The 43,201-nt window shown below is 61.0% G+C and carries 41 protein-coding genes, 1 tRNA gene and 1 pseudogene (1 of these 43 only partly in view); 24 read left to right on the top strand and 19 right to left on the bottom strand.

Annotated elements, in window-relative coordinates:
• Positions 1 to 36 precede the first annotated feature (36 nt).
• Positions 37 to 528: a hypothetical protein gene (locus tag MHY87_RS15505; protein WP_239353243.1), complete on the top strand. Its 492-nt coding sequence runs from the start codon at positions 37 to 39 to the stop codon at positions 526 to 528.
• 459 nt (positions 529 to 987) lie between these two features.
• Positions 988 to 3,291: a DNA translocase FtsK gene (locus MHY87_RS15500; protein ID WP_239353242.1), complete on the top strand. Its 2,304-nt coding sequence runs from the start codon at positions 988 to 990 to the stop codon at positions 3,289 to 3,291.
• A gap of 73 nt (positions 3,292 to 3,364) precedes the next feature.
• Here the strand turns inward: MHY87_RS15500 and MHY87_RS15495 are convergent, their stop codons facing one another.
• Positions 3,365 to 3,778: a DUF1236 domain-containing protein gene (locus tag MHY87_RS15495; RefSeq protein WP_239353241.1), complete on the bottom strand. Its 414-nt coding sequence runs from the start codon at positions 3,776 to 3,778 to the stop codon at positions 3,365 to 3,367.
• A gap of 69 nt (positions 3,779 to 3,847) precedes the next feature.
• On the opposite strand from MHY87_RS15495, the gene MHY87_RS15490 reads away from it, so the two are divergent.
• From MHY87_RS15490 to MHY87_RS15450, 9 genes are all read left to right on the top strand, one after another.
• Positions 3,848 to 4,597 (top strand): SDR family oxidoreductase, encoded by a 750-nt coding sequence (locus MHY87_RS15490; RefSeq protein WP_239353240.1) that lies wholly within the window; start codon positions 3,848 to 3,850, stop codon positions 4,595 to 4,597.
• A gap of 204 nt (positions 4,598 to 4,801) precedes the next feature.
• Positions 4,802 to 7,693 carry a penicillin-binding protein 1A gene (locus MHY87_RS15485; protein ID WP_239353239.1) on the top strand — a complete coding sequence of 964 codons (2,892 nt, stop codon included), beginning with the start codon at positions 4,802 to 4,804 and terminating at the stop codon, positions 7,691 to 7,693.
• Positions 7,693 to 8,736 (top strand): hypothetical protein, encoded by a 1,044-nt coding sequence (locus MHY87_RS15480; RefSeq protein ID WP_239353238.1) that lies wholly within the window; start codon positions 7,693 to 7,695, stop codon positions 8,734 to 8,736. Before MHY87_RS15485 ends, MHY87_RS15480 begins: the two co-directional genes overlap by 1 nt.
• 249 nt (positions 8,737 to 8,985) lie before the next feature.
• On the top strand, positions 8,986 to 9,381 hold the full coding sequence (locus tag MHY87_RS15475) for a VOC family protein (RefSeq protein ID WP_239353236.1): 396 nt from the start codon (positions 8,986 to 8,988) through the stop codon (positions 9,379 to 9,381).
• A gap of 26 nt (positions 9,382 to 9,407) precedes the next feature.
• On the top strand, positions 9,408 to 9,911 hold the full coding sequence (locus MHY87_RS15470; RefSeq protein ID WP_239353234.1) for a peptide deformylase: 504 nt from the start codon (positions 9,408 to 9,410) through the stop codon (positions 9,909 to 9,911).
• Positions 9,912 to 9,945: 34 nt separating this feature from the next.
• Positions 9,946 to 10,170, top strand: a complete 225-nt coding sequence (locus tag MHY87_RS15465) for a hypothetical protein (RefSeq protein ID WP_239353232.1) — start codon at positions 9,946 to 9,948, stop codon at positions 10,168 to 10,170.
• Positions 10,171 to 10,310: 140 nt separating this feature from the next.
• Positions 10,311 to 10,387 (top strand) — tRNA-Asp (locus MHY87_RS15460).
• 187 nt (positions 10,388 to 10,574) lie between these two features.
• A complete protein-coding gene (locus tag MHY87_RS15455) occupies positions 10,575 to 10,832 on the top strand; it encodes a hypothetical protein (RefSeq protein WP_239353230.1) in 258 nt (85 codons plus the stop codon).
• 94 nt (positions 10,833 to 10,926) lie between these two features.
• Positions 10,927 to 11,373 (top strand): RNA polymerase sigma factor region1.1 domain-containing protein, encoded by a 447-nt coding sequence (locus tag MHY87_RS15450; protein ID WP_239353228.1) that lies wholly within the window; start codon positions 10,927 to 10,929, stop codon positions 11,371 to 11,373.
• A gap of 17 nt (positions 11,374 to 11,390) precedes the next feature.
• Here the strand turns inward: MHY87_RS15450 and MHY87_RS18995 are convergent, their stop codons facing one another.
• Positions 11,391 to 12,452 (bottom strand): DUF882 domain-containing protein, encoded by a 1,062-nt coding sequence (locus MHY87_RS18995; RefSeq protein WP_370644952.1) that lies wholly within the window; start codon positions 12,450 to 12,452, stop codon positions 11,391 to 11,393.
• A gap of 239 nt (positions 12,453 to 12,691) precedes the next feature.
• Positions 12,692 to 13,396: a L,D-transpeptidase gene (locus MHY87_RS15440; protein ID WP_239353226.1), complete on the bottom strand. Its 705-nt coding sequence runs from the start codon at positions 13,394 to 13,396 to the stop codon at positions 12,692 to 12,694.
• 157 nt (positions 13,397 to 13,553) lie between these two features.
• Between MHY87_RS15440 and MHY87_RS15435 the strand changes: the two genes are divergently transcribed.
• Positions 13,554 to 14,003 (top strand): DUF2726 domain-containing protein, encoded by a 450-nt coding sequence (locus MHY87_RS15435; protein WP_239353224.1) that lies wholly within the window; start codon positions 13,554 to 13,556, stop codon positions 14,001 to 14,003.
• 72 nt (positions 14,004 to 14,075) lie between these two features.
• Here MHY87_RS15435 and MHY87_RS15430 read toward each other — a convergent pair whose 3' ends face one another.
• From MHY87_RS15430 to MHY87_RS15420, 3 genes are all read right to left on the bottom strand, one after another.
• Positions 14,076 to 14,381: a hypothetical protein gene (locus tag MHY87_RS15430; protein WP_239353223.1), complete on the bottom strand. Its 306-nt coding sequence runs from the start codon at positions 14,379 to 14,381 to the stop codon at positions 14,076 to 14,078.
• A gap of 168 nt (positions 14,382 to 14,549) precedes the next feature.
• A complete protein-coding gene (locus MHY87_RS15425) occupies positions 14,550 to 14,927 on the bottom strand; it encodes a DUF305 domain-containing protein (RefSeq protein WP_239353222.1) in 378 nt (125 codons plus the stop codon).
• A gap of 55 nt (positions 14,928 to 14,982) precedes the next feature.
• Positions 14,983 to 15,192, bottom strand: coding sequence for a heavy-metal-associated domain-containing protein (locus MHY87_RS15420; protein WP_255726648.1), 210 nt, complete (start codon positions 15,190 to 15,192; stop codon positions 14,983 to 14,985).
• A 237-nt stretch (positions 15,193 to 15,429) separates the two neighbouring features.
• Here MHY87_RS15420 and MHY87_RS15415 point away from each other — a divergent pair, with 237 nt between their 5' ends.
• Together MHY87_RS15415 and MHY87_RS15410 are read left to right on the top strand one after the other, a co-directional pair.
• Positions 15,430 to 16,335 carry an MYG1 family protein gene (locus MHY87_RS15415; protein WP_239353221.1) on the top strand — a complete coding sequence of 302 codons (906 nt, stop codon included), beginning with the start codon at positions 15,430 to 15,432 and terminating at the stop codon, positions 16,333 to 16,335.
• 60 nt (positions 16,336 to 16,395) lie between these two features.
• Positions 16,396 to 17,544 carry an amidohydrolase gene (locus tag MHY87_RS15410; RefSeq protein WP_239353220.1) on the top strand — a complete coding sequence of 383 codons (1,149 nt, stop codon included), beginning with the start codon at positions 16,396 to 16,398 and terminating at the stop codon, positions 17,542 to 17,544.
• Positions 17,545 to 17,608: 64 nt separating this feature from the next.
• Here the strand turns inward: MHY87_RS15410 and MHY87_RS15405 are convergent, their stop codons facing one another.
• Entirely contained in the window at positions 17,609 to 18,613 is a 1,005-nt protein-coding gene (locus MHY87_RS15405; protein ID WP_239353219.1) for a phasin family protein, read from the bottom strand.
• A 360-nt stretch (positions 18,614 to 18,973) separates the two neighbouring features.
• Positions 18,974 to 19,678: a glutathione S-transferase N-terminal domain-containing protein gene (locus MHY87_RS15400; RefSeq protein ID WP_239353218.1), complete on the bottom strand. Its 705-nt coding sequence runs from the start codon at positions 19,676 to 19,678 to the stop codon at positions 18,974 to 18,976.
• 85 nt (positions 19,679 to 19,763) lie between these two features.
• On the opposite strand from MHY87_RS15400, the gene MHY87_RS15395 reads away from it, so the two are divergent.
• Entirely contained in the window at positions 19,764 to 20,759 is a 996-nt protein-coding gene (locus MHY87_RS15395; RefSeq protein WP_304611132.1) for an SDR family oxidoreductase, read from the top strand.
• Here MHY87_RS15395 and MHY87_RS15390 read toward each other — a convergent pair.
• Both MHY87_RS15390 and MHY87_RS15385 read right to left on the bottom strand, forming a co-directional pair.
• Positions 20,756 to 21,799, bottom strand: a complete 1,044-nt coding sequence (locus tag MHY87_RS15390; RefSeq protein WP_239353216.1) for a DUF2778 domain-containing protein — start codon at positions 21,797 to 21,799, stop codon at positions 20,756 to 20,758. The two genes, MHY87_RS15395 and MHY87_RS15390, sit on opposite strands and share 4 nt — an antisense overlap.
• Before the next feature lie 337 nt (positions 21,800 to 22,136).
• On the bottom strand, positions 22,137 to 22,994 hold the full coding sequence (locus tag MHY87_RS15385) for a GNAT family N-acetyltransferase (protein WP_239353215.1): 858 nt from the start codon (positions 22,992 to 22,994) through the stop codon (positions 22,137 to 22,139).
• A gap of 368 nt (positions 22,995 to 23,362) precedes the next feature.
• Between MHY87_RS15385 and MHY87_RS15380 the strand changes: the two genes are divergently transcribed.
• From MHY87_RS15380 to MHY87_RS15350, 7 genes and pseudogenes are all read left to right on the top strand, one after another.
• A complete protein-coding gene (locus MHY87_RS15380; RefSeq protein WP_239353214.1) occupies positions 23,363 to 24,394 on the top strand; it encodes an AraC family transcriptional regulator in 1,032 nt (343 codons plus the stop codon).
• Positions 24,395 to 24,503: 109 nt separating this feature from the next.
• Positions 24,504 to 25,571: pseudogene (locus MHY87_RS15375) on the top strand (phosphate acetyltransferase); the annotation flags it as partial.
• Between the two features lie 3 nt (positions 25,572 to 25,574).
• The gene (locus tag MHY87_RS15370; RefSeq protein WP_239353212.1) at positions 25,575 to 26,783 is read left to right on the top strand and encodes an acetate/propionate family kinase; all 1,209 of its coding nucleotides are present in this window, start codon (positions 25,575 to 25,577) and stop codon (positions 26,781 to 26,783) included.
• Positions 26,784 to 26,800: 17 nt separating this feature from the next.
• Positions 26,801 to 27,310 (top strand): hypothetical protein, encoded by a 510-nt coding sequence (locus MHY87_RS15365; RefSeq protein ID WP_239353211.1) that lies wholly within the window; start codon positions 26,801 to 26,803, stop codon positions 27,308 to 27,310.
• Positions 27,311 to 27,411: 101 nt separating this feature from the next.
• The gene (locus MHY87_RS15360; protein ID WP_239353315.1) at positions 27,412 to 29,751 is read left to right on the top strand and encodes a DUF3141 domain-containing protein; all 2,340 of its coding nucleotides are present in this window, start codon (positions 27,412 to 27,414) and stop codon (positions 29,749 to 29,751) included.
• On the top strand, positions 29,748 to 30,554 hold the full coding sequence (fabI, locus tag MHY87_RS15355) for an enoyl-ACP reductase FabI (RefSeq protein WP_239353210.1): 807 nt from the start codon (positions 29,748 to 29,750) through the stop codon (positions 30,552 to 30,554). The genes MHY87_RS15360 and fabI overlap by 4 nt, the downstream gene beginning before the upstream one ends.
• A 51-nt stretch (positions 30,555 to 30,605) precedes the next feature.
• On the top strand, positions 30,606 to 30,947 hold the full coding sequence (locus MHY87_RS15350) for a phasin family protein (RefSeq protein ID WP_239353208.1): 342 nt from the start codon (positions 30,606 to 30,608) through the stop codon (positions 30,945 to 30,947).
• 68 nt (positions 30,948 to 31,015) lie between these two features.
• Here the strand turns inward: MHY87_RS15350 and MHY87_RS15345 are convergent, their stop codons facing one another.
• Entirely contained in the window at positions 31,016 to 31,492 is a 477-nt protein-coding gene (locus tag MHY87_RS15345; protein WP_239353206.1) for a cupin domain-containing protein, read from the bottom strand.
• Positions 31,493 to 31,770: 278 nt separating this feature from the next.
• On the opposite strand from MHY87_RS15345, the gene MHY87_RS15340 reads away from it, so the two are divergent.
• The gene (locus MHY87_RS15340) at positions 31,771 to 32,667 is read left to right on the top strand and encodes a DMT family transporter (RefSeq protein ID WP_239353205.1); all 897 of its coding nucleotides are present in this window, start codon (positions 31,771 to 31,773) and stop codon (positions 32,665 to 32,667) included.
• Positions 32,668 to 33,305: 638 nt separating this feature from the next.
• On the opposite strand, the gene MHY87_RS15335 is transcribed toward MHY87_RS15340, so the two are convergent.
• Positions 33,306 to 33,656: a hypothetical protein gene (locus MHY87_RS15335; protein WP_239353203.1), complete on the bottom strand. Its 351-nt coding sequence runs from the start codon at positions 33,654 to 33,656 to the stop codon at positions 33,306 to 33,308.
• Between the two features lie 410 nt (positions 33,657 to 34,066).
• Here MHY87_RS15335 and MHY87_RS15330 point away from each other — a divergent pair, with 410 nt between their 5' ends.
• Complete coding sequence (locus tag MHY87_RS15330; RefSeq protein ID WP_239353201.1) at positions 34,067 to 34,537, top strand: isoprenylcysteine carboxylmethyltransferase family protein; 471 nt, start codon at positions 34,067 to 34,069, stop codon at positions 34,535 to 34,537.
• Positions 34,538 to 34,556: 19 nt separating this feature from the next.
• Here the strand turns inward: MHY87_RS15330 and MHY87_RS15325 are convergent, their stop codons facing one another.
• The 7 genes from MHY87_RS15325 to MHY87_RS15295 all read right to left on the bottom strand — a co-directional run.
• The gene (locus tag MHY87_RS15325; RefSeq protein WP_239353199.1) at positions 34,557 to 35,069 is read right to left on the bottom strand and encodes an NADPH-dependent FMN reductase; all 513 of its coding nucleotides are present in this window, start codon (positions 35,067 to 35,069) and stop codon (positions 34,557 to 34,559) included.
• A gap of 4 nt (positions 35,070 to 35,073) precedes the next feature.
• Positions 35,074 to 35,535, bottom strand: coding sequence for a DUF1801 domain-containing protein (locus MHY87_RS15320; RefSeq protein WP_370644951.1), 462 nt, complete (start codon positions 35,533 to 35,535; stop codon positions 35,074 to 35,076).
• A 45-nt stretch (positions 35,536 to 35,580) separates the two neighbouring features.
• Positions 35,581 to 36,507: a hypothetical protein gene (locus MHY87_RS15315; RefSeq protein WP_239353197.1), complete on the bottom strand. Its 927-nt coding sequence runs from the start codon at positions 36,505 to 36,507 to the stop codon at positions 35,581 to 35,583.
• A 57-nt stretch (positions 36,508 to 36,564) separates the two neighbouring features.
• On the bottom strand, positions 36,565 to 37,512 hold the full coding sequence (locus MHY87_RS15310) for a toll/interleukin-1 receptor domain-containing protein (RefSeq protein WP_239353195.1): 948 nt from the start codon (positions 37,510 to 37,512) through the stop codon (positions 36,565 to 36,567).
• A 577-nt stretch (positions 37,513 to 38,089) separates the two neighbouring features.
• Positions 38,090 to 39,931: a TniQ family protein gene (locus MHY87_RS15305; RefSeq protein ID WP_239353193.1), complete on the bottom strand. Its 1,842-nt coding sequence runs from the start codon at positions 39,929 to 39,931 to the stop codon at positions 38,090 to 38,092.
• On the bottom strand, positions 39,931 to 41,211 hold the full coding sequence (locus tag MHY87_RS15300; RefSeq protein WP_239353191.1) for an ATP-binding protein: 1,281 nt from the start codon (positions 41,209 to 41,211) through the stop codon (positions 39,931 to 39,933). Before MHY87_RS15300 ends, MHY87_RS15305 begins: the two co-directional genes overlap by 1 nt.
• Positions 41,212 to 41,213: 2 nt before the next feature.
• A protein-coding gene (locus tag MHY87_RS15295; RefSeq protein WP_239353190.1) for a Mu transposase C-terminal domain-containing protein crosses the window boundary here: on the bottom strand, positions 41,214 to 43,201 show its 3' portion. 205 nt of this gene lie beyond the right edge of the window; 1,988 of the gene's 2,193 nt are visible here — the last part of the coding sequence; the start codon falls outside the window, past its right edge; the stop codon is at positions 41,214 to 41,216.

Below are 43,201 nucleotides of genomic sequence, written 5' to 3'. Positions count from 1 at the left end.
TGAAGCGGTGTACTCACCAAAGCATAGAACGGGTCGTTGTCTTATCATTCCGGTTCAAAGAACCGGCGCAAGGACACCGCCGCCTACGCTTCTCCTTCTTTCTTCACTTGTCAAAGAGCAAATCTCGTCCCGAAGAGACAAGAAAGAGAACCCGCGCCACCGCCGCTTGCGCGCCGGGCCGTCAGGGCCTCCAGTCCGACAACCCGTCAAAGGCCGCCGTCGATGGAGTTGTATCTAATCGAGCCGGACTTTCAGGTCAACACTCATTTCAGAGTTTTTCTGATTTTTTTGAGTGCTTATCTGCGCCGCAAAGCGATAGATAAAGCATTCCCGTTCCCAGAAGATGTTTTTCTTCTGGGTTATACTTATCGAAAGGGCGGTCCCTTCGATGAATACTGGGATTTCAGCCAGAGGAGCCTTCTGATGCCGCAGATTTCTCCGTGGTCTTGGGCTCATGTCTTTTGCCAGGGATTAAAAACTTATCCCTGGTCTCGGAGCGAGCTCGCCTGCTCCTGCATTGCTGCCTGAACAATTCGCTGCGCTGTCCGGATAAAAAGCGCGAGGCCGCGAGGGCACCGCGCTGGGTTGCGCCGATATAAGCGATTCGCGTTTTTATGCAAGTGGGGAATGTCGGGTTTGGCGCAGCTTCTTCGTGCGGGCATCCGGCTTTCCCGCTCAATCTATATGGGGATGCCTTTGAGGCCTTTGAAGGGAAGGGGCCAATGTCGCTCCGCCTCCTAATCCTCTTTTTACCTTTCAGGGGTGTAACTGCAGGGGAACGATCCCTCTCGGGCTGACTAGCTCAGCTCCAACCTCATAATGACAATGCATTTCAAACGCCGGCCCTCCTCTTTAGCCGATCAAGGCTACGATTCCTCTCTTCCAGAAAGCGACCAGACCACCGGCTCCAGGGGAGCGACGGGCAGCGCTGCGCTACAAGGCGTTCAGAACCAGCTTGCGCGGCCCACCCCGCCGACAGGATCCGAGGTGCGGTATACGCGTACGCCCGACCGTGTCCTGCGGGAGCGGCTGAAGCAGGCTGCGCCTCCGGTTGCCGAGGAGCCACGGCCGGTTCCGGCGCCAGTTCAGCAGGCGCCCGAGTTTCCGCCAAAGACCTCGAACCCGTTGATCGCTCCACAGGCCAGGGCCAGCGCCGCTGCGGCTGGCCAGCCTCAAGCTGCGCCGGGAGTCCATTATACGCGGACGCCGACCCGGATCACGCCGCAGGCCTCGGCGCGTCTGAGGAATGCTGCCGCTCCGGAGAGGAGCGCTGGCACCGAACAGGTGAGGGGGGCTGTGAAACCTGCCGCAGCAAGAGCGATGCCTGCGCAGCAGCCGGCTCCAACGCCGAGCTCCTCTGCTTCCATGAGCTTCGAGTTGCCCGTCGTTCAGCAATCCTATTCATTCCTCTGGCAGCCGGGGACTTATCTGCTCGATCCGGCTTTGCCAGCCAAGGCTCCTGAGCCGGTCGAGGCGAAGCGTGAACGCAGCGCCCCATCCGCGAGAAAGCCAGCTTCCGCCAATCGGGTGATTGCGGGTGTTCCTGCTGCTCGCGTGATGCCTGCGGCGGGTGAGGCTCCGCCGTGGGAAGATGAGGAAGATTTCTCGGCAGAGGTTGAGATCATTGAGGGTGATGACGTGGAGGAGCCGGCTCGTCCTGCTCTTGCCGCGAGGCCTGTCGCGCGTGCATCAAACCTGCGCACGCCTCCGGCTCCCGCCAATGACAGCTTCGGAAAGGCACATGCTTCCGTTCCTGCTGTCGCGTCTTTCGATTTCGAGCTTCCTTCGATCGAGTTGCTTGCGGAGCCTCACGATCAGAACAGCTTCGAGGTGCCGCCGGAGGTTCTGCAGGAACATGCTGCAGCGCTCGAGAATATTCTGTGGGACTTCAACGTGAAGGGCGAGATCATCAACGTCCATCCCGGCCCGGTGGTCACGCTGTATGAGCTTGAGCCTGCGCCTGGGACGAAGTCGTCGCGGGTGATCTCCTTGGCCGACGACATTGCGCGCTCGATGAGCGCGGTCTCGGCCCGCGTCGCCGTGGTCCAGGGCCGCAATGCGATTGGCATCGAGCTGCCCAACCACAAGCGCGAGACCGTGTATCTGCGCGAGCTGCTGGCCAGCCAGGACTTCGAGACCTCGAAGCAGAAGCTCGCGCTCTGCCTCGGCAAGACCATCGGCGGCGAGCCGGTGATCGCCGATCTCGCCCGCATGCCGCACCTGCTGGTCGCCGGCACCACCGGCTCGGGCAAGTCGGTGGCGATCAACACCATGATCCTGTCGCTGGTCTATCGCATGTCCCCGGCTGAGTGCCGCCTGATCATGGTCGATCCGAAGATGCTCGAGCTGTCGGTCTATGACGGCATCCCGCACCTGCTCACCCCGGTGGTCACCGACCCCAAGAAGGCGGTGGTGGCCTTGAAGTGGGCGGTGCGCGAGATGGAAGACCGCTACCGCAAGATGTCGAAGCTCGGCGTGCGCAACATCGACGGCTTCAACGCCCGCGTGGTTGAGGCCAAGGCGAGGGGCGAGACCATCACCCGCACGGTCCAGACCGGCTTCGACCGCGAGACCGGCGAGGCGGTCTACGAGGACGAGGTGATGGACCTCGAGCCGTTGCCGTACATCGTGGTGATCGTCGACGAGATGGCCGACCTGATGATGGTGGCGGGCAAGGAGATCGAAGGCGCGATCCAGCGCCTGGCGCAGATGGCGCGAGCCGCCGGCATCCACGTGATCCTGGCGACGCAACGGCCGTCGGTGGACGTGATCACCGGCACGATCAAGGCGAACTTCCCGACCCGGATCTCGTTCCAGGTGACCTCGAAGATCGACAGCCGCACCATTCTCGGCGAGATGGGGGCGGAGCAGCTCTTGGGCCAGGGCGACATGCTGTACATGGCCGGCGGCGGGCGGATCACGCGCGTGCACGGGCCGTTCTGCTCGGACGAGGAAGTCGAGCATGTGGTGGCGCATCTGAAGCGTCAGGGCCGTCCGCAATATCTCGAGGCCGTGACGGCGGACGAGGACGAGGGCGGCGCTTCTGGCGATACGCCGGTGTTCGACCAGGGCGAGTTCGGGGCGCCGGGCGGGGATCTGTACGATCAGGCGGTGGCGGTGGTCTTGAGGGACAAGAAGGCCTCGACGAGCTACATCCAGCGGCGGCTGCAGATCGGCTACAACCGGGCCGCCTCGCTGATGGAGCGCATGGAGCAGGAGGGCATCGTCGGGCCCGCAAACCACGCCGGTAAACGCGAAATCCTCATGGACCACCTGTCGATGGAAGATTGAGTTTCAATCATTCGCTCATAACAAAAGGCGGCTCATGCGAGCCGCCTTTTTCATTTCAGAGAATTGTCGAGCCTTACTCGATGACCTGCACGACTGTGCGGGTCTGAGGATCGACGAGAACGGTGCGGTCGTTCACGACGGTGTAGCTGTAGGGATTGGCGAGGCCGACCCGCTGCGGAACGGGATAGAGACGCACGCGCGGCGGCAGCGGCTGACCGACGATCACTTCCTCCGTCATACGCATAGACGGACGGCGCTGGGTGACCACATAGCTCTGGACGCGGGTGGATTCATCGGCAGTCAGAGCAGTGCCGACAGCAGCACCTGCGACACCGCCCACGGCAGCTCCGATAGGGCCGCCGACTATGGCTCCCGTCACGGCACCACCGGCAGCACCCGAGGCGGTTCCGGTCTGACAGGCAGCGAGGGCGAGAGGCAGGGTGAGAACAGCCAGGGTTGCGGCTGAGCGTAGGACACGATTGCGCATGACGGACTCCTTTCCGATTGGCAGAATGCGAACGCGAAAAAGCTTGGCCGGTTCCATGAGGAGGAAAACATGAGCAAAAGTTCCAAGGTCGCCATCGTGACGGGAGCGGGAACCGGAGTGGGAAAAGCGATCTCCACCGCTCTTCAGAAAGAAGGCTACAGCGTCGTCATGGCAGGACGGCGGCAGGAGGTGCTCGAAAGGGCGGCGCAGGAGGTCGGCGGGACGCCGCTTGTGGTGATGACCGACGTGACTGATCCCGCTTCCGTGAAGGAATTGTTCTCGAAAGTGGTAGAGACGTTCGGGCGCCTCGATCTTCTGGTGAATAATGCGGGTATAGGCGCGCCGCCGGTCCCGCTTGAGGATCTGACGTTGGAACAATGGCAGAGCGTGGTCGATACGAACCTGACCGGCGCTTTCCTCTGCACTCAGGAGGCCTTCAGGATCATGAAGGCGCAGGACCCCAGAGGCGGGCGCATCATCAACAACGGCTCCGTCTCGGCCTACGCGCCGCGACCCTTCTCAGCGCCTTATACGGCGACGAAGCATGCGGTCCTCGGATTGACGAAGTCCACGTCCCTCGATGGCCGAGCCTATGACATCGCCTGCGGGCAGATCGACATCGGCAATGCGGCGACCGACATGGCGGCCAAGATCGCGACCGGAATCCTTCAGCCGAACGGTACGGTGATGGCGGAACCCACCATCGATCCCGTTCATGTAGCGGAGGCCGTCGTCTACATGGCAGGCCTGCCCTTGAGCGCGAACGTTCTCACCATGACGGTAATGGCAACGAAGATGCCTTTCGTCGGGCGAGGATAAAGCACGAGAAGTTTATCCGTCAGGCTGGGAAGCTCAGGCTTGCTGCTCCATATGCCTCCTTAAAGGCCGCTCCCGAAACAGCGGTACTGTCCAGCTTTCATTCAGCGGCTTCCGGAGGCTGGATAGGCGGGGTGCATGCCGGCCTGTGTCATCGCGAGGTCGGTTTCTTCAACAGGGGCATGATCGTTCCATGATAGGGGCGGAATGAGCGCAATCCTCGTCAAGATCTTCGCGACGGCTCTCACCTTGAGTCAGGTTCTGGTGGAGCCTGATTCTGTGAAGACGTCGTTCGATCCGGCTCGTGACCGCGAGGAGGTGGCTGAGATCCTGAAAAACGGCTGCACGCATATGCGGCGTGCCTTCGACATCGAGGACATCAATCTCGACGACCTGATCGCGACCGCCATGGACGATCCGCAAGGAGTTACTGGTGACCTCAAGATCCTTCAGGGCCTGAGCTTCACCGATCTCCACGCGAGCTATCGCCTGTTCTGCAAGAACGAGAACGTAGAGCCTTCGCCTGTCGATCTCGGCGAAGTGATTACCTATTACAACAATGCGCTGGCCGATCTTCCCGATGCGGGAAAGATGAAGGATCTCAGACTGCCGGGCGTCAGCGTTGTCCTGGACAGCGACGGCAAGCGTTTTGCGGAAATGTATGAGCCGGATCACCGGCGCATCTGGGTTCCGCTATCGGAAATCCCGAAATCCGTGCAGCAGGCTTTCGTCTCGGCGGAGGATAAACGCTTTTACCAGCACAAGGGCGTGGACGAGCGCGGCGTGATCCGCGCCTTCGTGAACAACCTCGCCAATCCGGGGCGTCCGGCGGGCGGTTCCACCATCACGCAGCAGGTCGCCAAGAACCTGCTGGTGGGCGATGACGTCACCTACGAGCGTAAGATGCGTGAGATGATCGTCGCCTCCCGCATCGAGCGGACGATCAGCAAAGCGGAGATCCTGGAGATCTATCTCAACTCGATCTATCTCGGACGCACATCCTGGGGCATCGAGATGGCGGCCCAGAGCTATTTCGGGAAGAGCGCAAAGGCTCTGTCCGTCTCTGAGGGAGCGCTTCTCGCAGGGCTTGCGAAGGGGCCGAATTACTACAATCCCGATACGCAACCAGACCGCGCCCGGGAGCGCATGGCTTATGTGCTGAGCCGCATGCGGGAGGATGGCTTTCTCACGGCGGAACAGGTGCAGCAGGCTATTTCTACCTTGCCGCCACGGATTGCCTATCAACGTCCGCGCCGGGATGGCGGCTTGTACTTCCTCGATCACCTGAACCGCGATGTACGGACTCTGGCAGGTATCGAAGGGCTCACATCGGGGTCCTACACAATACGTTCCACGATCAATGCTGCTTTGCAGCAGGAAGCGGATGCTGCTTTGCAGGAGGGGCTCGCACGCTACGAGATGAGCATCGGGCGGCAGAAGTTTCAGGCAGCGGAGGCCAATCTCGCGGAAGCAATCAAAGCGCTCGACGGCAAGAAGGAGAATGCCTCGGCACCGTCATGGCGCAGGGCTTTGGAGAATGTTCGGCTGCCGCTGTACGACGTGCGCTGGCCTGCCGCCATCGTGATCGAGAAGGGCAGGGACAAGAAAACCGGCGCAAATGTTCTGCGCGTCGGCCTTGCCGATGGGCGTGTTCTGCCGCTCCAAGCCTGGGAAGCGGCTCGGCGCGAGCTGAAGCTCCATGATGTCGTGCGCGTGCGCATCATCGAGCAGAAGGGCAAGGGAGCGGTTCGCGCGGATCTGCGCGTTCCTCCGACAGTGCAGGGCGGGGCTGTCGTTCTGGAGAACAAGACCGGTCGCATCCTCGCGATGGTGGGCGGCTTCTCCTATCCGCTGAGCCAGCTCAATCGGGTGACGCAGGCCCATCGTCAGCCGGGCTCCGCGTTCAAGCCGCTCACCTATCTGGCCGCTCTGTCCAAGGGGTTGCAGCCCAATACCCTGATCTGGGACGCGCCCGTGACGCTTCCGCCTGTGAACGGGGGCGCAAATGTGCGAGCGCAGGATTACTGGAGTCCGAAGAACTACGATGGCGGCGCGGGAGGGATCGTCACCCTAAGGCGTGCGCTGGAGAACTCGAAGAACCTCGTCACGGCTCGCCTGCTCGACGGCGGCATCGAAATCAATCCCGTGAGAAGCCTCCAGGATGTGTGCGACCTCGCCCTCGAGGCGCAGCTCTATCTGGAATGCACGCCGCATTATCCCTTCGTGCTCGGCGCGCAGCCGGTGCGGATGCTTGACCTCGCTGCCTTCTATGCGGCCGTCGCCAATGAAGGCGCGATGCCGGTACCTCATGCGTTCGAGAGCATCGAGGAGCGAGGGCAGATGCTCTACAGCCGCAAGGCAAAATCTCCGGTGCGGCTCGGCTCCGCGGATGCGGCGGCCTTCTATCAGCTCAAGTCGATGCTGCAGGGTGTGCTGGCACGGGGCACCGCTCGTAACTTGAAGGCTCTCGCGCCCTATGCCGGCGGCAAGACCGGCACGTCGGACGATGAGAACGATGCCTGGTTCGTCGGCTTCACCAACGATGTGACGGTGGCGGTCTGGGTGGGACATGACAACGCGGATGGGAAGCGCCGGACGCTCGGACGCGGGCAGACCGGTGCAAAGGTGGCTGCGCCCATCTTCAAGGAGATCGTAGAGGCAGCCTGGGAGCACCACATGCCGAAATCGCCCTTGAGCCCGCCTTCGCCCCAGGCGGCCAAGCAGCTCATCGCATTGCCGATCGATCTCAATACCGGTGACCGGCTGACGGACGGCCAGCGCGGCGCTTTCATGGAGCATTTCCGGTTGAACTGGTTCGGTCGCCTGAGCGAGACGCAATACCGGCTCGTGCCTCAGGAAGAGGTATATGCCTTCCGCAATCCCGATCCGTGGAGCGATGGCGACGAGAGTGGGGCCGGCGCCTATGAAGAGACGCCTTACGCTCAGGGGCAGAGCTGGTTGGATTCCCTTCGTCAGAGCATTCCCACCCAACGGCGTTCGGCCTCCGGCTTCCGCTGGTGGTGGGAGGATGAGGAGCCGCGTCCAAGACCGCGCCGTGTCGATCCGGATTATCCCTGGGGCTATCAACGGGTTTATTGATGAAAGCATCCTCATTGCGCTGGAGCCTGATCGCTCTCGCCGCTTTTTCCCTATCCATTGCTCAGTCGAGAGCTGAAGCCTTTCGCATCGAGGATGTGCCGTCGGTGACAGCCGTGCCACCTGCGCGGATGAAAGCGGGTACGATCTTTTTCAGCGACCGTGCGGGCGACAAGAGCGAGAATGGCGAGACGGGCCTTATGCGTTTCGAGGATTGGGCGCGAGTGCTGCCGCAAGAAAAACGGTTCTTAAGTCTCTTTCCGAACTACAAGGAGCCGATGATCAAGGTCTCGGTCCATGGCATCGAGAAGCCCTATACGGAAAAGCTCCACATGTATGTGGCTAAAGCGCGATTCCTGATCGCGAAGCCTGCGGATGCCATCGACCTCGGCCGCTTCGTCAGCCTCGACGTGCTGGAAACCCTTGATGCTTCCATCAAGCACAAGCGCATCACAGCCGATCAGGCGCGTCCGAACGTCGATCCACAAAGCGCTCACAACCGAAATCCCGACCGGCGCTGGTGCGAGGCTCCGCAAACGCTGTGCATCGAATCCCGCTACCCTCTCGAAGGGCGGTTGCCGGTGGGCATTCGCCTTGCCAACAAGCTGGAGGAGGGGGCTAAGAAGATCTCGGAGTTCATGGAGTTTCAGACCGAGATCCGTGTGCTGCCGAAGCAGGAGATCGATCAGCAGGGGCTCGCAAGCCTCACCAATCTCGACACACCTGTCGCGGGCGTGCTGGAGCAGAATCTCTTCGAAGTGAATCAGGTGATGCAGTTCGGAAAGCTACTTACCGTCCTGCAGCCGGACCCGGCGGATCGGACGAAGACGGTCGCAAGCGTCTTCATGGCGCTCGGCGTCGAGACCGACGTGCTGCAACAGAAGAAGGAATTCGCGAATGTTCCCGTGCTGCGCAATCTCATTCCCGTGCAGGTGCTCATGGGCAGGAGCTCGTTCAATACCGGAAATTCCATCAGCGCCGGCTTGCCGGATTATGTCAGGCACCGCATCCGGGCCATCGCCGAGATGCTGGAAAAGTCAAGATAAACCCACGAAAAAGCCCCGTTCTAAAGGCGGGCTGAACGGGGCTATAAGTTGGCGGAGGCGATAAGGGGTTGCGGGTGTGATGCCTCCGTGCCAAGTCAAGAATTCTGGCCAAAACAAGGTTCCTTACCCTTAAGCTTTCTCATTAGCTTGGCAGGTTCACTTTTTCTCGACTATGTGCTGTGAACCGAGCGGGTCATACTTTATGGGTGCCCCGCGTTATTCAAGATTTCAACTTGAGCGAGACATCCCATGGCAAAGGCCATCCATTCCATGATCCGTGTTCTGAACGAGCAGCGCTCGGTGGATTTCTACGGCAAGGCTTTCGGGCTTCAGATCGCGGAACGGCTCGACTTCGATGGCTTTACGCTCGTCTATTTGAGCAATCCGGAGAGCGAGTTCGAGGTTGAGCTGACCATCAACCACGACCGGACCGAACCTTATGTACTGGGCGATGGCTACGGACATTTGGCCGTATCGGTAGGCGATCTGGAAGAGGAGCATGCCCGCATGACGGAGCTTGGTCTCAATCCGTTGCCGGTCAAGGAATTCATGCATCAGGGCAAATTGCTCGCGAAGTTCTTCTTCATCCAAGACCCTGACGGATACAAAATCGAAGTGCTTCAGCGTAGCGGACGATATAAGTAAGTTTTCCGTCTCAAGGAACCTTGTCTGTGCTGCTCCGCCCCATCATCCGTTTTCCCGATCCGCGCCTGCGCCGGAAGGCGGAGCCTGTTGTTGCTTTCGACGATGAGCTGCGAACGCTGGCGCACGACTTGGCGGAGACCATGCGAGCAGCGCCTGGCATCGGCATCACGGCTCCCCATATCGGGATCCTCAAGCGCCTCGTGGTCCTCCAGCTCGAAAGCGATGCCGCACCTCATATGTATGTGAATCCGGAAATCGTCTGGACCTCGCCTGAAATGCTGCGGCATGTGGAGGGGAGCGTGTCGATGCCAGGCGTGAGAGACGAGATCGAGCGGCATGCCCGGGTGAGGGTGCGCTATCATGATCTCGACGGTGCCGAACATGAGGAGGAGGCGGATGGCCTGCGATCCGTCTGTCACCAGCATGAGATCGATCAGCTCGACGGGATCTTCTGGATTGACCGTCTGTCCAAGCTGAAGCGGGATCGCCTGATCAAGAAATTCGAGAAGCTCCAGCGCCTCGAGGCGTGATCGTGGAGCCGATCACAAGTGGAGTTATGCCTTCGTGATTGAAGTCTATCGCATCGAGACCATCGCCTCGGACGAGGCCGGAGGCGGCGTGATCCGCCGGATCATGGTCCGCACCGATTCCCTGGACAAGGCGAAGGAGCGCGCCCGCAAGGTGTTCTCGCTTGCCCGCCGTCCGCAATCCCGCGATCCCGAGATCGAGGCTGTGCGCGTTCTGAACGGGGCGGGCTACGAGGTGTTCTCCATCAGCACCCGGGACTGATCCGCGTTTTCATGTTCGGAAAACCTGTCCGGGCTGTGGATGGTCAAAACAAAATTTGACAGCCCGTTCAATCACCGGTACGAGCGCGCCTCCACCGCAGAAATTCGAGGCTACGGCCTGACGCGATGGAGACGAAATGCGCGGGCGTAGCTCAGTCGGTTAGAGTGCCGGCCTGTCACGCCGGAGGTCGCGGGTTCGAGCCCCGTCGCCCGCGCCACTTCTTCCCAAGATATTTTAATGACAGCATCATCCTCGTCTTGGGGCGAGCTTGCTTGCGCCTTGGAGAAGTTCCATCGCGCGCAAAATCCGCCTTCGCCGCTTGCAGCGGCTTCATGAGCGTGGGACGGGGATAAGAGAGGATGATTGCCGAGACAGACCGGGCCGGATCGTGTATGGATCGGGATATGACTGAAGATACCTCCGCTCTCCGCCTCCAACTGGCCGATCAATGGCAAAAGCTCGCCATCGAGCTGATCAAGAAGGGCCTCCCGGCAGACATCATCTTCGAGTCCCTGCTCACCGTAGGGCTCGCCGGACAGGTCGAGGTGCTCGGGAAGGATGTGGCCGCAGCCCGCCTTGCTGCCATCGCCGAACAGCTCTCAGAGCAGGTCCGGCAGCAGAAGGAGGCGCTTCAAGAGGCCTCCAACGCAACCAAGAACTGAAACGCGAAATACCGAAGCCTGCTGCGAAAAAGTTTCCTGCTTCTCCTCAAGTCCTGCAACACCTCGCCGCACTGCTGCGTTAGGCTGATAAGCCTTGTCCAATCTTGGGGTGATGTCCCTCATGCAGCCGGCACTCGACAGCAACACCTTAGACCGCTTGATCGCCCTCGGGCGTGAGAGGGGTCTCCTCACGACGGCGGATCTGCGGGCGAGCCTTCCCGTCGAGACCATGAGCGCGGAGGAGATCGCGCTGATCGTGGTTCACCTGGAAGAGACGGGTGTGCCGGTAGAACTTGAGGAGAGTTTACTCGCTCACAGCACCGGAGCCTTGCCCCGGCGCAGCGCTGAGATCATTCCTTTTCCCGGACCTCGCAGCAATCGAACATCTTCAAAGGCGAAGCCTACCCAGGGGGCCAAGCCCGCTTTGCCTGAAACGGATCAAGCTAATGCGGAGGGCGTGCGTTCCGCGCATTGGATCATCGCCGCAGGTGGGCTGCTCGCCTTCGTCCTGTCCTCGCTCATCATTTATACAGCAATGTGACCGCGGGCGCTAAGCCGTCAGCCGGCATTCGCCCAGAGGTTCTTGGGAGCCTGCTGCTGTTCGAGCCTCGGGAGAGGTCTTGTTGCAGGACCGGTAAAGCGCATGGTGCTCAGATCTTCTCGTGTGCCCGACGAGAAACCCGTGTCGAGCATCGCGGTCTTGGGCTCGAAGAGCGAACGCACCGCTGCCTTCACGTTGTAGCCCAGAATAGGCTCGAACGATGCTGTCTGCCGGCTGGTTGATTGCGCGGCCAACGCAACTCGTGCAGGCGGTTGCGGGGGCGTGGTGATTTCCGCCTGACGCACGAGATCCTGCGGCCTTACCGGAGGCAGGGGAGTCGGCCGTGCGGAGCGCTCAGGCTCGATCGCAGCCGGTGCAGCGGAAGCGACCACCGTTGCCTGCTGCGGTGCTGGTGCTTGCGGCTTACGGCCAAAAACATTGGCCAGCAGAGTGCCGATGGAGCCGCCGCCAGCCGATGCCTGAGTGGCTAGAGCGGAATTGCGGGCCGCAATTTCCACTCTGGCTTGCTCATAGCCGGGAAGCGGCTTGCCGTCTGCGGGAAGATGGGCGGTCTTCCCGTCCGGAAAGAGGCGCGCGAGCTGTTGTGACGACATGCGTGGCCAGGCGCGCACGCCGCCCGTGTCCACGTGCACGAAGTCCGAGGATGAGTAATAGCCGACGCCGCCATATTGCAGACGCATGGCGATCTCGCGCAGCCGCGCAGTCGGAACGTCCGGCAAGCGGATGTCCATCGCCTTGCCCAGCATGTGCTGGCTGTTCTCGGCCACGCCGCTCGAACGGCGTCGCAGAGCGGAATTGGTCTCGGGCGAGCGATAGGACGAAATGATATGAATGGGCTGTCTAGAGCCGGACTCGCGATAGACCTCCCACAGAACGTCGAATAGGCGCGGATCCATGCGGGCGGGCTTGTCGTTGCGCCAGTCCCGCAGGAACCAGTTGAGCTGGCCAATGGCCTGATCGTCATACTGGCCGTTCCGGCGGAAGGCGATGGTCAGGCTATCCTGCCGATGGGTGTGGACAAAGGTCAGAGTGCGTGTCTCGCCATCGGCGCGCACCATCGTATTGGATGGGTAAAGGGCAAGCAGCCCAGCGGCACCAGTCAGTATGCAAGCGGCTTTTAGGATGGTTTTCCTTGAGTGCCGGCACTCTTTCGCGAGCACATGCATCGCATGATGCTTGCCGAACGACCGTTCCGGTCGGGCCATGGTGTCCCGCATTTTGGTTTTATCCCGCTACCCTTACGAGATGTGTGACGGGCAACCATGGCAAAAATAGGCTTAATAATCCGTTCTCAGCCTTATGAGGCGCGTGCGGAATGTTGGCCTCGCCTGTTTCCCGAGCCACCACGCACGACCACCTTCGTTCCGATGTTCGTATGATTGTAGAGGTCGATGGCGTCCTGATTGATCATCCGGATGCAGCCGGACGAGACATTGGTGCCGATGGTCCAGGGTTCGAAGGTGCCGTGGATGCGATAGAGCGTATCCTTGTTGCCCTGCCAAAGATACATAGCGCGGGCGCCGAGCGGGTTCCCGGGTCCGCCGGGCATGCCGGGTCCGCCCGGCAATTCGCCCATCTGCTCCATCAATTCGGGTTGGCGTCCGAACATCTCCTTGGGCGGATACCAATCCGGCCATTCCTGCTTGCTCTTGATCACGGCGCTGCCGGACCAGCTGAAGCCTGAGCGTCCCACGCCGACGCCGTAGCGCACGGCCATGCCGTCCCTCAGGACGAGGTAGAGATAGCGGTTCTGCGGTTCGACCACGATGGTGCCGGGCTCTTCGCTCGTCTGGTAGGGAACGACCTTGCGTAGATAATTTTGATTGATACGGGAGAGATCGACGCCGGGGATCGGATAAAGATCGTCATCGATGGGCGCATACATCGCCTGATAAGTTGAGCGGGACAGGGCTTGCTGAGCAAGGCTAGGCCCGCCGGGAAGGCTTGAGCCGATTGCCGCGGCCGGAAGGCCCAGTACAAAGGCGCGACGATTAAGGTCCATCTTCACTCTCCCCAAAGCTCTAACCTGGCAATAAGAAGACGCGGGACCATACGGCTCGGTTTCATGAGCGCTGGGTTTGCTCGAGGGAATGGCCAGGCTTCATGGTGGACGGGCTGGAAATCGCGGGAGCTGCGGGTGAGATCCGATGATTGAAAACATGTCCTGGACGTGGCTCGGCGGTATCGCCTTGCTCGTCGGCGCGTTCATCGTTGCACTGGTCTGGGCGCGCCGCATCCGCTATCGCCGCGGGTCTGTGATGACGGCGAATGAAAGGGAGTTCTATCAACGGCTTCTCGCGGCATTTCCCGATTGCGAGGTCTGGCCCCAGGTGCCGCTTTTGGCTCTCGTGCGGCCCGATGCGAGGGAGGGCAGCCGCACATTCTGGGTTGCGTTCAAGCAGATCTCGAACGCCCGCGTCGATTGGGTGATCGCCCGAGACATGGAGGTGATTGCCGTGATCGAGCTCGACGATCGCTCCCACGATGCGAAGCGTGATGCCAAACGCGACCAGATTCTCAAGTCCTGCGGCTATCGCGTGCTCCGGTTCCAGTCCAACAAGCGGCCCGATCCCGATCAGATTTACAAGGCCGTCTTCGCTGCGCGATGACAGGCCCATTGAAAAAGCCGAGCCCGGTCATCCTGGGCTCGGCCTGATTGAATAACGCGATGTGGTGAGGGCTTAGTCTTCGTCAGCCTCGTCTGGGTCCGTCACGTCGACGAGGAACATGATGTAGGGGCCGTCCTCCTCATCCTCGTCTTCGTCGTCCTCTTCGTCGTCAAAATCCGCGCCTTCGAACTCGGCCTTTTCCTCTTCGGTGGCCGCGCGGACATTAAGGGTGGCAATGCCGTCCCAGAGCGGAGCGCCTTCGCTCTCCAGGTACTTGAGGTCTTCCTTGAAATCCTCGCTCATGAGGAGTTCGCGGGCTTCCTCCTCATCGGCATTGGTAATGGCAATCGGCTTGTCGCTGATTGTAAGCGTGAACATGGATATTTCCTTTCCTGTCGCCCGCTAGGGATACCCGTTAACGCACGAGCCTCTCGTTCGAAGCAGGCAAGCTCCCCACAAGTGCGCAGCTTAGCTTCTGTACACGCTCGAAGGCGGGATGGACACTGCCAAGGTGAGGGCGCTGCCGCCCATCCCCAGGGCTGGATACTATTGAATGCCCTTTTTCTTGAGCCAGGCCTGCATTTCCGCGATCTCGCGCTCCTGCTCGCGGATCACGGCAGTCGCCCATTGGCGGATCTGCTCATCCTTGGTGTTCTGGAGGGCCACCTTGGCCATGTCGATGGCGCCCTGATGGTGAGGAATCATGCCACGGACGAAATCCACGTCGGAATCGCCCGTATAGGCGATGTCCATGTCGCGATGCATCTTCGCATTGGCTTCACGGTAGGCCTTTGTCGCCGGGCTCTCCGCCGATTGCTGGGTTTGCATCGGCATCGAGTGGCCGCTGTGGGAGCCTCCTTGAGCCGCCGCGAGGGCAGGCATGGCTGCAATGCTGGCGATAACGATAAAGGCGCGTAGGATCATTTTCGACTTCCTGAAGTGAAAAGACGGATGGAGTTGGGGGGAAGATGCGTAGGGACTAGGAACCGGCAGGAATGGCTTGAGCCGGGTAGCCTGCATTCGCCAAGGCGTCGAGCAACGATGCTTCGGCCTTGTCTGACCTCACGAATATCCTGCGGTTCTCGAGGTCGGCTTCAACATGCGCTTGCGGATCGAGCGTCCGGATTGCCTTCGTCACGGAAGCGAGGCAACCGCCGCAAGACATGCCGGGGATATGGAAACAATGCATGGCAGAATCCTTCCTGAACCAGGATCCCGGGGTGCGTAGACCTTCCTACCGTGGCAAGGTCAAGCGGCAGATTACAAAGCTGTGGTTGTGCTCACTCAAAAGAACGTTTCGGTCATAACCAAGAAAAAGGCTATTCAGATCCATCGGCGCTATTCCCTGCTGACGTGATAAGGTTATATGTGCCGCGCAGCTTGGCTGCCGATGACGCATTTTTGAGTAATTGACGGGAAGAGCAGAATGAGGGTCGTGACCCATAGCGGGACATTCCATGCAGACGACGTGTTCGCATCTGCCATTCTGCGCACCGCTCTTGGGAATTTCGATCTCGTCCGCACCCGCGATTCCACTCTGATTGCCGCTGCCGATATCGTCTTCGACGTGGGCGGCGTCTACGACCCTTCCAAGAGGCGCTACGATCATCACATGCGGGATCTGCCGCGCCGGGATGACGGCACGCCCTATAGTTCCGTCGGCCTGATCTGGCGCGATTACGGCCGTGACGCCCTGCCGCATTTCGTGCCCGGCATCGAGGAGAACGCTCTCGATGCCGTATGGCGGGACATCGACACGGGTATCATCCTGTCCATCGACCTGGCGGATAACGGCGTCTCGACCGCGAGCCCCGGTCATCTGGCCCTGTTGATCGAAACCTTCAACCCGACCTGGGACAGCAGGCAGACCTTTGATGAGGCCTTTGCCGAGGCTTCAGAACTGGCGGGGGGCATTCTGCGGCGCGCCTGCCGGCAGGCCTATGCCGAGGCAAAGGCCATGACCTTCGTGCTCACGGCTGCCAGGACGGCCAAGAACCAGCAGGTGATCGTGCTCGATCGAAAGCTACCTTGGGAAAAGGCCGTGTTCGAGGGCGGTCTGACGAACGCTCTCTTCGTCATCTACCCGAACGAGGATTTGACCTCCTGGTATTGCCGCACCATTCCGCCGGAGCCCAACTCCTTCGGGCAGAGGCTGTCCCTGCCGGAATCTTGGCGCGGTCTTCAGGAGGAAGCCTTCTCCAAGGCTGTCGGCATTCCGGATGGCGTCTTCTGCCATCCGAGCGGCTTCATCTGCGGAGCGCGCTCCCAGGCCTCGGTCATCGAGCTGGCGGAACGGGCCATTGCGGCGGGCCGTCAAACCGGGGCAATCTGACCGCCATCGGCACGGCTTGCGGCGAGGCTTTTTCTTGCCAATCGGGATGGATGTCTTCTCATGTTTTTGACCAATCAGGACGTTGTCGAGCTGACCGAATGGCGGCGCGCGTTGCATCGCCACCCTGAGATTTCGGGAGAGGAGGCCTGGACGGCTCAAACGGCTCAGGCTTTGCTCGCCTCATCCGGAGCCGACCGGATCGTCGGAGGCCTCGGCGGCCACGGGGTCGCGGGGATCTTCGAAGGGCGTGAGCCTGGGTCGACGGTGATGTTCCGGGCCGAACTCGATGCCCTGCCGATTGAAGAGATTTCCCAAGCGCCGCATCGGTCGAGCATTCCCGGCAAGGCTCATCTCTGCGGTCATGATGGGCACATGGCGATCTTGGCGGCTCTCGCCCGAGGGCTGAGCCGGCAACGGCCGCAGCGCGGCCGCGCCATCCTGCTCTTCCAGCCCGCCGAGGAGACGGGGGCAGGGGCGGCGGCCGTGGTGGCCGATCCGAAATTCCGTGAGATCGCACCCGACTTCGTGTTCGCGCTTCACAACCTGCCCGGCATGAAGTTCGGCAAAGTGGCCCTGATCGAGGGGCCCGTAAGCTGCGCTTCGCGCGGAATGCGCATCGTCTTAACGGGCAAGACGGCACACGCCTCCATGCCCGAGACCGGGCTCTCGCCGATGAATTCATTGGCTCATCTCATGCCGGCGCTTACTGGTCTCGGAAGCGGCGGTCCCATGGACCAGAGCTTTGCGATGGTGACCGTCACTCACGCGCGGATCGGGGAGCCAGCCTTCGGTATTGCGCCTGCACATGGAGAGATCTGGGCGACGCTCCGCACACTCACCGATGCAGGCATGGACGGCCTCGTCGCGAAAGCCGAGCGTCTGGCACGCGATGCTGCACATGCAAGCGGCCTGTCGGTCGAGATTTCGTACAATGACATCTTCTGCCATTGCGAAAATGCGCCTGAAGCGGTGGCGCATCTGCGGCATGCTCTCGATGCTGAAGGCGTACCGCATGATCGAGGCGACTTGCCCATGCGCCCCTCGGAAGATTTCGGGCATCTGGGCGCCAATGCTCCGGCCGCGATGTTTTTCCTCGGCGCAGGGGAACATCATGCAGCGCTTCACAATCCGGATTACGATTTTCCGGATGACCTGATCGGCATTGGCGCACGCGTCTTCATGCGCACGCTGCGAGACCTTCTGGGGTAAGTTTCAGGCATTGAGACGCTCCTGGCTCTTAAACCAGGAGCGCGTTTTTGAACGGAGCCGGGGTTTACGCGGCGCGGTTGACCCGGTGTAAAGTCTTTTCGACTTTCTCCACCTGCACCGTCACGTTCCGAGACGCTTCGTCCGCCATCTGGATGGCGAGTTCGGCAATGCGCCGGCTGTTGTCGATGGTCAGCTCGACATTGTCCCGGATAAGCGCGGCTTGTGCGGCCATAAGGTCGGCCATGGAGCGGCATTGGGCGAGGGCAGCCAAGCCGTCGAGGTTCCGCTGCATTCGCTTCTGGCTCAGCTCGAGACATTCGCGGGAGACGTCCTGAAGCCCGCGTGTCAAAGTCGTGCCGGATTGTGCGGCTGCTCGGAGATTTTGCGAGGCCTCCGTCGTCAGTGCATGAGTCTCGCCATCGGGGCGCTCAAAGAGATGCATCGCTTGTCCTGTCGAGCGGCGCGTCAATTCTGAGAACGCGTTGAAGCTGTTCTCAACGGCCTGCTGCATGGTTTGAACGATTGTCTGAGCGCTTTCCGCGCCGGCGCGCATGGTGTCGGCCCAGTCCTCGGCGACGCGTTGAGCCGCTTCGGCCTGACCCCGCATGCTCTGGGCTTCAACTCGCTTCGTTTCGCCGATGCTTGTCATCTTTTCCTCCACCTTTTCGATGACTGCCTCCACTTCCTCATCGCTTAGGACTTCGAGGACAGCAGGAATAAGCTCTTTCCTGTCATCCCGAATATGCTGCTGGAAGATGGTCCTCAGCCGGGCGACGCGGTTGAGGAAGTCGCCATCGTTTTTCGGCATGCGCTCCAGTTCCGCCAGGAGCGCGATAGTTTCCTGATTGTCGTTGACCGCCATCTGCACGAGATCCTGCATCCCGCGCCGCCTTAGAACTGGGAAGAGATGCTCCTCCTGAAGATTTGCAAGGAGCTCCAGCTCTTCCTTCAAATCGGCGAAGAGGCGCTCGCGTGTCTTGACCGCGGTATCGGATGTTGCAAGGAGCTTCTCGAATAGCTCGTTTGCCTTGTCCGGCGGTGTCTGGCTGAAACGTCTGTGATTGGGCATCGTGCCTCGCTGTTGTGAAAAGTGTTTTTCGTCATTTCACTCGAACGCGAACTATCAACTGAACTCGAACATACAAGCCGCAAGGCCTCGCCCCGCTGAAGACTTGGGGGAGGCCTTTCAATCATGCTCACTGATTAGGCTGCTTCTCTGGCGCCTGAATACACAGTAGGATCTCTGTGTTCTCCTATGCGGAGTAACTAGGACGCGAGCACGTTGATATAGATTTGATTAATCTGTGTTAATTTTGGGGCGCTGAACGAAGATCGTTCGTCATGCATAAATGCGTGAGGAAGCATGTCCCTCACGCGTGAAATGATTCAGTTAAACCCATGGTAGAGCAGCAAAGACTCCGAGGCTGACTTACGGACGCTTCGGTATCTCCAGGCCTCGCTGCACGGCAGGGCGGGCAAGGCCGCGCTCCAGCCAGGCGGGAACATTCTTGAGCGTGTCGTATTCCACGAGTTCGCCTGCGCCGTAAAAACCGACGAGATTGCGAACCCAGCCGAGCATCGAGATGTCGGCAATGGTGTATTCGTCGCCCATGATCCACTGATGGCCTTTGAGGCGCGTCTCGAGCACACCGAGCAGACGCTTCGACTCTGCGCGATAGCGCTCAAGAGGACGTTTGTCCTCGATCTCGCGTCCCGCGAATTTGTGGAAGAAGCCGAGCTGCCCGAACATCGGACCCAGCGCCGCCATCTGGAAGAACACCCATTGGATGGTCTCATAGCGCTGGCTCGCATCCTTCGGCAGGAGCTTGCCGGTCTTTTCAGCGAGATAGAGCAGGATCGCGCCGGACTCGAAAAGGGCAAACGGCTTCCCGTCGGGACCGTTGGGATCGATGATGGCCGGGATCTTGCCATTGGGGTTGAGCGACAGGAACTCCTCGGTCCAGGTCTCGTTCGCGCCGATATTGATCGTGTGCGGCTCGTAGGGCAGGCCGATCTCTTCCAGCATGATCGAGACCTTCACGCCGTTGGGCGTCGGCAGTGAGTAGAGCTGCAGCCGGTCGGGATGGGCTGCGGGCCAGCGGCGGGTGATTGGGAAGGCGGAGAGGTCGGCCATGAAATGCTCCTGGGGCGTGCCTGCGATTGAACTCAGGCTTCCTTGAATTGTTAACGGCTCGTCCGATTCTGGGAAAGGGAGCGGCATGGCTCGGCATGATGACGGTTCGATGTCACGGCGTGAGATGGTTGGCGGCGCGGCCGCTGGCCTGGCCTCAGTAGCGGGCCAAGCCGTTGCGCAACCGGCGAATACAAGGAGTGTCGCCATGGAAGATCCGACCACGAAGCACCCCAAACCTCCGTTCCGCTCGCAAAGCCAGCCCTGGCCGGGTCTCGCGGGTCAAATGGACCCGCGACCCGATCACGGCGAGACGAGCTACAAGGGCTCGGGCCGGTTGCAGGGGCGCAAGGCGCTGATCACAGGAGGCGATTCCGGCATGGGACGTGCGGCCGCAATCGCCTATGCCCGCGAAGGCGCGGATGTGGCGATCAGTTATTATCCCAGCGAAGAGCCGGATGCCCAAGAGGTGATTGCGCTCATTGAGAAAGAGGGCCGAAAGGCCGTGGCGCTGCCAGGCGACATTCGGGACGAAGCTCTTTGCCAGAGTATCGTCGCAGACGCCGTGCGCGAACTCGGCGGGCTCGACATTCTCGTCAACAACGCCGCGCGTCAGCAACAACGGCAATCGCTTCTCGACATCACGAGCGATGATTTCGACGCGACGATGAAAACGAGCATCTATGCCATGTTCTGGCTCACCAAGGCGGCGCTGCCGCATCTGAAGCCTGGATCGGCGATCATCCAGACCACTTCGGAGCAGGCCTACGATCCGTCCGAGAACTTGATCGATTACGCCATGACCAAGGCGGCGATGATGAACTTCACCAAGTCGCTCGCCAAGCAGCTCGGACCCAAAGGTATTCGTGTGAATGGCGTCGCGCCGGGGCCGATCTGGACGCCGCTACAGGTCAGCGGCGGTGCCACACAGGAAAAGCTGCAGCAATTCGGCGGCGACACGCCGATGGGGCGTCCGGGTCAGCCGGCGGAGCTGGCCTCGATCTATGTGCAGCTCGCTGCCTCCGATGCGAGCTATGCGACCGGCCAGATTTATGGTGCAGCCGGTGGCAGCGGGCATCCTTAGGACGACCGGCCCCGAGAGACGACGCGCGGTAGGAGGTCCTGCTTGCTGCCTGCAGTCACGATCATGCGGTTGACTTCGCCCCTGAGGAAAGCCTGCAGGAACCGGTTGTAATCCTTGAACGACACGCAGCCATTCGAGTCCCCGTTCGGTCCGAGCATGTAGGTGTGGGCGAGAATACCATCGCGCCCATAGATGGCAGCGCTGCCACCCACCGGGTTCATGCGGATGGCGCGGACGCCATGGAATAAGGCTTCGCGCTCGGTGAGAACGTAGGTTCCAGGCGGCGTTGCGCCCTTCATGCGCACATTGACGTAACGAGGATCATCCATCTTGTCGCCAAGACCGGAATGAGCCTCCAGCCGTTCGCCGTTGGGCATGATGACGACCTGGGCGCTGATGTCATAGACAGCCGTCTTGTCGCCTGCCATGGGGACGGCATTGAAACGGCTACTCGGCGCGATGCTGCCTGTATTCAGCGCGGCATAACCGAGAGCGGATTCAGGCGGCGTCGCGGGTTTGATGCCGAAGAACTTCTCGAAGAAGGATGGGCTGCTGTCTGGCGCGCTCGGCGCAGCGGCAACCGTCATGGGAGCAGTGATCCGTGTGCGTGCTGCTCTCGGCGTCTCGAGTTTTGTAGGTTCAGGGGCACTTGCAATCCGGAATTCGGCAGGCCGCGGTACGGGCAACGGTATCGGAGCTTGTGCAATCTGAGGCTCAGATGCGGGCGGGGCATTGTCTTGCATTGTCGGGGCGGCAGGCTTCCCGGCATTGGCAACGGCGCGCGGAGCGTTGAAGGGCCTGAAATTCGTCGCGAGCGGCGCGTTACGCGCGAAGGCGAGCGCTTCCGCCTTCATGCTGAGCGTAGGCTCGACCGGAGACCAATCACCATCGTCGGATGCAACCGCTATGACCGGAGCCTGTGTGGGCGTGGGGCTTGCCGTTCTCGCTGAAACTTCAATCCTGGGAGGTGCGTCCTGAACCTGCAGCTTCGCGAAGAAGGCGACGGGGCTCATGGAGATCGCCACGAGGGCGGCCGTCATGAAAAAACTGCGCCGGCTTTTCCGCCGGACGCGGCGTGACGGATAGCGGTAATGCACCATGGCGAACTCTACGCAACAACTCAGCCGCGCACGGTATGTCCCAGCTTAAACAGCCGGTCCCGGGTTGCAGGATTTACCATGCACGAAAGAACACTTTCACACCGGCCCATTGAACGACGGTTTGGTTAAAACATGAATAATCGGATGGCGGGGCCTTCAAGAGGGCGAAGAAACGCCCCGCCTGGGCAAACCAGCGGACCCTGACGAGACATGTTAACCGCAGGGATTACGCGTAGATACATTGGCTGCAGAGTTGAGTTTTTCCTCGGCGAAAAGCTTAGGCTGTGAGGTCTAGGTCCATCTCGAACTGGCCGATGGGCGTGCGCTCGAAACCCATGCGCGTGATGAATCCTGCCGCGAGTTCTTCCGGAAAGTTGGCGGAGATCACTAGGTCCTGCTGCGGATGGGCGGCTGCGAGCGATGTGATCATCCTGCGCCCCAAGCCGCGCCCTCGCGCATGGCGTGCGACGACAAGGGTGCGCAGGCTTAAAAGATTAGGCTGAGGGGCCGGTTCGACGATGGCGAAGGCCTCTTTCGAAAGCGCCAGCCCACGAGCAGGTGCGGTACAAGCCGCCAGTGTTTCCGGCGCCATGAACCAGGGTAGGTCGGGCGCACCTTCCGCCGCGACGATGCGGGCGACGGTGAGCGGATCTACCTCAACGAGGTCGGTTACATCCGCCGGGTTGATCGATCCTGCCGGGCGGCGATAACCGACAAGATTTCGTCGGACTTTGAAGCCGAGGCTTTTGTAGAGGCGCACGGCGGGCTCGTTAGAGGCGATCACTTCCAGCAGCAGGCGGCGGTCGCCTGCTTTACGCAGATCCTCCATCACCGACTGCAGGGCCGCGCGTCCAAGACCTTTTCCGCGGAAGTCGGTGACTATGCCCATAGCCCCGATCCGCGCTGTCCACCCCCTGCGTACGACGAGAACGAGCGCCACCGGATGCTCGCCTTCCACGAAAACGCGGCTTGCCTGAAGGTCGAGGTTCTCCCGCCGGAAGCGTCCATTGAAGGCCTCGCCGGTCATCGTCATGGGTACCACATATGCCTCGAAGCAGGCGGTCATGATCTCGGCGAGAGCATCCGTTGTGAACGCGAGGGCAGGGCGGCTGACCACGCCAGCGGGGAGGGGCATCAGGTTCATCTCCAATCAATGCGAGTCGCCAGCAAGGGCGGAAATGTTTCAATATCACACTTGGAACGGCAGTACACAGAGGCGCATCCTGGCTGTGATTGGCCTGCGCATTAAGCGAGGAAAGGGGCCTGCCATGCGAGCGGAAAGGGTGCGGCAAATCCGTGAAATAGCCTAAATTCCCATTTACCTAAGTTAATGTGATGCGATCAAAGTCCTTGTGTCTGCCGCGCGGTCATAGATCACGCGGCATGGGAACTTCCAAAACCTGACGAGGGACCCTGACGATGGTGAACAACATCGAACTTGTGTCCAAAACAACAACGTCAAAAATCGTGGGGAGCAAGAGACCGATAGCGATTCCGCCGACTATGTTGGCGGGAGTAGGGCGTGCTCTGCCGTCGGGCTATATCCATCTTGGTGTTGCCAAGGAAATCGTGCCTGCCTTGCGCGATTTCGGTATCGATCCCGATCCGCTCATACGGGAGGCCGGGCTCGATCCATGTCTTTTCGACGATGAGACGAGTGTCATCCCGCATGCCGCCCTGGGCCGGTTGCTCACCTTGAGTGTCGCCCACACCAACTGCCCTCATTTCGGATTCCTCGTGGGTCGGCGCGCTACGATCCTGTCGCTCGGTATCGTCGGGCGGCTCATGCTGCACTCGGAAACGGTGGGTGACGCCCTGCATGCCCTCGTGACGAATCTCTGTATCCAGAACAAGGGGGCCGTTCCGTCGCTCACGCTCATCGGCGATACGGCATTGTTCACCTTTTCGATCTATCAGCTCGAGAGCGAGAGCGCGGATCAAATTTCGGACGGGGCGATCGCAGTCGCAGTCAATGCTTTACGCACTCTGTCGGGCTCCGGTTGGAATCCGACAGAGGTGCTGCTGGCTCGGACACGCCCGGCGGATCAGGAGCCGTACCGGCGTCATTTCCGGGCGCCCGTGCGGTTTAATCAGGAGAGTGCTTCCATCGTCTTTCCGGTCCAGGATCTGAAGCTGCGCATTTGTGGTGCGGATCCCATGGTGCGTGTTCTGCTGGAGGAGCGCATCCAGCAGCTGAAAGGCACCGAGGTTTCAGAATTCTCCGACGATATCCGGCGTTTGTTGCGCACGCGATTGACGCATCATCGATGTACGGCGGATGACATAGCTGAGCTCCTGGCGATGCACCGCCGTACTCTGAGCCGCCGCTTGAAGAATGGGGGGATGGGTTACAGAGCCCTCACCAACGAGATCCGGTTCGAGATCGCTCGGCAATTGCTGCAGGATACCGAGGTGCCGCTTGCGCAAATCGCGGCTGCTCTCGGCTATTCCGAAGCAAGCGCTTTTACGCGGGCCTTCCGCCGCTGGTCGGGCCAGACACCAACGAATTGGCGATGCGACGGCCATCATGGGTGACATATCCGCGCATCGTTGCCTGTCCGAAACTGTCAATTCGATGGCTCAACGGGTCAAGCAGCAGGGCTCGAAGAGGTCATAATTCTCTCGGCAGGAAAACCAGCCGAAGCAAGCGCGAGTTTGGGTTAAAATCCCGTACCCGCAGGTCTCTTCGCGCCCGGTGCCAATGACAACAGCCCATCGTGTGTACGGCGAGGAGGCCATGATGACGGTTGCGGTTTCAGCTCAAGATGCATCTCAGCGACGGCATGACAAATACGACCGGCTGGTTGCGGTCGCACGATCTCTGCCGAAGCTGAAGGTTGCCGTGGTTCATCCATGCGATGCGGCTTCCCTGGGCGCGGTTCTCGAGGCGGCGGAACTCGGCCTGATCGAGCCGATCCTCGTCGGGCCGCAGACCAAGATCATGGCAGCTGCGGAATCTCTTGGTGGGGATATGTCCAATATGCGGATCGTTGATGCTCCGCACAGCCATGCGGCGGCGGATGCGGCGGTCGATCTCGTGAAATCCGGGCAGGCCGAGGCATTGATGAAGGGCAGCCTGCACACCGATGAGCTCATGGGTGCCATCGTCCGCCGCGAAGGCGGCCTCAGGACTGCGCGCCGGATCAGCCATTGCTTCGTCATGGATGTTCCTGACCATGAGACGGCGCTTATCATTACCGACGCGGCGGTCAACATCGCGCCGACGCTGGAGGACAAGGTCCACATCGTTCAAAACGCCATCGACCTCGCTCGCGCCTTGCGGGTCGATCCGGTGCGCGTGGCGATCTTGTCGGCGATGGAGACCGTGAACCCGAAGGTGCCCTCGACCATCGAGGCCGCGGCGCTCTGCAAAATGGCCGATCGCGGGCAAATCACCGGTGGGATCGTTGATGGTCCACTCGCACTCGACAATGCCATCGATCTCGGCGCGGCCAAGATCAAGAAGATCCAATCCCCGGTCGCTGGGCAGGCCAATGTCCTGGTGGTGCCCGATCTCGAAGCCGGCAACATGCTCGCCAAGAGCCTGACTTTCCTGGCCGATGCGGATGCGGCGGGAATCGTGCTCGGCGCGCGCGTTCCTGTGATCCTCACGAGCCGGGCCGACTCGACCATCACCCGGCTGGCCTCATGTGCAGTCGCGTCTCTCGTTGCCGATGCACAACGCAAGCAGCTCGCCATGCCGGAGGTCTAAAGCATGACTCCCGTCCTCATCGTTCTGAACGCGGGCTCTTCGAGCCTCAAGTTCCAGGTCTACGACATGTTCGATGGCATGGAACCTCGGCTCGTCTGGAAGGGGTTCTACGAGGGTCTTGGAGGTGCTGTCCATTTCATCGTTAAGGACACGGGCGGCACGCCCCTCGATGAGATGACATGGAGTTCCGGCGACGGCATCGGGCATGAGGAAGCGCTGATGCATCTCATATCGTGGCTGCGCTCCCATCAGGAGAACCGCAAGCTTGCGGCCATCGGACACCGGGTCGTTCATGGCGGTGGGGCCTTTGCCGCGCCGACATTGATCGACGAGGCCGTCATTCAGGAACTTGAGAAACTGGTGCCGCTCGCGCCGCTGCATCAGCCGCACAATCTCGAACCGATCAAGATCGTCCAGCGAAGGCTTCCGGGCATGCCTCAGGTTGCCTGCTTCGATACTGGCTTTCATCAGACGCAGTCCGACATCGCGAGCCTGTTCGCCCTGCCACGCGATATGCGCGAGCGAGGTGTGCGCCGCTACGGGTTCCATGGCCTTTCCTACGATTACATCGCGTCAGTCCTAAAGGACTACGATCCTCGCCTCGCGGAGGGGCGGGTCATAGTCGCCCATCTCGGGAACGGCGCGAGCCTCTGTGCCTTGAATGACGGAACCAGCATCGCGACAACCATGGGTTTTTCCGCCCTCGACGGCCTGCCCATGGGCACCCGTTGCGGCGCCATCGATGCCGGTGTCGTCTTTTATATGCTGCGCGAGATGAAGCTCTCTCCCGAAGAGGCTGAGCGCATGCTCTATACCAAGTCCGGACTTCTCGGAGTCTCCGGAATCTCGAACGATATGCGGACGCTGCGGTCGAAGGCAGCGACGAATGCCGATGCCAAGCGCGCCATCGACATGTTCGTCTACCGTATTACGCGCGAGATCGGCTCCCTCGTTGCTGCGCTTGGCGGCCTCGACGGACTCGTGTTCACCGCTGGGATCGGTGAGAACGACGTGGCGACCCGCGCCGAGGTGATCGCAGGCCTCGCATGGGCCGGTCTCACCATCGATGAAGCTGCTAATCGGACAGGCGGACCGCGCATCTCGGCCGGATCAGGGCCCACGGCATGGGTCATTCCCACCAATGAAGAACTGGTGATCGCCCGGCAGACGCGCAGCGTGCTCGATGCCGTTCAAGCCAAACTCGCATCATGAACAGGGAGGTCGGTGTCATGGAAACGCTTAAGAGTAAACCGGATGAGAAGGCTCAAGAGAGCCTTGCGGTCGAGACGTTCATGTCGGCGGATGACCTACGCAACTACATGACCGAAATGCAGATGGCGAAGGCCATGAAGTCGGTCGATGGCATGGATCGCGCCGAGAAGGCCCGCCAGGACCTGATCAAGCGCATGGCCACACCCATAGACCTCACGCCGGAGGCATTGCAGGAGATCTTGCAGCCGCTGCGCTCGAAGCTGCGGTCGGCGGCGGAGCGCGGCCAGAACGAGCTAATGGTCATGCGCTTTCCCAATGCGCTGTGCACGGACCATGGCCGCGCGATCAACAATTCCGATCCGGGATGGCCCGACACGCTCACCGGGCGCCCGCGCCAGGCCTACGAATTGTGGCGTGACCAGCTCCGGCCCGCGGGCTTCAGGTTGAGCGCTCTGATCATCGAATGGCCGGGCGGGCTGCCGGGCGATGTCGGCTTCTTCCTCAAGTGGGGTGATACGAAAACATAATCCCAACCTTGTATGGACGGATCAGACCAATGCTAAGAAACGAGCCGGTTCTCGAACCTGAGCGGCAGGACTTGGATACGCGGTTGACAGAACTGGGCCGCATGCATGTGAAGGTCACAGAGGTCTATCAGGAGCGTTATGCCAAGGCCATGCAGCGCTATCTTGAGGCGATGCGGGCGGCGAGTGATGCATGGAGCGACAGGCCCATGGATCGGATGTCTCCGTTGGATCTTTGGCGCGACGCCAGTTCCTACTGGCTCGACTTCACTCAACGATCCATCCTGTTCTGGGACACGCTGCGGCAGCGTGGCAACAACTGGATCGAGCACGAGAAGGCCGGCAAGCCGCCTCTGCTGGATTTCGACTGGGAGATGATCGCGGACGCACGCATCTTCGAACGCCCTGCGAACTATGCCCTTGTGCGCATCACTCCGCCAAAGGGCGTCGAGACCGATCCCGAACGGCGGCCTTTCGTCATCATCGACCCGCGCGCAGGGCACGGGCCAGGGATCGGCGGGTTCAAGCAGGACTCGCAGGTGGGTGTGGCGCTCAAGGCGGGCCATCCGGTCTATTTCGTCATCTTCTTCCCGGAGCCGGTGCCCGGACAAACGCTTGCGGATGTCTCCCGCGCCGAGGCCGAGTTCCTGCGTATCGTCGGCGAGCGTCACCCGAAGACCCGTAAGCCGGTGGTGATTGGCAACTGCCAGGGGGGCTGGGCCTCGATGCTCGTCGGCGCACTCGAACCGGACCTCGTCGGCCCCATCGTGATCAACGGCGCGCCGATGTCTTACTGGGCCGGCAACGACGGCGAAAATCCCATGCGCTATGCAGGCGGTATTCTCGGTGGAACCTGGCCTGCGCTTCTCGCCAGCGATCTCGGCGCCGACAGGTTCGACGGCGCCCATCTCGTCGAGAACTTCGAGTATCTCAACCCGGCCAACACCTATTTCGACAAGTACTACACGCTTTTCTCGAAGATCGACACCGAACCGGAACGCTTCCTCGAATTCGAGCGCTGGTGGGGCGGCTTCTTCCTGATGGACCGGCAGGAGATCAAATGGATCGTCGAGAACCTGTTCGTGGGCAATAACCTCGCGGATGGTGATGCGGAATGGTCCGAAGGACGCGCCTTCGATCTGCGGGCGATCCAGTCGCCCATCATTCTGTTCGCGTCGCTTGGCGACAACATCACGCCTCCACAGCAGGCGTTCAATTGGGTCGCGGATCTCTATCCGACCACGGAAGCCCTCAAGGCGAACGGGCAAGTCATCGTCGGCCTGATGCACAAGAGCGTCGGCCACCTCGGCATCTTCGTGTCCGGTGCCGTTGCCAAGCGGGAGCACACGCAGATCGTCGATCTGATCGAGTATATCGAGCATCTCCCACCGGGCCTCTACGGCATGCAGGTCGAGGAGCACAAGGCGAATGGCAGCGTGCGCTACGACGTGCTGCTGACCGAGCGCCGGGTCGAGGAGCTTCAGGTTCTGCAGAAATACGGTCGCAAGGACGAGCTGCCGTTCAAGGCGGTCGAGGCCACATCCGAGACACTCGCAGCCGCCTATGAAACCTTTGTCCATCCTCTCGTTTCGTCGGTCGTGACGCCGACAGGAGCGGCCGTGCGGCGGGCCATGCATCCGCAACGGGCGCAGCGCTGGGCGGTGTCGGATCTGAACCCGTTTCTGTGGCCGCTGCAGGGCATGGCGGACATGGCGAGGGCGAACCGGGTGCCCGCCAAAGGTGATGGCCCCATGGCCATGATGGAGCGCTGGACCGCAGCCGCGACATCGGCCACGTGGGGTCTCTATCGTGATTTGCGCGATGCGGCGGTAGAGAACACATTCTTTCGCATTTACGGTTCGGCCAGCGTTGGCATGGCGGCCGATGACAAGGGAGCCATAGCGGATGAGCCCATCGACGTGCGAGGCGCTCCGGTTGTGAAGGAGGCTTTGGCGCATATTGACGACGGTGACCCGACACGGGCCATCGTCCGCACGGCGCTTCTCTTGATGAAAGCAGGCACCGGACGACGGCGGCTTTCGGCCATGAAGCGAGCGCGGGACCTCGTGGGCAAGGACATCGGTCTCGTTGACATGCCTGCAGAAGCCGCCCGCGCGATCATTCGCGAGCAGTCCTACATTGTCGACTTCGAGCCGGAAAAGGCGCTCAGGGCATTGCCGAAGCTTCTGCGGACGGCGGCGGATCGGCGCGGGCTGCTCACCTTGCTCGACCGACTCGAGAGCCAGATCGAGCCCAATGCCAAACAGATTGATGTGATGGCTGAGATCAGGCGGCTTCTCTCCGAGGAAGAAATTGGTGGCGAGGCTAAGGCCGGGCCGATTACGGTGACGCTGCCGGAGAACATCACTGGGGCAGTGCCGAGGCCGAGGCCAAGCGCTCCCCGCCGCCCGCGCGACCATCGACGCACGAAGGCAAGTCCATGAACGATCAATCGGCCGAACGGACCAATGTCGCCCTTCAATCGAAGGTTCTGCACGGCAAGCGCGCCCTCATCATCGGCATCGCCAACGAGCATTCGATTGCCTATGGCTGTGCGCGGGTCTTCCGCCAGCTCGGCGCGGATCTCGCGGTGACCTACCTCAACGAGAAGGCTCGACCTTATGTGGAGCCTCTCGCCAAGGAGCTTGGTGCTTCGATTGTCGCACCCTGCGATGTCGGGCGCAGCGGAGAGCTCGAAGACGTCTTCCGGCAGATCCGCGAGACCTGGGGCAGCCTCGACATCGCGCTGCACTCCATCGCCTTCGCGCCGAAGGAGGATCTGCAGGGGCGTCTTCTCGACAGTTCCGACGAGGGATTCAAGGTGGCGATGGACATTTCCTGCCATTCCTTCATCCGCATGGCGCGGCTGGCCGAGCCCCTGATGAGCGAAGGCGGAACCCTTCTGGCGATGAGCTATCACGGCGCCAACAAGGTGGTGCCGAACTACAACCTCATGGGCCCGGTGAAGGCGGCGCTGGAGAGCGCCGTCCGCTATCTCGCCTACGAGTTGGGCGACAGGCACATCCGGGTTCATGCCGTCTCGCCCGGCCCGCTGAAAACCCGCGCGGCCTCCGGCCTGAAGGATTTCGACGTGCTTCTCACCGAAGCCGTCGAGCGGGCCCCCATCGGCGAGCTTGTCGACATCGACGATGTCGGCCTCACAGCCGCCTATCTGACGACACCCTTCGCGCGGCGGCTCACCGGAACCACCACTTACGTGGATGGCGGGCTCAGCATCATGGCCTGAGGCTATCCTTGGGCTTGGCGGACAACGTCTTGGAACGAAGGAGAGCGATCCATGACCAGTATGTCGAAGACGTCCCGGCTATCGGATGCGATGCGCAGCACCCATGAGCTTGCCCTGTCAGGTGAAGGCAGCCGCGCGTTGGCAGTCGCCACGGAAACGTGGTTCAGCGCAGCTGCCGAATGCCAGCGCGAGATGATGGGCTTCGTGTCGATGCGTCTTGAAAAGGACGGCGAGACCACCCGCGAGATAATGGCCTGCAAGACTCCGACGGACGCGGCGGCGATTCAGACGCGCTGGCTCGAGGAGACCCTGCGCGACTACAATGCCGAGATGACCAAGCTCATGACCATCTGCACCAAATACGCGAACGGCGGGGCGCGGACAGGAAGGTGAGCGGGCCCAGGCCGAGGCCGGCCTGAGCCTGGAGAAGGGCGAGGGCCGCGCAGCCGGAAGCGACCAGCCTATTGCGACTTGCGCGGATCGTCCGCCGGATTCACGTAGGCGATGCTCCAGGGGCCTCGCGTGCTCAACTGCACGACGGTCTCCTGGTTGATCTGCACATAATGCTGCGTGCCCGGCGCCATGGCGATCACGCCGCCTGTCGTGATGGCTTTGGTCTTCGCGGCGTCGAATTGCGGCCCCATACCGAGATTGAACTCGCCGTCGACGACGGTGACGACCTCATCGACCGCGTGGGTGTGCGGCGGGATCTTGTAGTTCGCCGGGAGCTTCAGGCGCATCATGAAGATGCCGTCCTTCGACGGGTCCCCGTAGAGCACCGACATCTGCGCGCCTTTGGGCAGGGAAGGAGGACCATCTTTCCAGGTCACGTCGGCGGCATTGACCATGGTGTGCTGCTGCTGCTGGGCGAGGGCGGGGGTGAGAGAAAGAAGAAGGGCCGAGCCGCATAGGGCGGCCTTAATCGTGGACGACTGCATTCCGACCTCCCGGAAAAAGGGTTGATCAGGCGGACGCAAACGCGGGCGGCGAGAAAGCATCCGCCGCGAAGGAAAGGCTCTGCCTCTCCGACGCGCAAGTCAAGGAAGCGCAAGGAAAGCGCGTGCCGTGGCGCACCTTCCCGGTCTCCGACCTAGAGCGGAAAGCCTACTTACGGCCGTGAGCCAATTCCGGTAGGAGATCGTTCCGCATGGGACGGCATACCAGCCCCACGCTCTCGACATTTGTAGTGCGGCAACGGCTTAAGTTATCTCAAACCATGGCCTTTCGTGATTTCCTCCTGATGCTCTTCGTCTGCTTCGTGTGGGCGGCGCATACGGTCGTCAGCAAGCTCGTCGTGTCAGGGATGGAGATCCCGCCGCTGTTCTACGCGGCGATCCGCTTCGGCATTGTGGGCCTCGTGACCCTGCCGTGGCTGCTGCCCGCCCCGAAGCCCACGTGGCGCATGCTGGTGGTCGGCTTCCTCATGGGCGGCGGTGGCTTTGCCCTGTTCTTTCTCGGCATCAGGACGGCGAGCCCGTCCAGCGCCTCGATCGTAGGCCAGCTCGGGCTGCCGATCACGACGCTGCTCTCCGTGGCCATGCTCGGCGAGAGGATCCACTGGAGGAGGGGGCTCGGCATTGCGATCACCTTCATCGGCGGCATGCTCGTCATGTGGGACCCGTCGAGCGGGTTTCCTCTCTCGGCCGGCCTTCTCCTGATCCTGCTCGGAGCCGCCGCCGGATCGCTCGCCGCCGTGATGATGAAGCAGATCAAGGGCGTGAAGCCCATGCAGTTCCAAGCCTGGATCGGGCTCGCCTCCGTCCTGCCTCTCGTGTTCCTGACGGCGGGCCTCGAGACCGGGCAGCTCACCCGGGCCACGCAGGCCGGATGGCCCTTCGTGGCGGCTCTTCTGTTTTCCGCCCTCATCGTGTCGCTCGTCGCCCACACGATCTATTACGGCCTGATCGGCAAATATCCCGCCAACCTGATCGCGCCTCTGCTGATCATGAATCCGCTGATGACGGTGGGGATGGGCATCGTCATCACGGGCGATCATTTCGACGCCCGCATGGCGCTCGGAACGGGATTGGCCCTGTGCGGCGTCCTGATCATCGCGCTCAGGCGCAACCACATGATGCCGCTTGCCAGCGTGCTGTGGGGCCGCTTTCGCTGAAGCGCAAAATCTCAAAGGCATGGGAGAATGACCTCGCGACCGGTGCGGTCCGAAGGTGATGGGGTCGAGGGAGGCGCGAGGAGGCGTCCGGCTCGATGCTGTGAGTGAGAGAAGAACCCGACGGCTCCTCGCGCACGGTTCTTTTAGGCGTACACCGTGTCTTTCAACGATGGGCCTCCCGCCGACAGGCTTGCGAAACCTGACACAGGACCGCTCCCGGCTCCGACAATCACGACGCCTCGCGAGCGCGCCCCTCGTTGAGCCGGGACACACAACCTATAGCCAAGGTTAGGAACCTTGTCAAGAACAAAAGAAGAACATTTGCATCCGACCAAGGCGTCCTCCCTGTCCACCTCCCGTCATCCCGGACGGCGCAGCCGAGCCGGGATCGTCAGCCGAGTAAAGCACGGGAATACCTCTCCCGAGCGGGAGAGGTCGGAGCGCAGCTCCGGGTGAGGGCATGTCCTCTCCGGCAAGGGCGCTTCCTCACCCCTGCCCCTCACCCACTCGGGAGAGGGGATTTGCGCCATTCTCGTCCTGCGATCCCGGGTTCTGCTGCGCGGCCCCGGGATGACGATGGCGGAACGTCAAAAGGCAGGGCACAGGCCCTGCCTTTCTCGTTCGACGCTTCACTAAAATCAGTCGATGGTGTGAACGCGGCGGCGCACGACCGTCGTGCTCACCCCGTCATCGTCATGCATGCGATGGCCGGGAGCGAACTCGCGGGCCGAGCGGACGGTGACGCGCTTCTTCACCTGACCGGGAGCATAATAGGATGCGCCGCGACGGGTGGTGGTGACGGTCGACGTGGTGGAAGGCTCGCGCACCACGCGGCGCTCACGAACGACGCGCGTGGTTCTCACGTCGTCATCGTGCAGCATGTGATCGGACGAGGTCCGCGTGCGGATTTCCACGGATTGGGCGGATGCCGTCGCACTGATGCCGACGGCAAGAGCAGCGGCGAGAGGACCGGTTTGAATAAGACGCATCTGAGAACTCCTTCAACAATCTCAGTAGCGGTCCCAACGTGCGCCCGATCCGTACCGTTCCAGCTTGGCCATGAATTTTATCCATTGTCAGGATGCGAAACCTGAGGTTGGCCAATTGTCTCAAAAGGGATGATCCTGCCATGGCATCGCGCCCGCGCACCTTCTGTCAGACCAGGCAGGTGGAGATCCGGAATCGCGAGAGCGATCGATTGAAGCGTGACGCTTCCCACGTGTTCTCAAAGCTGGAGTTTATGGATCGCCACGCTCCCCGTGCAACCTCTCAAGCGCGCCTGCGCGGGAATGACAGGAGAGGTTCAGGCGGCTTATCCTGCTGATGATCACGCCTGCTGCTTAAGCTCTGGGATGACGGGGCGGCGAGGGGGCGCGGACACGGACAGGAGATCGGCGCCATGGCTGACACAACGGACAATGCTCACGTCCTCATCCATCCGCCGGTCGCATGGGGGCTCGCCATCTTGGCCGGGCTTGCGCTCAACTGGGTAGCAGCCCTGCCGTTTGTGCCGGACGATTGGCCTGCGGGCTTGATCGGCACGATCATCTTCGTTGCCGCACTGGCGCTGGCAGCCTGGGCCATCAGGACGATGACCGGGGCCGGTTCCAACGTCCCGACGAACCGGCCCACCACCGCCATCGTCGAGAGCGGGCCTTACCGCTTCACGCGCAATCCCATCTATCTCGGCATGTTCTTAGGGTTGGTGGCTTTAAGTATCGCGTTCAACGATCTCTGGTTGCTGTTGATGCTGGTGCCGTTTGCGCTCGTCATCCGCTATGGCGTCGTAGCGCGCGAGGAAGCCTATCTCGAACGCAAGTTCGGCGAGGTCTATCGCAACTACCGCACCCGCGTCCGGCGCTGGCTGTAGTGCGCCCGCAGCATCACGCTCAACCGAGAGCCATCCCCGCAGCCTGCCTGCATGCATCGACGAAAGCCGCGAGCCCGGCTTGCAAGGTGCTCATGGCATCGGCCTCGCGCAGATCGACGGTCACGCCGGCCTCAGGCACCATTCGTGCGGACATGGTCTTGAGGATCTCCGCCAGCTGCGCCTGCGCATGAGAGGCGCGGGGCGCGGTGTTGATGAGCATCACCGGCTTGCCGGGAAAATTCTCGCAGCCGACGAGCCAATCGAGCGCGTTCTTGAACGCGCCCGGAATCCCATGGGCATATTCGGGACAGGCGATCACTACGCCATCCGCTGCCGCCACCTGCCACCGCAAATCCGCGACGCTCTCCGGCAGCGCGCTCATCTCCACATCGGGATTGAAATGGGGCAGGGCACCGATGCCCTCGTAGAACTCAACCGCGACACCCCCCGGCGCGAGCTTTTGCAGCGCGCGCAAGGCGCTGGTGTTGAACGAGCCCGCGCGCAGGCTGCCGGACAGGGCGAGGAGGTGCATGGGCTTAAATCTTATGTCCCGTCGATGGGCTCTTCTTCGGCTTAGCCGCCTTGGACATATTGAGCGCGACAGCGGCGCGGATGAGCGCCTTGAACGCCTCCTCATCGATCACCGCGCCTTCATGAAGATCGATAGCGCGGCGCGCATTGCCCTCTAAGCTGGCATTGAAAAGCCCCGCCGGGTCCTCCAGCGCAGCGCCCTTGAGAAAGGTCAGCTTCACGGCGCTCTTATACGTCTCGCCGGTGCAGATGATCCCCGCATGCTCCCACACAGGAACCCCGCGCCATTTCACCTCCTCGACCACGTCAGGATCGGCCTGCCTGATGAGCGCCCGAACCTTCGCCAGCGTCGCACCGCGCCAATCCTTCAGCTCCGCGATTTTCGCGTCGATGAGTTGGGAGGGAGGGGGTGGTCCCTGCTGAGAGGCGGGTGCTGGCATCTGCATGGTTGCCGTGGATTTTGTCACGGTTGTTTTGCGCGGAGGCGCATTGATCGGGAATTTGGCTGATTACTATTCGACATTGCTATCCTTAGCGTGTGTTTCAGGGTGATCTGACCAGCCACATGAGCCGCATGTCGAGTAATAGTCTCCATCAGGACCGATATACCGATCATAATGGCTTCTTATGTCTCTCGATTTGCAGCGTGGACAAGCGTCAATATCTCCTGTTCTATTTCGTACTGTAAGCTGAATGGCATGACCTAAGAGGGTATCGCATGAGTGTATACAGATCGATGATGCTGCTGAATTCGCATCGCGGTCATGCGCTAGCCAATTTGCAAGCTGCCAAGTCTCTTTTCCGAGAGCTTTTATGTAGTGCCGCAACTGCTTGTTCGAAGAACCTGGGCACAGAATATTCATTAGGAGTTCAAACCAACCGACAAAGTCTGCGTTTTTAGGATGTTCCACATCATGAGGTACCAAGACGTGACGGCGCAGTGCAGCAATTAGAGAGAGTAGGCATTCCCTAAGCATCAAGCCGATAGCTTGAAACTCCTCAGGCTCAATTGCGCGCTCATGTCGATTATGAGCCTGCTGTTGACGACGATGAAGCTCCTCAAATGGCTCGTAGTCACTCTCTTCTTCTGATGAAGAGCGTGACCTTAGCCTCATCATCAAGCCGATGTGAAATGACAGTGTATAGTCAAGGCTAGGAAAGTGCTTTTGTGAGTATAAATTTGTTAGATTAGTAATTACCCACCAGCGGTCCTCATCCGTCACAACATCCCAGATCTCATATTTCGCGCCTAGAACGTACTCTTCTTTGACCTTTTCAACGTGTTTAACGTCTTGTTCTGTTTCTAGCTCAACGTATCGCGCGATATCCTGCTCAGCATCCGGGTCACGGACAGGGCTGTAACGTGCCATCTCCTCCGGTGGCACAGGGTGATCATGCACAACGCAATCTGTCTTGCCGCCTTCTTTTCCATCGCTCATAGCCGGTGCGTCCCATTGAAAAGAAAGGCTGGCTAAGCCCAGCCACATTTGTTGAACCTACTGCTGCCGATCCTGTATGGGTCTCATAAGCATGGACCAAAAGTACTCAGCAGCTCCTTCATAAGTCAGGTGTCGTTTAGGCTGCTCACCCCAACTCCACATACCAGAGGCTTTGAAGTAGAGACCTTGGTCATCCGCCTCTACATCAAGGCTCTCATTATAGCTCCCGTCATCAATGCGATCGTTTGAAGAAAATGTGATGCCTGTTTCAAACCGTCCGCCCAGCTGGATTTTACACCGCGAGAGAGACTTTCCATGACGGTAGATCACCGCTGTAAAACGGTTCGCATCAATCTGCTTGAAGGTTGTTTCTATACCCTCATTTCGCTCTTGCAGTTGCTGCAATGAGTTTTCGAAAAACTTCGCCATGAAGGAAAATCCTTCATCCAAGAAGCGGTCTTTGTCCGCTTCTGTAAAGGTCTTAGCAAGACGCAGGTTGCTAGAACGCGCTCCATGAGAGATGGACTTTGTACTCATCTGCTCACGGTGTGGTGTAACAAGTGAAGGCTTAGCCTTTGGAAGAGCGGTTTTGATTTTCTGCACAACATCAAGGAATGCCTCATCTAAGTCAGTCCATGTATTGATTGGCTTTCCGTCTTTGGGTGCTGCAAGTAGCTTTCCGAACGGGGCAGACTTCCATTCGCAATGGCGTAGTATGATAGGAATTACTCTCGCCTCGCCAGCAACATGACGCTCCATCGCGCGCGTCACTTCAATATCATAGCAATAGTCGGACGCTAGGAAGTCAGGTGAAACTAGGAGCAGGATTACCTCTGCCTTTTCTAATTCAGAGCGTATGCTGTTATCGAGATCGCTGCCAACGGCAATGCGCCTATCATGCCAAGCATCGATAAGACCCTGCCGCTTAAGCATTGCGAGGTGAACCTCAAGGCGGTCACGAAGATCTTCATCTTTATGCGAGTAAGAGAAGAATACGGTCGACAAACTGCTCTCCTAATCTGCTCAGGGGTGCGTAAAGGGCTCGTCGAATGACGAGCCCAGGAGGTTACCGATCCTTCTCAAGGTCGATCCGATTACATTGAGGGCAGTGCGCCTGCCCAACGGACTTACCTCGACGCTGAGCTTCACGAACTTCTTCATCTGTGAGGATTGTGACCTCAAATTTATGGCCACAGTTTCGGCAGTAGTATCGAATGCGCATGGACATTGAGTTTGCTCTCTCACCAGCTTATGAGTTGTATATATTGCGACTTGCAACCTAAAGCGATAATTGATTCATCATTTGTTCTTTGGCTAGCAAAAACCCCGGAAGCGCATGGCTGTGGAAGACCCCAAAGGATGCCGCTGGAGCAGGTGTAAGTGTTTGCAATGTAACGAATATATATTCCTATGTGCCGCAAGCTTCCAACTTTGTACCCTATAGTTTGTCAGCACTCTGGAGCCTCGAATTCTGCCGCACCTGCGGCGTACTTCCCCTCGCAGACTGATTTCTGGGCATAGGCAACAAAAAAAGCCCCCGGGCAGTCCCGGAGGCTTGAAGCGTTTGGAGAATGGCGTTCGGTTAAGTGTGCAGGGACGCCGTCCAGACTCGGATCGCGTCACGCTCGTAGAAGCTGGCGTGTACCTCACCGGGATCGAAGCACGGTACGATCCCGGCCTGGCGCAGGGCCGGCTTCAGCGTCCGCATCGCCCAGCCGTGCTCGCGTGCAATTGTGCTCAGCGATACGAAGCGTGCCGCGAATATCTCGACTTCGGACGGCAGCACCACGGTCTGCTCATTGCGCTTGACCGGATGGATCACCCGCGTCGCGGGCAGGTGACCAGCTGCGATCAGCGCCTTTACCACTCGGGTGTCGGTGCCGAGCGCCTTCTCGACTGCGCGCAGGGACAGGCCGCCATGGTCAGGCCGGCGCACGAGGGGCTTGATCTCATTAGGGTCGACGAGAACCGAGAGGTAACCCGTCGTCCGCGCGTCGCGTCCGACGCGCACCAGCCGCCCGTCCAGGATCAGCCCGACGATTTCCATTGCCGAGCAGTTCGCCTTCTTCGCCGCTTGCAGAATGGATACAAGATCCGCCTCACCCTCGACCGATACTCGCGCCATGAGCCGGGCGAGGAAGGCGTCGAGATCCGAACGGGCAAAAGCATGGTGATTGAGGTCCTCCGTGCCGCCCAGGATCATCGGGCGGATGAAGCCGGCCTCGAACAGCAACCGCTCATGCGGCCGCGGCGCGTTCAGATATGCCCGGGCCTGGGTCAGCGGTAGGGAGTCCGCCACTTGCTCAAGGAAAGATTGAGCGGCCCGAGCATCGAACACCGTCCGCTCATCGCTGAGTTTTGCAGACGACTCCCGGATGTGGCCCGCAGCGTGCAGAAGTTTCCTGAGCCGCTTGGGATGGACGCCGTACTCGCGCGATGCGGAATGCACGGAGTGGACCTTGCGCTCCACTGCCTGTCCAAGGACGAGCTCGCCGTCGCCGATCGGCATGGTCTCGGCGACATGGCGCCGGATAATGTCGCGGATCGGATCGTAGGCGGTGTCATCGGTTTCATGCGCAAGCCAGTCGTGCAGGCGCCCGAACATAGCCTTCGGTCCCGAGCCGTTCCGATCATAGCGGAAAGCGTCTTGGAGGCCGGACAGGAACATGCGCAGGCTGCCTTCGCCCGGCTCCGCGATGGCGAACCCAACGGCGCCAGCGTCGTACCAGTCTGCCTCGGACAGGGTTTCGAGGCGGACCTGCGCGCCATGTTTGGCCACCGCTCCGACTATCTCGCACAACCGCGCCCCGGCATAGAAGGGCAGACTGTCGAGGAAAGGCGAGATCGGCCGGCCGAGACGGCGGTCGCCCAGCGCCTTCTCGAGCGCCGACGGCTGGCGTTCCGGCGCTTGCAGCGCAAGCTGCTCGAGCCGCGGGAGGACGGGCTTCACCAGAAAGGCGAAGTCGTGCATCAGGCCGGGTGTCTCGTCGCGCGACAGCTCCACGAGGCCGCAATTGTGCTGGGGACAGGTGCGCAGCGGGGCGATCAGCCAAGCATTGCGCCCGTAGGGACGGCGTTCAGGAACGCTGCCGCCCGCCATGTCGTCGAGGAGACAATGGGGGCAGCCGCGCAATGTCCGGCGGCTGAGGCTGGTGCGAGTGAAGATCTCGCCCCCGAGTCTGTACTGGCGCTCTCCGACCCGCACGAGGGCCGCAGCTTCGAGGTTGGCGGCGTCGATCCGGCTCAATTCGGCAAGCCGCCTGATGGCGGCCGCCTCACCATCGACGATCGCCTGGAATGAGTAGGCCATGTCGAGGCAGAAGGTGCGCGCGGTTCGCCGGAACAGGGATGCTAGGCCTGAATTCAGGCTGGCCAGCGACTCGTCCGCACCTAGGGTGATGGGAACGGGAACGATGGTCTGCATCACTTGGTCCTCGGGTTGCTGGATTTCTTGGATTTCTTCCCAGCCTCGTTCGCCTCGTCCTCATCGGCTGCCTCGTCGGGGAACAGCGCCCGGCGGGCATCGATCGCCGTCCAGTCGCCTTGGGCGGTGAAGACGTTGAGCCCCTCCGGACATCCGGTGCGCCTGTCGTAGGCCTTGGCGAAGTGCACTGTCTCCAGTGTCGGGGACTCGGCCCTCAGCGCCTGGCCGATTGCATCTTGGATGAACTCGATCGTGAGGCCGAGCTCACCTAGGCTGGCATGCATCAGCCGCGACACGAGTTCGGTCCTGCGGACGTCGCCGAGATCGAGCCCGCCCTTGGTCTTACCGTAGAAGGCTATCATGCTCTTGACCATGGGAACGTCCTTGGGAAAGCGCAGAGGATCGAAGCGCACGAAAGTGCAGCGGCGCCGGATTTGGACGTCTTCCTCGATGAAGGCGGCAACTTCGGGCAGGCCGGACAGGATCAGGTTCACGGGCCACCGCGGGTTCTGCAACAGGCTTTTCAACGAGTCGCGGATCTTCTGGATCTCGACCGGGTTGCGGCTCAGGAGCGCGTGCTGGAACTCGTCGATGTGCAGGAAGCGCATGCCACGCAGCTCGAGATTGTGGCGCACGAGATCCCACGCCTCGGATTCTTTGGGATCACGGTGGGTCTGATAGCCTGTTGCGGTGTTGATTGTCTTGGCGAGGATTCTCATGGTGCAGGGGGCCGGCGCTGTGACCGACAGGAGGAGCGGACTGGGCTTGCCGTCATCTGTCAGAAATTCGGGGTTGGTGGCGAACTGATGCTGGAGGGTTCGCGACTTGCCGGCGCCGGAGCCGCCGATCAGCACGAACGTTCGCCCCTCGGCGAGGCGGCCATGCGCCTCGTGCTCATCCGACTCGACGGCGGCGAGGTTGCGCAGAAGCGTATCGGCCAACTCCTCAAGACCCTTCCTCACATCTTTGTCACGGTCCGTCTCGAAATGGGCCGCCTGAACCTCTAGCTCTCGGGCGTTGCGGGCGGCGCGCTTGTCGCCCTGGAGACGGCGCAGGCGGGCGACGGGATCATCAGCTGGCGTCTCAGAGACGGCGGGATGGGCGGTGTCGCTCACGGGCGAAACCTCAGGTGTCGGTGCGGCAGGGTTGAAGAAGGTGACGGCGGTGGAGAGGTGCGGGTTCTGCGGGTCGGTCATAGGGACTCCAATAAGGTTCGGAACGGGAGGAACGGGCAGGCGGGAGCCGACGGGCGGCTCCCGGGGGCGGGGCAGGACGGGCATGGTCACTCCTTGGTGAAGAAGGAGCCGCCGTAGTCGTCGAAGCCGTCTTCGAATTCGTCCTCATCGAGGGATACGGGACCAGCAGCCGAGGCCACGTCGTCGTCACTCGACGCGGACGCGGTGTCGGCTTCGGCGTCGAACAGCAGGTCCTCAATGTCCGCGGCTTCGCCGACGGCACGGTCCAGATCGAACGTGCGGAAGTGCAGCCGCTCGAACTTGTCGTAGTCGACGCCGCGCAGGATCGGAGAGGCGATGCCCGCGCGTCGTGCGGCCTCGTCGGCCATGGCGCGGATCTCGCGCATGGCTGCGAACACCACGTCTTCGGTCAGTTTGGCCTCGTCGGCATACTTGCGGCGCAGCACTGCCTGCGCGGCGACCCAGCGTTGGACGGGCACGCCTTCGAAGCCTTCGCGTTTGCAGGCGACGGTCAGCCAGCCGTCCTTGGTGCGCACCGAGACGTGGCCCAGATTGTCGGGATCGATGCGGACCAGTACTGGCTTCTGGCCTACGTGGCGACGCGCCTTCTGAAGCTCGAGCGACTGATAATTCAAACCAAGGAAGCGTACGCCCGAATTGGTGATGCGGCGCTTGACGGTGGTGCCGAAGAGCGCGCGGGCTTGGTCCGCGTCCGGCCCTGGCAGGATACCGTGCTCCTGCACGCCGTCGCGGTACACATTGGCCGGCGTGCGGCCGCCGAGGCCTGCGTGGGGCCGCTGATGATGGACGTCGACGAGCCAGCGCACGATTGCCTGGCCGAGGATATCGGCGGTAGTGGAAGCGCGGGCTTCGCCGTTGTAATCGCCCTTCTCGAAGATGTCGGCGAAGGTGCGGCCCTCGAACAGGGCGACGAGCATCTCGTGGATCGAGCGGTAGAAGCGCTCCTTGCGCGCGCGCAACTGCGGCACGCCCGCCGGGGTGATGTGGTGGCGGATGTCCAGGCCAAGATAGACGGCGCGCACGTCGTCGGCGATCTGGGCGGATCCGGCATCGTTGCAGGCGGTCTCCCACGCAGCATCGGTGCCCTGGTCCCACGCCGCAGTGCATCCCGCAGCGAGCGCATAGGCACTCTTGTCGGACATGCCCATGGCGATAACGGCGATGGTGGCGGCTGAGGAAACTTCCTTCACAACACGGGCCGAGAGGATGCAGCGCGAGTAGGCGTCAATCGCCGTCACGAGCTTGAAGCGGTGGGTCCCGATCGCCTTGCGCTCTTCTGCAGTCATGGTCTTCCAGACCCCAGCGTCGACCAGTAGAGACTGAAGCTGGATGGTCCACTCGTCGAGCTCGACGCGCTCAAGCGGGCGGCTGACCTGAAGGCCGCCGTTGACGATGAAGAACTTTTTCTTCGCGGCTTCCTCGCCCTCGCGGGCGGCGTAGACCTGCATCGGGTCCATCTTGCCGATTACCCGCTCGAACGCGGCGCGGCTGGGGGTGACGAGAGGCCGTTTTTTTGAAGCCTTGCGCGCTTGGTTGCGCGTGTTGATCTCCTCCTTGAGGTTGGCGTAGAGCGTCGCCATGCTGGGCTTGAGCGTGCTCAGGTACCGCTCGGCATAGGTGTCCATGAGCTGCCGCTCCTCGAGCGGCAGGCGCAGCGTGCGGTCGCCACTGAGCGCGTAGCGGTCGCACAGGCTCATGGGTTCGAAGCCGCAGGCCTCGTACTGCTTCAGCCAACGGCGCACGGTGCGCGGACTGGGTGCCCGCGGCAGGACAATGGACTTGGAGCTGTGGCGGCCCTTTGCGTCTTCCTCATCAATCAGCTCGGCCCTGATGGTCTTGATCGCGATCTTCATGGACTTGTCGGAGAGGGAGACGAGACCTTGGGCTTGTAGTTGCAGGAAGCGGTCGCAGATGCGCTGGCGGAAGATGACAGTCGTTCGAGCACGCTGCGTCAGGTCGAGCAGGGTCACATTTCCGGTCAGCGAGCGCAGCTCGGCCTGGACGGCATGGAAATAATTGCGCTCGACTTTGAGACGGCCCTGGCGGTGCAGCG

The sequence above is a fragment of the Microvirga sp. ACRRW genome (assembly GCF_022346925.1).
GTDB lineage: Bacteria > Pseudomonadota > Alphaproteobacteria > Rhizobiales > Beijerinckiaceae > Microvirga.
This window is presented reverse-complemented; position numbering and strand designations above follow the sequence as displayed.

Excerpts from the sequence above, each read along its gene's own strand:
- MHY87_RS15495 (WP_239353241.1), bottom strand. The coding sequence starts at position 3,778 with ATGCGCAATCGTGTCCTACGCTCAGCCGCAACCCTGGCTGTTCTCACC.
- MHY87_RS15490 (WP_239353240.1), top strand. The coding sequence starts at position 3,848 with ATGAGCAAAAGTTCCAAGGTCGCCATCGTGACGGGAGCGGGAACCGGA.
- MHY87_RS15485 (WP_239353239.1), top strand. The coding sequence starts at position 4,802 with ATGAGCGCAATCCTCGTCAAGATCTTCGCGACGGCTCTCACCTTGAGT.
- MHY87_RS15480 (WP_239353238.1), top strand. The coding sequence starts at position 7,693 with ATGAAAGCATCCTCATTGCGCTGGAGCCTGATCGCTCTCGCCGCTTTT.
- MHY87_RS15475 (WP_239353236.1), top strand. The coding sequence starts at position 8,986 with ATGGCAAAGGCCATCCATTCCATGATCCGTGTTCTGAACGAGCAGCGC.
- MHY87_RS15455 (WP_239353230.1), top strand. The coding sequence starts at position 10,575 with ATGACTGAAGATACCTCCGCTCTCCGCCTCCAACTGGCCGATCAATGG.
- MHY87_RS18995 (WP_370644952.1), bottom strand. The coding sequence starts at position 12,452 with ATGGTGCGCGCCGATGGCGAGACACGCACTCTGACCTTTGTCCACACC.
- MHY87_RS15440 (WP_239353226.1), bottom strand. The coding sequence starts at position 13,396 with ATGGACCTTAATCGTCGCGCCTTTGTACTGGGCCTTCCGGCCGCGGCA.
- MHY87_RS15435 (WP_239353224.1), top strand. The coding sequence starts at position 13,554 with ATGTCCTGGACGTGGCTCGGCGGTATCGCCTTGCTCGTCGGCGCGTTC.
- MHY87_RS15430 (WP_239353223.1), bottom strand. The coding sequence starts at position 14,381 with ATGTTCACGCTTACAATCAGCGACAAGCCGATTGCCATTACCAATGCC.
- MHY87_RS15425 (WP_239353222.1), bottom strand. The coding sequence starts at position 14,927 with ATGATCCTACGCGCCTTTATCGTTATCGCCAGCATTGCAGCCATGCCT.
- MHY87_RS15420 (WP_255726648.1), bottom strand. The coding sequence starts at position 15,192 with ATGCATTGTTTCCATATCCCCGGCATGTCTTGCGGCGGTTGCCTCGCT.
- MHY87_RS15415 (WP_239353221.1), top strand. The coding sequence starts at position 15,430 with ATGAGGGTCGTGACCCATAGCGGGACATTCCATGCAGACGACGTGTTC.
- MHY87_RS15410 (WP_239353220.1), top strand. The coding sequence starts at position 16,396 with ATGTTTTTGACCAATCAGGACGTTGTCGAGCTGACCGAATGGCGGCGC.
- MHY87_RS15405 (WP_239353219.1), bottom strand. The coding sequence starts at position 18,613 with ATGCCCAATCACAGACGTTTCAGCCAGACACCGCCGGACAAGGCAAAC.
- MHY87_RS15400 (WP_239353218.1), bottom strand. The coding sequence starts at position 19,678 with ATGGCCGACCTCTCCGCCTTCCCAATCACCCGCCGCTGGCCCGCAGCC.
- MHY87_RS15395 (WP_304611132.1), top strand. The coding sequence starts at position 19,764 with ATGGCTCGGCATGATGACGGTTCGATGTCACGGCGTGAGATGGTTGGC.
- MHY87_RS15390 (WP_239353216.1), bottom strand. The coding sequence starts at position 21,799 with ATGACGGCCGCCCTCGTGGCGATCTCCATGAGCCCCGTCGCCTTCTTC.
- MHY87_RS15385 (WP_239353215.1), bottom strand. The coding sequence starts at position 22,994 with ATGCCCCTCCCCGCTGGCGTGGTCAGCCGCCCTGCCCTCGCGTTCACA.
- MHY87_RS15380 (WP_239353214.1), top strand. The coding sequence starts at position 23,363 with ATGTTGGCGGGAGTAGGGCGTGCTCTGCCGTCGGGCTATATCCATCTT.
- MHY87_RS15370 (WP_239353212.1), top strand. The coding sequence starts at position 25,575 with ATGACTCCCGTCCTCATCGTTCTGAACGCGGGCTCTTCGAGCCTCAAG.
- MHY87_RS15365 (WP_239353211.1), top strand. The coding sequence starts at position 26,801 with ATGGAAACGCTTAAGAGTAAACCGGATGAGAAGGCTCAAGAGAGCCTT.
- MHY87_RS15360 (WP_239353315.1), top strand. The coding sequence starts at position 27,412 with ATGCATGTGAAGGTCACAGAGGTCTATCAGGAGCGTTATGCCAAGGCC.
- fabI (WP_239353210.1), top strand. The coding sequence starts at position 29,748 with ATGAACGATCAATCGGCCGAACGGACCAATGTCGCCCTTCAATCGAAG.
- MHY87_RS15350 (WP_239353208.1), top strand. The coding sequence starts at position 30,606 with ATGACCAGTATGTCGAAGACGTCCCGGCTATCGGATGCGATGCGCAGC.
- MHY87_RS15345 (WP_239353206.1), bottom strand. The coding sequence starts at position 31,492 with ATGCAGTCGTCCACGATTAAGGCCGCCCTATGCGGCTCGGCCCTTCTT.
- MHY87_RS15340 (WP_239353205.1), top strand. The coding sequence starts at position 31,771 with ATGGCCTTTCGTGATTTCCTCCTGATGCTCTTCGTCTGCTTCGTGTGG.
- MHY87_RS15335 (WP_239353203.1), bottom strand. The coding sequence starts at position 33,656 with ATGCGTCTTATTCAAACCGGTCCTCTCGCCGCTGCTCTTGCCGTCGGC.
- MHY87_RS15330 (WP_239353201.1), top strand. The coding sequence starts at position 34,067 with ATGGCTGACACAACGGACAATGCTCACGTCCTCATCCATCCGCCGGTC.
- MHY87_RS15325 (WP_239353199.1), bottom strand. The coding sequence starts at position 35,069 with ATGCACCTCCTCGCCCTGTCCGGCAGCCTGCGCGCGGGCTCGTTCAAC.
- MHY87_RS15315 (WP_239353197.1), bottom strand. The coding sequence starts at position 36,507 with ATGAGCGATGGAAAAGAAGGCGGCAAGACAGATTGCGTTGTGCATGAT.
- MHY87_RS15305 (WP_239353193.1), bottom strand. The coding sequence starts at position 39,931 with ATGCAGACCATCGTTCCCGTTCCCATCACCCTAGGTGCGGACGAGTCG.
- MHY87_RS15300 (WP_239353191.1), bottom strand. The coding sequence starts at position 41,211 with ATGCCCGTCCTGCCCCGCCCCCGGGAGCCGCCCGTCGGCTCCCGCCTG.